At 39.6% G+C, this 57,671-nt stretch carries 45 protein-coding genes, 5 pseudogenes and 1 riboswitch (1 of these 51 running past the window's edge); of the genes and pseudogenes, 39 read left to right on the top strand and 11 right to left on the bottom strand.

Annotated features, from left to right (window positions below; all coding sequences use genetic code 11):
* On the top strand, positions 1 to 1,964 hold the 3' portion of the coding sequence (locus DX522_RS08980; protein WP_115180537.1) for a valine--tRNA ligase. It extends 901 nt beyond the left edge of the window; only the last 1,964 of its 2,865 coding nucleotides appear in the window; the start codon falls outside the window, past its left edge; the stop codon is at positions 1,962 to 1,964.
* Positions 1,965 to 2,047: 83 nt separating this feature from the next.
* Here the strand turns inward: DX522_RS08980 and DX522_RS08985 are convergent, their stop codons facing one another.
* On the bottom strand, positions 2,048 to 5,125 hold the full coding sequence (locus tag DX522_RS08985) for an FAD-binding and (Fe-S)-binding domain-containing protein (RefSeq protein ID WP_115180538.1): 3,078 nt from the start codon (positions 5,123 to 5,125) through the stop codon (positions 2,048 to 2,050).
* Positions 5,126 to 5,524: 399 nt separating this feature from the next.
* Here DX522_RS08985 and ompA point away from each other — a divergent pair, with 399 nt between their 5' ends.
* The 9 genes and pseudogenes from ompA to bioB all read left to right on the top strand — a co-directional run bounded on the left by ompA (position 5,525) and on the right by bioB (position 13,547).
* The gene (ompA, locus tag DX522_RS08990) at positions 5,525 to 6,616 is read left to right on the top strand and encodes a porin OmpA (protein ID WP_115180539.1); all 1,092 of its coding nucleotides are present in this window, start codon (positions 5,525 to 5,527) and stop codon (positions 6,614 to 6,616) included.
* Positions 6,617 to 6,718: 102 nt separating this feature from the next.
* Complete coding sequence (locus DX522_RS08995) at positions 6,719 to 7,300, top strand: LemA family protein (protein WP_115180540.1); 582 nt, start codon at positions 6,719 to 6,721, stop codon at positions 7,298 to 7,300.
* Positions 7,301 to 7,309: 9 nt separating this feature from the next.
* Positions 7,310 to 7,759, top strand: a complete 450-nt coding sequence (locus DX522_RS09000; RefSeq protein WP_005698222.1) for a TPM domain-containing protein — start codon at positions 7,310 to 7,312, stop codon at positions 7,757 to 7,759.
* Positions 7,752 to 8,553, top strand: a pseudogene (locus tag DX522_RS09005) (TPM domain-containing protein). Before DX522_RS09000 ends, DX522_RS09005 begins: the two are co-directional and overlap by 8 nt.
* A 75-nt stretch (positions 8,554 to 8,628) precedes the next feature.
* The gene (grxD, locus tag DX522_RS09010; RefSeq protein ID WP_005699458.1) at positions 8,629 to 8,955 is read left to right on the top strand and encodes a Grx4 family monothiol glutaredoxin; all 327 of its coding nucleotides are present in this window, start codon (positions 8,629 to 8,631) and stop codon (positions 8,953 to 8,955) included.
* 143 nt (positions 8,956 to 9,098) lie between these two features.
* Positions 9,099 to 9,191, top strand: a riboswitch (TPP riboswitch).
* Between the two features lie 35 nt (positions 9,192 to 9,226).
* Complete coding sequence (gene thiB, locus DX522_RS09015; RefSeq protein WP_115180541.1) at positions 9,227 to 10,225, top strand: thiamine ABC transporter substrate binding subunit; 999 nt, start codon at positions 9,227 to 9,229, stop codon at positions 10,223 to 10,225.
* Positions 10,226 to 10,230: 5 nt separating this feature from the next.
* Positions 10,231 to 11,835 (top strand): thiamine/thiamine pyrophosphate ABC transporter permease ThiP, encoded by a 1,605-nt coding sequence (thiP, locus tag DX522_RS09020; protein WP_115180542.1) that lies wholly within the window; start codon positions 10,231 to 10,233, stop codon positions 11,833 to 11,835.
* Positions 11,828 to 12,457 (top strand): thiamine ABC transporter ATP-binding protein, encoded by a 630-nt coding sequence (gene thiQ / locus DX522_RS09025; protein ID WP_115180543.1) that lies wholly within the window; start codon positions 11,828 to 11,830, stop codon positions 12,455 to 12,457. The genes thiP and thiQ overlap by 8 nt, the downstream gene beginning before the upstream one ends.
* A gap of 73 nt (positions 12,458 to 12,530) precedes the next feature.
* Positions 12,531 to 13,547 (top strand): biotin synthase BioB, encoded by a 1,017-nt coding sequence (gene bioB / locus DX522_RS09030; protein WP_049355387.1) that lies wholly within the window; start codon positions 12,531 to 12,533, stop codon positions 13,545 to 13,547.
* 46 nt (positions 13,548 to 13,593) lie between these two features.
* Here the strand turns inward: bioB and suhB are convergent, their stop codons facing one another.
* Positions 13,594 to 14,394 (bottom strand): inositol-1-monophosphatase, encoded by an 801-nt coding sequence (gene suhB / locus DX522_RS09035; RefSeq protein ID WP_049355386.1) that lies wholly within the window; start codon positions 14,392 to 14,394, stop codon positions 13,594 to 13,596.
* Positions 14,395 to 14,594: 200 nt separating this feature from the next.
* Here suhB and DX522_RS09040 point away from each other — a divergent pair, with 200 nt between their 5' ends.
* The 9 genes and pseudogenes from DX522_RS09040 (at position 14,595) to yfbR (ending at position 23,473) form a co-directional block, all read left to right on the top strand.
* Complete coding sequence (locus tag DX522_RS09040) at positions 14,595 to 15,113, top strand: prepilin-type cleavage/methylation domain-containing protein (protein ID WP_115180544.1); 519 nt, start codon at positions 14,595 to 14,597, stop codon at positions 15,111 to 15,113.
* Positions 15,110 to 15,826, top strand: coding sequence for a type II secretion system protein J (locus DX522_RS09045; protein WP_115180913.1), 717 nt, complete (start codon positions 15,110 to 15,112; stop codon positions 15,824 to 15,826). Before DX522_RS09040 ends, DX522_RS09045 begins: the two co-directional genes overlap by 4 nt.
* Positions 15,823 to 16,509, top strand: coding sequence for a DUF2572 family protein (locus DX522_RS09050; RefSeq protein ID WP_262054205.1), 687 nt, complete (start codon positions 15,823 to 15,825; stop codon positions 16,507 to 16,509). The genes DX522_RS09045 and DX522_RS09050 overlap by 4 nt, the downstream gene beginning before the upstream one ends.
* Before the next feature lie 13 nt (positions 16,510 to 16,522).
* Positions 16,523 to 16,789 carry a DUF5374 domain-containing protein gene (locus tag DX522_RS09055; protein ID WP_115180546.1) on the top strand — a complete coding sequence of 89 codons (267 nt, stop codon included), beginning with the start codon at positions 16,523 to 16,525 and terminating at the stop codon, positions 16,787 to 16,789.
* Positions 16,790 to 16,826: 37 nt separating this feature from the next.
* Positions 16,827 to 20,186, top strand: coding sequence for an exodeoxyribonuclease V subunit gamma (gene recC / locus DX522_RS09060; RefSeq protein ID WP_115180547.1), 3,360 nt, complete (start codon positions 16,827 to 16,829; stop codon positions 20,184 to 20,186).
* Between the two features lie 77 nt (positions 20,187 to 20,263).
* Entirely contained in the window at positions 20,264 to 20,713 is a 450-nt protein-coding gene (nrdR, locus tag DX522_RS09065; RefSeq protein WP_005695670.1) for a transcriptional regulator NrdR, read from the top strand.
* Position 20,714: 1 nt separating this feature from the next.
* Positions 20,715 to 21,844, top strand: a pseudogene (ribD, locus tag DX522_RS09070) (bifunctional diaminohydroxyphosphoribosylaminopyrimidine deaminase/5-amino-6-(5-phosphoribosylamino)uracil reductase RibD).
* Positions 21,845 to 21,847: 3 nt separating this feature from the next.
* Entirely contained in the window at positions 21,848 to 22,870 is a 1,023-nt protein-coding gene (degS, locus tag DX522_RS09075; RefSeq protein ID WP_115180548.1) for an outer membrane-stress sensor serine endopeptidase DegS, read from the top strand.
* Between the two features lie 6 nt (positions 22,871 to 22,876).
* A complete protein-coding gene (gene yfbR, locus DX522_RS09080) occupies positions 22,877 to 23,473 on the top strand; it encodes a 5'-deoxynucleotidase (protein ID WP_115180549.1) in 597 nt (198 codons plus the stop codon).
* Between the two features lie 50 nt (positions 23,474 to 23,523).
* Here the strand turns inward: yfbR and DX522_RS09085 are convergent, their stop codons facing one another.
* Positions 23,524 to 24,291 carry a TOBE domain-containing protein gene (locus DX522_RS09085; RefSeq protein WP_115180550.1) on the bottom strand — a complete coding sequence of 256 codons (768 nt, stop codon included), beginning with the start codon at positions 24,289 to 24,291 and terminating at the stop codon, positions 23,524 to 23,526.
* Positions 24,292 to 24,425: 134 nt separating this feature from the next.
* Here DX522_RS09085 and modA point away from each other — a divergent pair, with 134 nt between their 5' ends.
* The 3 genes and pseudogenes from modA (at position 24,426) to modC (ending at position 27,041) form a co-directional block, all read left to right on the top strand.
* Complete coding sequence (modA, locus tag DX522_RS09090; RefSeq protein WP_115180551.1) at positions 24,426 to 25,190, top strand: molybdate ABC transporter substrate-binding protein; 765 nt, start codon at positions 24,426 to 24,428, stop codon at positions 25,188 to 25,190.
* A 93-nt stretch (positions 25,191 to 25,283) separates the two neighbouring features.
* Complete coding sequence (gene modB, locus DX522_RS09095) at positions 25,284 to 26,000, top strand: molybdate ABC transporter permease subunit (RefSeq protein ID WP_262054206.1); 717 nt, start codon at positions 25,284 to 25,286, stop codon at positions 25,998 to 26,000.
* Positions 25,987 to 27,041: pseudogene (modC, locus tag DX522_RS09100) on the top strand (molybdenum ABC transporter ATP-binding protein ModC). Before modB ends, modC begins: the two are co-directional and overlap by 14 nt.
* A gap of 74 nt (positions 27,042 to 27,115) precedes the next feature.
* On the opposite strand, the gene dnaJ reads toward modC, so the two are convergent.
* From dnaJ to dnaK, 3 genes are all read right to left on the bottom strand, one after another.
* Entirely contained in the window at positions 27,116 to 28,252 is a 1,137-nt protein-coding gene (gene dnaJ / locus DX522_RS09105; RefSeq protein WP_070713585.1) for a molecular chaperone DnaJ, read from the bottom strand.
* Positions 28,253 to 28,502: 250 nt separating this feature from the next.
* On the bottom strand, positions 28,503 to 29,771 hold the full coding sequence (locus DX522_RS09110) for an O-acetylhomoserine aminocarboxypropyltransferase/cysteine synthase family protein (protein ID WP_115180552.1): 1,269 nt from the start codon (positions 29,769 to 29,771) through the stop codon (positions 28,503 to 28,505).
* Positions 29,772 to 30,025: 254 nt separating this feature from the next.
* Positions 30,026 to 31,927, bottom strand: a complete 1,902-nt coding sequence (dnaK, locus tag DX522_RS09115) for a molecular chaperone DnaK (RefSeq protein WP_115180553.1) — start codon at positions 31,925 to 31,927, stop codon at positions 30,026 to 30,028.
* Positions 31,928 to 32,197: 270 nt separating this feature from the next.
* On the opposite strand from dnaK, the gene DX522_RS09120 reads away from it, so the two are divergent.
* The gene (locus tag DX522_RS09120) at positions 32,198 to 33,694 is read left to right on the top strand and encodes a YdgA family protein (protein WP_115180554.1); all 1,497 of its coding nucleotides are present in this window, start codon (positions 32,198 to 32,200) and stop codon (positions 33,692 to 33,694) included.
* Positions 33,695 to 33,749: 55 nt separating this feature from the next.
* Here DX522_RS09120 and mgsA read toward each other — a convergent pair whose 3' ends face one another.
* Positions 33,750 to 34,208, bottom strand: coding sequence for a methylglyoxal synthase (gene mgsA / locus DX522_RS09125; RefSeq protein ID WP_115180555.1), 459 nt, complete (start codon positions 34,206 to 34,208; stop codon positions 33,750 to 33,752).
* 307 nt (positions 34,209 to 34,515) lie between these two features.
* Between mgsA and aceE the strand changes: the two genes are divergently transcribed.
* The 6 genes and pseudogenes from aceE to DX522_RS09155 all read left to right on the top strand — a co-directional run.
* On the top strand, positions 34,516 to 37,182 hold the full coding sequence (gene aceE, locus DX522_RS09130; protein WP_115180556.1) for a pyruvate dehydrogenase (acetyl-transferring), homodimeric type: 2,667 nt from the start codon (positions 34,516 to 34,518) through the stop codon (positions 37,180 to 37,182).
* A gap of 88 nt (positions 37,183 to 37,270) precedes the next feature.
* Positions 37,271 to 39,169 carry a pyruvate dehydrogenase complex dihydrolipoyllysine-residue acetyltransferase gene (gene aceF, locus DX522_RS09135; protein ID WP_115180557.1) on the top strand — a complete coding sequence of 633 codons (1,899 nt, stop codon included), beginning with the start codon at positions 37,271 to 37,273 and terminating at the stop codon, positions 39,167 to 39,169.
* A gap of 92 nt (positions 39,170 to 39,261) precedes the next feature.
* Positions 39,262 to 40,686 carry a dihydrolipoyl dehydrogenase gene (gene lpdA, locus DX522_RS09140; protein ID WP_115180558.1) on the top strand — a complete coding sequence of 475 codons (1,425 nt, stop codon included), beginning with the start codon at positions 39,262 to 39,264 and terminating at the stop codon, positions 40,684 to 40,686.
* A gap of 161 nt (positions 40,687 to 40,847) precedes the next feature.
* Entirely contained in the window at positions 40,848 to 41,399 is a 552-nt protein-coding gene (locus tag DX522_RS09145) for an NlpC/P60 family protein (protein ID WP_115180559.1), read from the top strand.
* A 95-nt stretch (positions 41,400 to 41,494) separates the two neighbouring features.
* A complete protein-coding gene (locus tag DX522_RS09150; RefSeq protein ID WP_115180560.1) occupies positions 41,495 to 41,848 on the top strand; it encodes a helix-turn-helix domain-containing protein in 354 nt (117 codons plus the stop codon).
* A 154-nt stretch (positions 41,849 to 42,002) separates the two neighbouring features.
* A pseudogene (locus tag DX522_RS09155) lies at positions 42,003 to 42,656 on the top strand (IS3 family transposase); the annotation flags it as partial.
* A gap of 70 nt (positions 42,657 to 42,726) precedes the next feature.
* Here the strand turns inward: DX522_RS09155 and DX522_RS09160 are convergent.
* Positions 42,727 to 43,176 carry a LexA family protein gene (locus DX522_RS09160; RefSeq protein ID WP_075875252.1) on the bottom strand — a complete coding sequence of 150 codons (450 nt, stop codon included), beginning with the start codon at positions 43,174 to 43,176 and terminating at the stop codon, positions 42,727 to 42,729.
* Positions 43,177 to 43,446: 270 nt separating this feature from the next.
* Here DX522_RS09160 and sstT point away from each other — a divergent pair, with 270 nt between their 5' ends.
* From sstT to DX522_RS09190, 6 genes and pseudogenes are all read left to right on the top strand, one after another.
* The gene (gene sstT / locus DX522_RS09165; protein ID WP_115180562.1) at positions 43,447 to 44,688 is read left to right on the top strand and encodes a serine/threonine transporter SstT; all 1,242 of its coding nucleotides are present in this window, start codon (positions 43,447 to 43,449) and stop codon (positions 44,686 to 44,688) included.
* Positions 44,689 to 44,745: 57 nt separating this feature from the next.
* Entirely contained in the window at positions 44,746 to 46,194 is a 1,449-nt protein-coding gene (gene modF / locus DX522_RS09170; RefSeq protein WP_115180563.1) for a molybdate ABC transporter ATP-binding protein ModF, read from the top strand.
* Between the two features lie 45 nt (positions 46,195 to 46,239).
* Positions 46,240 to 47,153, top strand: a pseudogene (locus tag DX522_RS09175) (SPFH domain-containing protein).
* 52 nt (positions 47,154 to 47,205) lie between these two features.
* Positions 47,206 to 47,661, top strand: coding sequence for an NfeD family protein (locus tag DX522_RS09180; protein ID WP_115180564.1), 456 nt, complete (start codon positions 47,206 to 47,208; stop codon positions 47,659 to 47,661).
* Entirely contained in the window at positions 47,658 to 48,263 is a 606-nt protein-coding gene (locus tag DX522_RS09185) for an NAD(P)H-dependent oxidoreductase (RefSeq protein ID WP_115180565.1), read from the top strand. The genes DX522_RS09180 and DX522_RS09185 overlap by 4 nt, the downstream gene beginning before the upstream one ends.
* 23 nt (positions 48,264 to 48,286) lie before the next feature.
* On the top strand, positions 48,287 to 48,844 hold the full coding sequence (locus DX522_RS09190) for a molecular chaperone (RefSeq protein WP_115180566.1): 558 nt from the start codon (positions 48,287 to 48,289) through the stop codon (positions 48,842 to 48,844).
* Positions 48,845 to 48,941: 97 nt separating this feature from the next.
* Here DX522_RS09190 and gyrA read toward each other — a convergent pair whose 3' ends face one another.
* Both gyrA and ycaO read right to left on the bottom strand, forming a co-directional pair.
* Positions 48,942 to 51,587: a DNA topoisomerase (ATP-hydrolyzing) subunit A gene (gene gyrA, locus DX522_RS09195; RefSeq protein ID WP_115180567.1), complete on the bottom strand. Its 2,646-nt coding sequence runs from the start codon at positions 51,585 to 51,587 to the stop codon at positions 48,942 to 48,944.
* A gap of 152 nt (positions 51,588 to 51,739) precedes the next feature.
* Positions 51,740 to 53,503, bottom strand: a complete 1,764-nt coding sequence (ycaO, locus tag DX522_RS09200; RefSeq protein WP_115180568.1) for a 30S ribosomal protein S12 methylthiotransferase accessory factor YcaO — start codon at positions 53,501 to 53,503, stop codon at positions 51,740 to 51,742.
* Between the two features lie 179 nt (positions 53,504 to 53,682).
* On the opposite strand from ycaO, the gene DX522_RS09205 reads away from it, so the two are divergent.
* On the top strand, positions 53,683 to 54,021 hold the full coding sequence (locus DX522_RS09205; protein WP_049381360.1) for a YegP family protein: 339 nt from the start codon (positions 53,683 to 53,685) through the stop codon (positions 54,019 to 54,021).
* Here the strand turns inward: DX522_RS09205 and DX522_RS09210 are convergent, their stop codons facing one another.
* Positions 54,022 to 54,738, bottom strand: a complete 717-nt coding sequence (locus tag DX522_RS09210) for a class I SAM-dependent methyltransferase (RefSeq protein ID WP_262054207.1) — start codon at positions 54,736 to 54,738, stop codon at positions 54,022 to 54,024.
* Between the two features lie 10 nt (positions 54,739 to 54,748).
* On the opposite strand from DX522_RS09210, the gene gloB reads away from it, so the two are divergent.
* From gloB to DX522_RS09225, 3 genes are all read left to right on the top strand, one after another.
* Entirely contained in the window at positions 54,749 to 55,450 is a 702-nt protein-coding gene (gene gloB, locus DX522_RS09215) for a hydroxyacylglutathione hydrolase (protein WP_115180570.1), read from the top strand.
* A gap of 135 nt (positions 55,451 to 55,585) precedes the next feature.
* Positions 55,586 to 56,908: a glutamyl-tRNA reductase gene (gene hemA / locus DX522_RS09220; protein WP_115180571.1), complete on the top strand. Its 1,323-nt coding sequence runs from the start codon at positions 55,586 to 55,588 to the stop codon at positions 56,906 to 56,908.
* Positions 56,892 to 57,635 carry a phosphodiester glycosidase family protein gene (locus tag DX522_RS09225; protein WP_115180572.1) on the top strand — a complete coding sequence of 248 codons (744 nt, stop codon included), beginning with the start codon at positions 56,892 to 56,894 and terminating at the stop codon, positions 57,633 to 57,635. Before hemA ends, DX522_RS09225 begins: the two co-directional genes overlap by 17 nt.
* Positions 57,636 to 57,671: the final 36 nt, after the last annotated feature.

Here is a 57,671-nt window from a genome sequence, read left to right on the forward strand (position 1 = left end):
TGCCGATGGTTAATGTCTTAACCTTAAATGCGGATATCCGTGCTGAAGCAGAAATTATTGGTACTGATGGCAAACCACTTGTAGGCTATGAAGCGACGATTCCTGCTGATTACCGTGGCTTAGAGCGTTTTGCTGCCCGTAAGAAAATCGTGGCAGATTTTGAAGCACTAGGTTTATTAGACGAAATTAAACCGCACTATTTGAAAGTGCCTTATGGCGACCGTGGCGGCGTGCCGATTGAGCCTATGCTAACCGACCAATGGTATGTGAGCGTGAAACCGCTTGCTGATGTGGCGATTAAAGCGGTGGAAGACGGCGAAATTCAATTTGTGCCGAAACAATATGAAAACCTTTACTTCTCTTGGATGCGTGATATTCAAGATTGGTGTATTTCTCGCCAACTTTGGTGGGGACACCGTATTCCGGCGTGGTATGACGCAGAAGGAAACGTTTATGTCGCGCGTAACGAAGCAGAAGTGCGGTCAAAATACAACTTAGATTCTGCGGTTGAACTCAAACAAGATGAAGACGTGTTAGACACCTGGTTCTCATCAGGTTTATGGACGTTCTCTACCTTAGGCTGGCCAGAGCAAACTAAAGAACTCAAAATGTTCCACCCAACGGATGTGTTAATCACCGGCTTCGACATCATCTTCTTCTGGGTTGCACGTATGATTATGTTTACGATGCACTTCGTGAAAGATGAAAATGGCAAACCACAAGTGCCATTCAAAACCGTGTACGTAACGGGCTTAATCCGTGATGAACAAGGTCAAAAAATGTCGAAATCGAAAGGTAACGTGCTTGACCCAATCGATATGATTGACGGTATCAGCCTTGAAGATTTACTTGAAAAACGTACTGGCAATATGATGCAGCCGCAATTAGCAGAGAAAATTGCTAAAGCAACGCGCAAAGAATTTGCTGAAGGTATTTCAGCTCACGGTACAGACGCATTGCGTTTCACATTAGCCGCATTGGCTTCAAACGGCCGTGATATCAACTGGGATATGAAACGTTTAGAGGGCTACCGTAACTTCTGTAATAAATTGTGGAATGCAAGTCGTTTTGTATTAACAAATGAAAAATTAGATTTAAGCGAAGGCGAGATCGAATTCTCATTAGCCGATCGTTGGATTCAATCGGAATTTAATCGCACAGTGGAAACTTTCCGTAATTCATTAAGCCAATATCGTTTCGATCTTTGTGCCAATGCGATTTATGAGTTTACTTGGAACCAATTCTGCGACTGGTATTTGGAATTGACTAAACCGGTATTTGCAAGTGGCAATGCAGCACAAATCCGTGCGGCAAGCCAAACTTTGGTTCATGTGTTAGAAAAATTATTACGTTTAGCGCATCCGCTTATTCCATTTATTACCGAAGAAATTTGGCAAAAAGTGAAAGGATTCGTGGACATTACTGCTTACAGCATTATGCTACAACCTTTCCCACAAGTGGAAGAGAACGGCTTTGATCCTGAAGCAGAAGCTGAAATTGAGTGGTTAAAAGAAGTGATCGTTGCGGTACGTAATATTCGAGCAGAAAGCAACATCGCACCAAGCAAAGGCTTAGATTTGTTATTCCGTAATTTAAGTGCAGAAAATGCAAAAATTCTCGAAAAACAGACCGCTCTTTTAAAAGCGATGGCGAAATTAGACAACGTTCAAGTGTTAGCCGTAAACGAAACAGCACCACTTGCGGTAGCGAAACTTGTTGGCAATGCTGAATTGCTCGTCCCAATGGCTGGCTTTATCAATAAAGAAGCAGAGCTTGCCCGTTTAACCAAAGAGATTGAAAAATATCAAAATGAAGTTAAACGTATCGAGAACAAACTCAGCAACGAAGCTTTCGTGGCTAAAGCACCTGAAGCAGTGATTACGAAAGAACGTGAAAAACAAGCGGAATACCAATCTGGATTAGAAAAAATCCAAGAGCAATATAAAGCGATTGAAGCGTTGTAGTCTTTAAATAAAAAAAAGCGGTTAGATTTAAAATCTGACCGCTTTTTATTTTCTTAAATATTGTGGTAAGTAGAAAATCTATTCTAGTTATTCAATACTTCAAGCAATGCTTGAACAGGGTGTTTCAAGATGGCTTTTTCATATCGCTTCACTTGGCTACGGCAAGAGTAGCCGGTCGCGAGGCAATGATTTGGATCTTTACCTTGTAATTTTTTGCCCCATGATACGTCGTAAATATCTTTTGATATGGTTTGATTTTGAACTTCATGGCCAAATACACCCGCCATACCACAGCAGCCGACTTTTTCAACATTCAAGGTTTGTCCAAATTGCGCAAAAATATGCTGCCATTCTTTCGGACTGTTTGGCATAAAGGTAGATTCAGTACAATGAGGGAATAAATGCCACTCAAAAGTGCGGTCAGATTTTGCAATATTTTTCACCGCACTTTGTAATGCGTTACTTTCTAATTGATTGGTCAGCCATTCATGTGCTGTGAGTACATGGAAATCACCGCGAGAATCACCTAAAGCCTCTTTATATTCATCACGATAAGAAAGCACAATAGCTGGGTCTACGCCGACCAAAGGCACATTTAATTTGGCGACGCGATTTAAAAACTCCGCTTGTGTTTTAGCGGTTTTACTAAAGCGAGCTAAAAAACCTTTAATGTGCATGGCTTTGCCATTTGGTTTAAAAGGCAGAAGGATTGGATCGAATCCTAATTTTTGCGTGAGAGCCACGAAATCCCGTACCACTTTGGCATCGTAATAAGAGGTATAAGGATCTTGTACGATAAAGAGTATATTGGTTTTTTCGACGGCACTGAGACCTTCCAATTCTTCTAATTTTTTGCCTTGATAGCCAATTTCGACTAATTGTTGTTGAAGGTTTGGCTCTGAAAGGAGAGGCAAATCAGTCATGCCTAGTGTTTTTTCAACCAAGCTTTGAGTAACTTTCAGTTTGGTGAAATAATTGAATAATGCCGGTTTTTTCGCCATATAAGGTGCAGCAACTTCTAAATTCGCCACAAGATGATCTTTGGCTGGGCGCAAATAACGACTGTGGTAGAAATGGAAGAATTTCGCACGGAAACTTGGTACATCAATTTTAATCGGGCATTGGCTTGCGCAGGCTTTACAAGCCAGGCAAGTATCCATTGCGGCTTTCACTTCATGTGAGAAGTCATACTCACCACGCCATTTCTGTACGCTATTACGGAAACGTTCCACAAGTGCGGTCAATTTGACTTGTGTTTTATGAAAATCTAATTGATCAGGCGATACGTTTTCATTGACCATTAATCGCAACCATTCACGTACCATAGCGGCTCGTCCTTTTGGCGAGAATACGCGATTTTTACTCACTTTCATGGAAGGGCACATAATGCTGTGCTCATCAAAGTTAAAGCAAAGCCCGTTACCGTTACAGTTCATCGCGCCTTTGAATTCGTCTCGCATCTGAATCGGGATTTGGCGATCATTGTCCGCACGCATTGGCGAGAGAATGGAATAGAGTTCCGCATCGCTCTTAAGTGGCGTACAGATTTTACCTGGATTCAGACGATTGTTTGGATCAAATAAAAATTTCACATAACGTAATTCTTGCCAAAGTTCAGGTGTAAAGAATTTCTCGCCATAATGAGAACGTACACCTTTACCGTGTTCCCCCCATAGTAAACCGCCGTATTTCACCGTGAGTTCTGCCACTTCATCTGAAATTTGTTTAAAGAGTTTGACTTGTTCTTTATCGCATAAGTCTAAAGCCGGGCGAACGTGCAATACACCAGCATCCACATGGCCAAACATCCCATATTGCAGATTGTGACTATCTAATAAGGCTCTAAATTCTGCAATGTAATCCGCAAGATGTTCTGGTGGCACACAAGTATCTTCCACAAAAGGAATCGGTTTGGCTGAGCCTTTCGCATTCCCCAATAGCCCCACCGCTTTTTTACGCATGGCGTAAATACGTTCAATAGAAGGCAAGTCAGAACAAAGTTGATAGCCGATAATATGATCTTTGCCTTGTGCAATTTTTTCATCTAATTGCTGACAAAGTGCGGTCACTTGGCTGTCGATTTTAGCTTGATTGTTGCCCGCATATTCCACAATGTTTAAACCAAGAATTGGATTTTGTTCTTCTTCTGTTAAAAGTTCTTTCACTGAATGCCAAATAATATCTTGCTTAGCGAGGTTCAGCACTTTGGAATCGACAGTTTCAACTGAAAGGGCATTGGCTTTCACCATAAAAGGCGCATTGCGAAGTGCGGCATCAAATGAGCTGTATTTCACATTAATTAAGGTACGATATTTCGGAATCGGTAATAAATTGAGTTTAGCTTCGCAGATAAACGCAAGTGAACCTTCTGACCCCGTTAAAATTCGGGTGAGATTAAATTCACTTTCATCGTTATTAAAGACATTCTTAAGATCGTAACCGGTAAGAAAGCGATTGAGTTGTGGTAAATCTTGAATGATTGAAGCGCGCTTCTCTTTACAACGTTGGAAAATCGTTTGATGTAGTGTTTTTCCATTTTCTGCAAGCGGGTAGTTTTCTAAAACATCGTCAGATTTGACCGCGCTTGTATCTAATATTTCACCATTCATCAAAACAGAACGTAATGCTAAAACGTGATCAGAGGTTTTTCCGTATTGTAATGAACCTTGACCAGAGGCATCGGTATTAATCATGCCACCGAGTGTTGCTCGATTACTGGTGGAGAGTTCTGGCGCAAAGAATAAGCCGTGAGGTTTTAAAAATTGGTTTAGCTGGTCTTTTACGACGCCCGCCTGCACACGAACCCAACGTTCTTCTATATTAAGCTCTAAAATGCCTGTCATGTGGCGAGAGAGATCCACAATAATATTGTTATTAATAGATTGTCCATTTGTGCCTGTGCCGCCACCGCGAGGTGTAAAGGTTAAGTGAAGGTATTTCTCTTTATTGGCTAATTTGGTGATGCGTACTACATCAGCAACAGATTTAGGGAACAAAATAGCCTGTGGAAGTTGTTGATAGACGCTGTTATCTGTCGCAAGACTTAAGCAGTCGGCATAATTTGAGGCAATATCACCTTCAAAATGCTGTTTTTGGAGTTCGCTAAGATAATCACTTACCACATTATTAAGTTGTGGCACATTAGAAAGACGGGGCAACATAAAATCACTCACACATAAATAGAGAAGAAAGTGAATTTGATGATATATGAAGCTCAAAAAAAAGTCGATTTGAACAAAAGATATTTTTTGTTAGAATAGAAAACGGGTTAAGAATCAACCTATTTTTTGTGAATGAACGTTCATATTAGGGGTTGTTTGTCTACAAAATAACCAAGAAGGGCAAAAAAAGTTTGATCTTTGGTGTTTTTATAGGATAATAACCGTACTTTTGAACGTTCCTTTGGCTATGGCAAAGGAATTGAATTTGTCAAAAGGATAAGTTAGGGCAAATTCAAAACCCTAGTTAAGCAATGTTTAGAGTGTTTCTTTTTTGTAAAGTTCACGATAAACAAGGAAACTTTTCTTATTAATAACGATGACTAAATAGAGGACATCAAAATGAAAAAAACTGCAATCGCATTAGTCGTTGCTGGTTTAGCAGCAGCTTCTGTAGCTCAAGCAGCTCCACAAGAAAACACTTTCTATGCAGGTGTTAAAGCTGGTCAAGCATCTTTCCACGATGGTATTAAAGCTAACTCAGCTAGCAAAGGATTAGACTTTGGTGCTGGTTACAACCGTAACTCTGTTACTTACGGTGTATTTGGTGGTTACCAAGTATTAAACCGTGATAACTTAGGTTTAGCGGTTGAATTAGGTTACGATGACTTCGGTCGTGTTAAATTCAAAGATGCTGGTAAAGTAGCATTCAAACACACTAACCACGGTGCTCACTTAAGCTTAAAAGGTAGCTATGGTTTAGGCGGTTTAACTTCTGCTTTAGAAGGCTTAGATGTTTACGGTCGTGCTGGTGCAGCTTTAGTTCGTTCTGACTATAAAGAATATGCAGCTAATGGTACTAAATCTTTCAGAGAGCACAGCTTACGCGTTTCTCCAATGTTCGCAGCTGGTTTCGAGTATGCGTTACCATCTTTACCAGAGTTAGCATTACGTCTTGAATATCAATGGTTAGCTCGCGTAGGTAAATTACGTAACTATCCGGGTGTTCAACAAGGTCAAGCAGCTGACTACAACCCATGGATCGGTTCTATCAACGCTGGTTTATCTTACCGTTTCGGTCAAGGTGCTGCTCCAGTTGTTGCACCTGAAGTTGTAAGCAAAACTTTCAACTTAAGCTCTGATGTAACTTTCGCGTTCGGTAAAGCTAACTTAAAACCACAAGCTCAAGCAACTTTAGACGGTATCTACGGTGAAATCGCTCAAATCAACAACGCTAACGTAGCTGTTGCTGGTTATACAGACCGTATCGGTAAAGATGCACCAAACGTTAAATTATCGCAACGTCGTGCAGACTCTGTAGCTAACTACTTAGTATCTAAAGGTGTTCCAGCTCAAAACATCTCTGCAACTGGTCACGGTAAAGCTAACCCAGTTACAGGTTCTACTTGTGACGCGGTTAAAGGTCGTAAAGCACTTATCGCTTGTTTAGCACCAGACCGTCGTGTTGAAATCGCAGTTAACGGTACTAAATAATTTTATTTAGTTATCCATTAACGGATTAGCATTAGAAGACCTAAACTTCGGTTTAGGTCTTTTCTTATATAAATTAAACCTATAAATTGAAGGAATTTTTGAATGAAAAAGTGGATTATCTTGATTATTATCGCCGTTGCTGCAGGTTTAGGCTTAATGTCTAGCTACAATGGCTTAGTAAAAGCAGAAACTGAAATTGATTCTGTTTGGGCAAATGTTGAATCATCTTATCAACGTCGTGCTGATTTAATTCCGAACTTAGTAAATACTGTAAAAGGTCAAGCTAATTTTGAACAACAAACATTAACTAATGTAATCGAAGCTCGCGCAAAAGCGACACAAACTAAAATTGATCCGTCTAATTTAACGGAAGAACAATTAAACGAATTCCAACAAAATCAAAATCAAGTAGGTTCAGCATTATCTCGTTTACTTGTTACTGTAGAACAATACCCACAATTAAAAGCGAATGAAGGCTTTATGAACTTACAAGTGCAACTTGAAGGTACAGAAAACCGTATCAATGTGGCTCGTAATAAATTTAATGAAGCTGCACGTATTTATAATGAAAAAGTACGTCAATTCCCAACTAAATTAGCTGCAATGATTTTTGGTTTTAAAGCTAAACCTTACTTTAAATCAGCTGCAGGCGATGAAAACGCACCGACTGTAAACTTTAACTAAGGTTTATCTATGCCATTCTTTTCCAGAATTCCGGTAGATAAAAAGCAAATCGAGGCGGCGATTAGTCGCCTCGAAAGCTTAAGTTCGGCTGAGTTACGTGTTTATATTGAACGCAAAGTACCAAAGGCTTCAGCACAACTATCTGCAATGGAACGAGCTTTAGAAGTCTTTGACGAACTGGAAATGCATAAAACAGCGGCACAAAATGCTGTGTTGATTTATGTGGGATATAAAAATCATCTTTGTGCCATCGTAGGTGATAAAGGCATTCATCAATTTGTTGATGTGGCTTATTGGCAGTTACAATGCGATTTAATGATTGAGCAGTTTAAACAAAAAGCTTATACACAAGGTATTGTCGATGCGATTGATCGTATCAGTGATATTTTATCTCGCCATTTTCCTATTCAGCCTAATGATGTGAATGAATTATCTAATGAGGTAATTATTAATGGCTAAGCTTTTATCTTTTATGAAAAGTGCGGTTATTTTTAGCCTTGTTTTTTTTTGCTCAAATGGTTGTTGCGGCAGAATTTCCGTCTGCACCAAATCCTTTCCATTACATAAACGATTACACCAACACACTTTCTGCAGAACATAAGCAAATTTTAGAAAATAAACTAATTGCTTATAGTAAAGAAACGAGTTCACAAATCGCGGTTGTTTTGGTTCCTACAACCGGTGAATATGAAATTGCTGATTATACTTTTGCTTTAGGTGATAAATGGGGTATTGGACGTAAAAATCTGAACAATGGCGTGTTGATGCTGATTGCGAAGGATGATCGCAAAGTCTTTATCGCAACAGGGCAAGGTTTAGAAGGTGTATTGCCGGATGCTTTTTTATCGCAAGTTATCCGTTCGGCAATTTTGCCACAATTTAAACAAGGCCAATATGCGCAAGGTATTAATGACGGCTTAAACCAAATTATTGCGGCAAGTAAAGGCGAATTCGATGCGGCACAAGTTGAAGAAGATGCGTTCGATAAGTACATCCCATTCTTAATGGTATTGGCATTTATTGCTATTGTATTATTTGGTGAATTCCAATATCACAAAGATGAAGTATATATTAGCCCGAATCAACGTGACCAACTGAATAAAATCATTCGTCAAAGTACGATTTCTCGTCGTCGTGGTGGCGGTTCCGGTTTCGGAAGCGGATTTGGTGGAGGCTTCGATGGCGATAGTTCTTCCGGTGGTGGCTTTGGTGGCGGTGGCTTCGGCGGCGGCGGAGCTGGTGGAAGTTGGTAAGACCAAGTCTTTCACTCAGGTTCTATCTTATGTTAGAATAGCGCCCTATTCAGACTTATTTGAACAAGGAACATTATGGAAACGTTAGACAAAATCAAAAAACAAATCGCTGAAAACCCAATCTTAATTTACATGAAAGGTTCACCAAAATTACCTTCTTGTGGTTTCTCTGCGCGTGCATCTGAAGCATTAATGAATTGCAAAGTGCCTTTCGGCTATGTTGATATTCTTCAACACCCAGATATTCGTGCTGAATTGCCGGCTTATGCAAACTGGCCAACTTTCCCACAATTATGGGTAGAAGGTGAGTTAATAGGTGGTTGTGATATTATTTTAGAAATGTATCAAGCTGGCGAACTTCAAACTTTATTAAGCGAAGTAGCGGCTAAACATCAAGCTTAATTGACGATAGATTACAAGATAAACCTGCTTTTTAGCAGGTTTTCTTTTGCTCAAAAAATGATAAACCAGATATAAAAGTGTGATTGGATTAACATTTTTAAATGAAATAACTTGTTGATTAAATTTCCTTAAGATAGACTACATCGCGTTAGTCGGGGTGCCTATATTAATGGCTGAGAAACACCCGTGAACCTGAAACAGATAATGCTGGCGTAGGAAACTAATTATCTCATTATGCTGTTTCGTTATGCAAAAATAAGGAGAACGCATAATGAACAAAACACTTCCCATTTTAACCGCACTTTTTACCGCTTCCGCTTTCGCACAAGCTGCTCCTCAAACATTAGATGTTTATACTTATGATTCATTTAGTGCTGATTGGAGTGCTGGGCCAAAAGTAAAAGCAGCTTTTGAACAACAATTCCCGCAATGTAAGCTGAATTATGTGGCTTTTGACAATAATGGCACTTTGTTTAACCGTGTTCGTCTAGAAGGTAAAAAAATTAAGGCAGATGTCGTGCTCGGTTTAGATAGTTATCAAATTGAGGATTCACAAAAACTCAATATTTTTGAGCCAAATAAAGTGGATTTAAGCCAGTTACGTTTACCCATTAAATGGGAAAATAAAACTTTCTTACCATTTGATTATGCGCAATATGCGTTTATTTATGACAAAAATAAGCTGGCTAATCCTCCAAAAAGCTTAAAAGAATTAGTTGAGCGTCAAGATCTTAAAGTGTTATATCAAGATCCGCGTACCAGCAGTATTGGACGGGGTTTATTACTTTGGATGAATGCAGTTTATCCAGCTGCAGATGTAGCAAATGCTTGGAAAACCCTTTCTAAACATACTGTCACTGTCACCAAAGGTTGGACTGAGTCTTATGGTGCCTTTTTAAAAGGCGAAGGCGATGTGGTTTTAAGCGTCAATACTTCACCGATTTACCATATTCTGTCTGAACAAAAAGACAATTATGTGGCAACGGAATTTGCAGAGGATAGCGTATTACAAGTTGAGGTTGCGGCAAAAGTTGCTAACCGTAATAATGCCTGTGCTGATGAATTTTTAGGATTCTTACTTTCACCGCAAGCTCAAGCGGATATTGCCAAAAATAATGTGATGTTACCCGTGGTAGAGACCGATATCGAAAGTCATATTGATGCGCTTAATTCTCGCGCAAAATCAATGCGTATTTTAGATACCACAACGGTAACAAGTGAGCAGCTTAAAGGCTGGATCAATCAATGGCAAAAAGCCTTATCTAAATAGTATTAATGAGCTTATTTCAACATCCGCATTTTCGTCCTCGCCATTATTTGGGCGGAAGTGCGGTCATTTTTTTCATTGTTTTACTCTATGGATTTTCACTTTCTGCGGTTTTTTCAGTTGGAAGTGATTATGCCTTATCTGATTTCTTAAAAGACGATTATTTGCATCAAGTTATCGCCTTTAGTGTCGGGCAGGCATTCTTGTCAGCCTTGCTTTCTAGCGTAATTGGAACTTTATTTGCTCGCGCTTTTTTTTATGTAGATTTCAAAGGTAAATCGCTCATTTTACGCATTTTTTCCCTCACCTTTGTTTTGCCGGCATTACTGGCTATTTTTGGTCTAATTGGTATTTATGGCACTGCTGGTTGGCTAACACAACTGCTGCAAACCTTAGGTATTTTGTGGAAACCCTCCATTTATGGTTTAAGTGGTATTCTCATTGCCCATTTATTTTTTAATATTCCCTTAGCTGCCCGAATGAGTTTGCAGGCTTTGCAAAGTGTACCGACCGAACAGCATCAACTCGCGGCACAATTAAATATCAAAGGTTTCACATTTTTCCGTTTAATTGAATGGCCTTATTTGAAAAGCCAAATCGTGTCTGCCTTTGTGCTGATTTTTATGCTGTGTTTCACTAGCTTTACGATAGTGTTGGCACTAGGTGGTGGACCACAAAACAGCACGCTAGAAGTTGCCATTTACCAAGCCATTTTCTTTGAATTTGATTTACCCAAAGCTGCACTTTTTGCGCTAGTACAATTTGTGTTTTGTTTTGCTTTATTTTCACTTTCACAATATTGGGCAAAAGCACCTGAAACCCAGGTTTCGCAACGTTATCGATGGGTTTTACCTTCTTCAAGTGCGGTCAAATTTGGACATGTTTTTGTCTTATTCTCGGTGTGCTTATTTATTTTAAGTCCCTTATTCAATATCGTTTTCCAAGGTTTGTCAGCGACCCAATTATTTGGCTATTGGCAAAACCCACAATTATGGAAAGCGCTTGCTTATTCATTAACCATGGCACCGACTGCAGGGATTTTATCGGTATTATTTGGATTTTTCTTATTGTTACTTTCCCGTCAGCTACAATGGTTATATCATCCCAAATTAGCTCACTTAATTTTAACGGGGGGGATGATGATTTTAGCCATTCCGACGATCGTTTTAGCAGTCGGCTTATTCCTTTGGTTGCAAGATATTGATTTTTCAGCAGGGCATTTGTTTGTAGTGGTATCTGTTTGTAACGCCTTGGCTGCCTTGCCATTTGTGATCAAAATTCTCAATACACCAATGAATCAATCAATGCAATATTATGAAAAACTCTGTTTATCGCTGAATATTACCGGTTGGCAGCGTTTTCGTTTAATTGAATATCCGCTACTAAAAGCCCCGTTGAAATATGCTTTGGCGCTCGCGACGACCTTATCACTCGGCGATTTTACGGCGATAGCTTTATTTGGTAGTCCTGACTTCACTTCGTTGCCTCATTTGCTTTATCAACAAATCGGACAATATCGAAGCCAAGAAGCGGCAGTGACGGCATTGATTTTATTGGGCTTATGTTTAGGTTTATTTATGTTTATTGAAGGGCAGAAGGAACAAAATGATTAAATTAAATAATGTGGTCTTCAATTATCAATCCATGTCGATGGTATTTGATTTACAGATTCAAGCCCAGGAAAAAATTGCCATTATTGGTGAAAGTGGCGCAGGAAAAAGTACGTTGCTGAATTTAATTGCCGGTTTCGAATATGCTGATAGTGGCGAGATTTGGCTAAACGGTGAAAATCATACCAAAACAGCACCTTTTGAACGCCCTGTTTCCATGCTATTTCAGGAAAACAATCTCTTTACTCATTTTTCTGTAGAAGAGAATATTGCCTTAGGTTTAAAACTGAATTTAGCCTTAAATGCAGAAGAAAAAGCCCTTGTAGAACAAGCTGCTAGAGCAGTTAATTTACAGGATTTTTTAACGAGAAAACCGACCGCACTTTCAGGTGGACAAAAACAGCGAGTAGCGTTAGCGCGCTGTTTGCTACGAGATAAACCCATTTTATTATTGGATGAGCCTTTTTCAGCCCTCGATCCTAAATTACGCGTTGAAATGCAGGATTTAATGGATCAATTATGTGAAGAGAAAAAACTCACCATGTTACTGGTGACGCATCAACCCAAAGAAATTGAACGGCATATTGATCGAGTGATTGAAATTCATCAAGGAAAAGTGATCTGATCTCTTTTTATCATATTGCAGAGTAATATGCTCAACTTAATAAAAGCTATATAGCTTAAACGAGGAAAATATAATGACCACAACAAATGTAGTACAGCTTTCATCTATTACGCCCCATCCATCAGTAGAGTATTGGTCTGTTTGTAAAGTCGAAGCGTTGTTTGAAACACCTTTTTTAGAATTAGTCTATCGTGCGGCTCAAGTGCATCGAGAGCATTTCAACCCTGGCGCAATACAGTTATCGACGTTGATGTCGATTAAAACAGGGGGCTGTCCAGAGGATTGTGGTTATTGCCCACAATCAGCACGTTATCAAACAGGCGTGCAAAATCAGCAGATCTTGGATATTGATGAAATTGTCGAAAAAGCCAAAATTGCTAAAGCACGTGGTGCAGGACGTTTTTGTATGGGAGCAGCATGGCGTGGTCCTAAACCTAAAGATATGGAAAAAGTGACGGCGATTATTCGTGCGGTAAAAGATATTGGCTTAGAAACTTGCGGCACCTTTGGGTTGTTGCAAGATGGTATGGCGGAAGAGTTAAAAGATGCAGGATTGGACTATTACAACCACAATATAGATACCGCGCCAGAAAATTATCACAATGTCATTGGCACACGTCGTTTTGATGATCGTTTAAGCACATTAGGAAAAGTGCGTCATGCCGGTTTGAAAGTTTGCTGTGGCGGTATTGTCGGAATGAACGAAACCCGTAAAGAGCGAGCAGGCCTCATTGCAAGTTTGGCAAATCTTGATCCGCAGCCAGAGTCCGTGCCAATTAACCAATTAGTGAAAGTAGAAGGCACACCAATGGCAGATGCAGCTGATTTAGATTGGACAGAGTTTGTTCGTACTATTGCTGTTGCGCGTATTACTATGCCGAAAAGTTATGTTCGTCTTTCTGCAGGTCGTCAAGGCATGAGTGAAGAAATGCAAGCGATGTGTTTTATGGCTGGCGCAAATTCCATTTTCTATGGTGATAAATTATTAGTGACTGGCAACCCAGAAGAAGATGGCGATCAGCTGCTCATGGCTAAATTAGATCTTGAGCCGGAAACGGAAGAAAATAGAAAGCCACTCGACAGAAATTAGTCATAAAAAAAGTGCGGTGAAATTTCACCGCACTTTTGATTGAGGCTTACTTAACTTGTTCCGTTAAGCAAGGCTGAATTTTATTCAGCATTTCTTTTAAAATACGCGCTGGTGCAGCCACGATGTTGCCTGAGCGTAAATAGCCATGACCTGCATTGAAATCACACACTAAACCGCCCGCTTCACGTACGATTAAATCACCTGCTGCGCAATCCCAAGGTTTTAAGCCCATTTCGAAATAACCGTCAACGCGACCTGAAGCCACATAGCAAAGGTCTAATGCGGCAGAACCCGTACGGCGGAAATCTGCTGCTTCATCAATTAAGTTATTCATGATAGCAAATTGAGTTGGCATCAAGCTTGGTTGTTTGAATGGGAAACCGGTGGCTAAAATCGCCCCGTTAAGTTCATTTTGGCTATCTACACGTAAACGCACTTCATTTAATTTTGCGCCTTCACCACGTACAGCAGTGAATAATTCATTACGAATAGGATCGTAAACCACACCTACTTCGGTACGGTTTTTTACACGGATAGCAATGGAAACAGAGAAATGTGGCAAACCTTTTACAAAGTTGGTTGTGCCATCTAGTGGATCAATCACCCATTGAATATCACTGTCTTTGCCTTCTAATGCACCACGTTCTTCACTGATAATTGTATGATCAGGATAAGATTTTTGAATGATTTCAATGATCTCAGCTTCAGCGGCTTTATCGACGCTAGTCACATAATCATTAATACCTTTTTTACTTGTTTGGATGTCATCACGGCGCTCATAGTTTTTAGCAATCACGTTGCCCGCTTTTCGTGCCGCACGAATAGCGATATTTAACATTGGATTCATATTTCCACCAGATTTTAAAGAACAGATAAATAGGTCGTCTATTATAAGGGAGTTTTAGTAAATAGCCAGTTGAAAATGTTTAATTCACGGTTTTTCTCATTCTTTAAAGGAAATTTGCGATCGGTATAGCAAAAATAAAGTAGCCAATTTGGCTTTCTTCTAAAGGACTTTTAAAGTGCGGTCAAAAAAGAAGGCATTTTATGTATAAAGGGATAACCTTATTAGAAACCTTGATTGTATTATTTATTTTAAGCTTAACGTTAGCGTTTGCATTGCCTAAATGGCAGAAAAACGATCCCAAATATTTTCTCGAAAAAGAGCAACAACGGCTTTATTTTTTCTTACGTAATATTCAAGCGAGGGTAGAAAATTCATCGGCGATTTGGTTTATTTTGGCCAATCAAGATAGGGCAAATCAACGTTGGTGTATCACAGCTCAAGTAAAAAGCGATCATTTTTGTGATTGTTTTCATCCCCAGAATTGTCCTAAAAACCTTTATGCGCATTTTTACTATCCTTATTTTGAAGAAAAAACGATGCTGATAGGCCCTAAATTATATCCGTCTGAAGTAGCGGTGAAATTTAATGGGGCCAGAAATACCATGGAAACAAATTGTTTTATGTTACAGGCTGAAGAGCATCGAACATTGTTCTCTTTTTTCAATGTTGGCAGTATCAAATTAAAGTCTGATCAAGCGGCGAGTGCATGTACAAGATGAAACCATTAAAAGGCGAAACATTGGTGAGCTTGTTGATTTCACTCGGCTTATCTGCTTTATTATTGTTATTGGTTGCACAATTTTATGCCCAAACTCAACAGCAAAATCAGCGTTTAATGTTACAACTTAAATTACAAGCGGAATTACAACGCACAATCCAACTCATCGGGAAAGATCTGCGTCGAGTAGGCTTTCGAGCCGCAAACCAAAAACTCATTGAAGATAATCTGGCTTTATTCGAATTAGACGAAAAGGGTACTGCAATAACCATTGCTCAAGCAGACAATGCACCATCAAATAGTTGTGTCTTATTTTTTTATGATTTGAATAGTAATGGTTGTATTGGTGAAAAATACACAAAAAACACCTGCGTAAATGTCGTTAAAAATGTGGCAAAAAATATCGAAAAGGAGCTATTTGGTTACAAACTTAACGGCAAAATGATCGAAACCAAACAAACTTATAAAAATGCGGTAAATGCAGATTGTCGTTCAGCAGAATGTCAGCGTGCTTTAACGCAATCTACTTGTAACGCTGGTGGTGGATGGACAGATTTATTGGATGAAAAAGAGTTTGAGATTTCTCAATTACGTTTTGATTGGTTAAAGGCCGGGAAAGGGATTGAAATCAAACTCGCAGGGCATCTTGCCGCATATAAGCATATTCAATATGAAACTTCGCTTGTGGTGCCTTTATTAAATCAAGAAGAATGATGATGAAAAAAGGGATTGTAACACTGACGGCGCTAATTTTACTTTCGGGATTATTGGCATTGATCTTATTATTTGATGAACAGATCTTTGCGTTTTTTCGATCTCAAATGAGTCAGCGAAAATATTATGTAGAACAAAGCCTTCCTTTACAGAAAATCAGTCAGCAACAACAAACGCACATTTGCCAAAACTTGCCTTTAAATGGTACTGAAAAAGTGAAACAGGTCTTTTTCGAGTCTAATGGGGTAGAGGATAAAGTCGCCTATTCTGTTTGGTGTAAACGCGCAGAGTTATTTAAGAAATCGCCCACAAAAGGCATTAATGAAAATATGCTGCGAGATTTTATTTCTAGCGAAAAACAAGCTGATTTTCAACCGCACTTTGTGAAAGTAGATACTACTTTAACTGTTAAAAAAACACCGCAAGTATATTGGATAACGCAAAGCCAATTAGAAATTAAAGGGAATGTGAGTGGTATTCTGCTAGCAGAAGGAGATTTAAGTTTAACCGGCAGAGGGCGTATTAGTGGTGCAGTGATTACTGGAGGCTCACTTAAGTTGGAGGGAGACGTGACGGTAGCTTACGGTAAAGCCGTGGTAACAAAACTCGTACAAGAATATAGCCAATGGCGTTTGGTGGATAAAAGTTGGAGTGATTTAAGTGCGCAAGATCAAAGTGAATAATGGCATGTCGTTAATGTCACTTTTATTAGCCTTATCGATTTTCAGCGGGTTATTTTTGATCTTTGACCGATGGACGACTGAGCAACGGAAAAGTGCGGTCAGAATTTTTCAAGAATTTCAGGCGATTCAAATTGCTGAAAATCAGGCTCAACGTCAGTTTTTAGGCTTGTCTTGTGAAAATAGCGTAGAACAAAATGGCATTCAATTTTCAATTCAATGCAGTCATCATCAAGTGAATATACGCTATCCTCAAGGTGAATTTTTATTGAAAACCGAGTAAAATAACGCATTGTTTTTGCTTTCAAAAGGGCGTTACTTTGTTCGTTACTTATTATTCAAACCAACCAGAAATTCAAAAGGATATTTTAGTTTCGCTGTTGGAAAATTTACCGCAACATGATCCGTTTCAATCTGACATTGTGTTAGTGCAAAGTCCAGGTATGGCACAATGGTTGCAAATGGAAATTGCTAAAAAACGCGGTGTTGCAGCGAATTTCCAATTCCCCATGCCTTCCAGTTTTATTTGGAAACTTTACGCTGATAATTTGCCGAATGTTTCCACGCAAAACCCTTTTGAAAAAGATTCAACGTTATGGCGATTAATGCGATTAATCCCTACTTTTTTACAGCAAAAAGAATTTGAACCATTAAAAAAATATTTAGCGTCTTCACCTGCATCAGAACAGCAAAAACTTTATCAATTAAGCCTAAAAGTTGCCGATTTATTTGACCAATATCTCGTCTATCGTCCCGAATGGATTGCCGCATGGGAAGAAAATAACGATGAAAAGATCTTGGCTCAAATTAATCAGCAAAAGCAGGGGGGGGCGGCGTTAAATCCTACCTTTCTTTCTCAAATTAAAGGCAATATTCACTGGCAGGGAATTTTATGGCGAGCCTTGGTGAATGATGTCCAACGTGATTTCGGTGGAAAAGCAAAACATCGTGCTGCACTTAATCAACAATTTTTAGCATTATGTCGTGATCCCAATGCGACGCTCAACTTACCAGAACGTATTTTTATTTTTGGTATTCCAGCATTGCCAACGGTTTATCTCAATATTTTCCAAGGTATTTCAGCTAAAACAGACGTACATTTATTCTTCAATAATCCATGTCAAGAATACTGGGGCGACCTGCGAGATCTGAGTAAATCCTATTTATTAGAAAGACAGCGTTTCGTGCAAGAAAGTGATGATGTGAAGCCTTTAATTTCAGCCGAGCAAGTGTCATGGGAACCTGCTGACCTTGATTACACCAATCAACAAGAAGAATTGTTCAGCGGAAATCCGCTTTTAGCCTCTTGGGGAAAAATGGGACGGGATTTTCTCTATCAATTAGTGCGTGATGAAGAAAATATTCAAGCCATTTCCCGTGATTACTATGCGGAACTTCCTGAAAAAACGTTACTAGGACAGATCCAAAATCAAATTTTGACGTTGAGTCATGGTGCATTAAATGTAGAGAAAAATGACCGCTCTTTGGTCGTGAAATCTTGCCATAGCGCGATGCGAGAAGTTGAAGTGCTGCATGATTATTTGTTGGATTTATTCAATCAAAATCAGCATAAGCCAAAAGAAGAGCAGATTACACCAAAAGATGTGGTGGTCATGGTTGCTGATGTTAACCAATATACGCCTTATATTCAGGCTGTCTTTGGTACGAATAGTGCGGATGCACCTACTATTCCATTCTCGATTTCTGACAGTAAATTGTCTGAAAGTGATGTGATCGTGTCGAGCTATCTTTCCCTGCTAAATTTAAGAGAAAGTCAGTTTGGCGCGGAAGAAGTACTGGCTTTATTGGATATTCCCGCTATCCGTGAGCGTTTTAATATTGCCCTTGTAGATCTCGAACAAATCCGTGAATGGGTGAAAGAGTCGGGTATTCGCTTTGGTTTAGAAAAACTGCAGAATACACTGAATTTTAACGCATGGCAGGCGGGACTTGAACGTATGACTTTAGGTTATGCGATGCGTGAAGAGCAAGGCGTTTGGCAGGACAGTCTTGGACTTGATAGTAGCTATGGATTGAAAGGGCAGTTAGTCGGTGCGGTGAATCAATTTTTTACAGCCCTAAATAAATGGCATCAAGATTTGCAAAAGGCACACAATATTGAAAAATGGCGTGAAAAATTAACCGCACTTTTGACGGATTTCTTTGTGCAAAATGAAGAAACTGCGGATACCTTATTTTATATTCAGGATTGTATCAATGCCTTTGCCGATGATTTGCAGACCGTCAATTTTGAAGAAACTTTGCAAGCGGATGTGATTGCGGAAGTGATGTCTGCACGTTTAGAAGAAACACCAAATAGCCTTCGCTTCTTAGCAGGGAAAGTGAATTTCTGCACGCTTTTACCAATGCGATCTATTCCTTTCAAAGTGGTATGTTTGCTTGGGATGAATGAGGCTGATTACCCACGCAGTCATACACCAAATAGTTTTGACTTAATGCAATATCATCATCAAAAAGGCGATCGTGTTCGTCGAGACGATGATCGTTACTTATTCCTTGAAGCCTTACTGGCTGCAAGATCTCATTTTTATGTGAGTTATGTGGGCTGTTCGATTATTGATAATCAACCCAAAGAGCCTTCAGTGTTAGTGAGCCAGTTAATTGATTATATTAATCATTATTCAGAAAATGGCTTGAGAATTGAACAACATCCAATGACGGCGTTTAGTCCAAGTAATTTCCAAAATAAAGGGAAAATTAACCGCTCTTTTGCAAAAAAATGGCTGCCGATTGCGCAATTCCAAGAAAGAAAATGTCATGAATTTGTTGTGCCTATGGGCGAAAATCAAGAGCCAATAACGGAAATTGAACTCGATCGTTTTGTGAGTTTTGTTGAAAATCCAGTGAAATTCTTTTTTGAAAAGCAGCTTGGCGTGTATTTCCGAGATGAAGGTGATCGCATTGAAGAAAGTGAAAACTTCACGTTAAATGGTTTGGATCGTTATCGCATTAATAATGAGTTATTGCATTTAGAGGAAGCGCAATTTAACGATTATTTCGCCAAACAGCGAGTAAAAGGCATCATGCCACGCGGCGAGTTTGCGGAAGTTTGTGCGCAATCCATTCGTGCTGATGTATTGGCTTTTAAAGAGAAAATTAAGGATTATTCTTCACCCCACAGTGAGAGTGTTGATTTTGTGGTGGAAACGGCACAAGGCAATATTCGCTTGTTTGGCTATATGGAGCCATTATTTGGTGATGAAAATCAGATAATCGAATGGCGATTTGCAAAATATAAAGATCGTTATCGTATTCGTCCATGGCTTTATTATCTCATTCAACTGGCGACAAAAGAGAACGCACTGCCACCACGTATTATCGCTAAAGATAAGGATTTAACATTAAAAACAATAGAAAAATCAACCGCACTTGAGAAACTGAAAATGTATATCGAGGCTTATTTACAAAGCCAGCAACAAATTCAGCTCATTCCAAAGGAAAATATAGCGAAGTTTATTGAAAAAGATGAAAGTGCGGTCAATTTTGACAATGTTTTAGCGAATATCGAATCCCTTGCGAAAGATGATCCTTATGGTTACGGTAAAGCTGATCCTTATTGGGCGAGGGTGTTGGGGCAAACAGAACAATTTAAATCGCAGGATGGTCTCTTGCAGTTGGTGAAACAAACCACATCCTGGTTTGGAGAAATGTTGTCTTAAAGCGGATCTTCAGATCGAAAAGATCTTGGATTTTTGATAAGATGCTGACTTAAGAATAATTTTGAAAAGGATCTAAAATGCGTTGTCCGTTTTGTTCAACTGAAGAAACTAAGGTGATTGACAGCCGTTTGGTTTCTGATGGGTATCAAGTGCGTCGTCGTCGGGAATGCGGGAATTGTCATGAGCGCTTTACCACCTTTGAAACGGCCGAATTAGTGGTGCCAAAAATTATTAAAAATGATGGGTCACGCGAGCCGTTTAACGAAGATAAATTGCGTAGCGGTATTCAACATGCGTTAGAAAAACGCCCTGTCAGTTCGGATGATGTGGAAAAAGCCATCAGCCATATTATTATCCAATTACGTGCGACGGGTGAACGCGAAGTACCAAGTCATCTCGTAGGTAAATTAGCCATGAATGAGCTGAAAGAATTAGATAAAGTGGCGTATATCCGTTTTGCGTCCGTTTATTTGAGCTTTGATAATATCAATGAATTCACCAAAGAAATTGAAAGCTTAAAGGATTAATATGAGTGACACCTTTTCCCCTGATGACGTGAAATTTATGCAACTGGCTCTTGAGCTTGCGGCAAAAGGGCAGTACACCACGACGCCTAATCCATCCGTAGGATGTGTGTTGGTTAAAAACGGTGAAATTGTCGGGAAAGGGTTTCATTTTAAAGCCGGTCAGCCTCATGCAGAACGTGTAGCGTTGGCAGACGCCGGTGAGAAAGCGAAAGACGCAACGGCTTATGTGACACTTGAACCTTGTTCTCATTATGGACGCACACCGCCTTGTGCATTAGGTTTAATTGAAGCGGGTGTCAGTCGAGTTGTCGCAGCCATGGCAGATCCTAATCCTCAAGTGGCGGGCAAGGGCTTAAAAATGTTAGCCGATGCAGGCATACCAGGTGCGGTCAATTTATTGAACGAACAAGCAGAAGTTTTAAATAAAGGTTTTCTCAAACGTATGAGAACAGGCAAGCCTTATGTGCAGCTAAAATTAGCCATGAGTTTAGATGGCCGAACAGCCATGGCGAGCGGTGAAAGTAAGTGGATCACTGGTGCAGCAGCTCGTGCAGATGTACAAAAAATGCGAGCCAAAGCGACCGCACTTTTATCTACAAGTGCTACCGTGTTAGCCGATGATCCAAGCTTGAACGTGCGTTGGAATCAATTCCCCGATGATCTAAAAGCGGAATATGCTGAAGATACTGTGCGTCAGCCTATTCGCATAATCTTAGATTCTAAAAATCGAGTTCAACCAAACCATCAATTATTCCATACCCATTCGCCAGTTTGGCTTGTGGGTTCAATTCCACGGGATATGTCTCTATTCCCTGATTTCTGTGAGCAAATGTTACTGCCAGAAAACTATGATTTTGATCTATTGATGACAGAATTAGGTAAGCGACAAGTGAATTCCATTTGGGTTGAAGCGGGCGCCAATTTAGCGGGAAGCCTGATTGAACAACATGCTGTAGATGAATTAATCATTTATGTCGCCCCGAAACTCTTGGAGATAACGGTCGAGGATTATGCCAACTCCCGCATTTAGAAAAACTTTCTGATGCCCCATTGTGGCAATTGCAAGAATGTGAAAGAATTGGGGACGATTTAAAGCTCAGTTATTTACCTAACTTATTAATAAAAGAATAAAAAATGTTTAAAAAACTTTTCCACTCCGCCCTTTGGGGGCTTGCTGCGGCAGGTGTTATTTTATTTGCCGTTCCTAAGCTCAATAACAGCAGCCTTTTCTCTGCTGATGATATCGTTTCGTTCAATAGTGCCGTGAGAATTGCTTCGCCTGCGGTGGTGAACGTGTACAACCGATCTTTTTCTTCTGCCAACATTAATGATAGCGATCAATTACAGGTAAATAACTTAGGTTCTGGCGTGATTATGACCAAAGACGGTTATATTCTTACCAATAAACACGTTATCCAAAATGCTGATCAAATTGTGGTGGCACTGCAAAACGGCAATATTTATGAAGCGAATTTAATTGGTTCGGATAATTTGACGGATCTTGCGGTATTAAAAATCAAAGCAACCAATCTTTCTACTATTCCACAAAATAAAGAACGCCAAGTTCGAGTTGGTGATATTGCTCTTGCTATTGGTAACCCGTATAACCTCGGTCAAAGTGTTTCCCAAGGGATTATCAGTGCGGTAGGGCGTAGTGCCGTAGGGGATTCTTTAGGTCGTCAAAACTTTATTCAAACAGATGCATCAATTAACCGTGGTAACTCTGGTGGCGCGTTGATTAACTCTGCGGGCGAATTAGTGGGGATTAGCACGTTAAGTATTGGTAAAACAGCTAATGAAATTGCAGAAGGGTTAAATTTTGCGATTCCAATTAGTATTGCAAATGATGTGTTAGATAAAATTATTCGCGATGGACGCGTGATTCGTGGTTATTTTGGGGTACAAAGTGAAATCACCGCTAACTCAAATAGTGGTATTGTAATTACAGGTGTGACCGCCAATAGCCCTGCAGCGAAAGCGGGTATCCAAGTGGGTGATGTAATTTTGCGTTTAAATAAACAAGATAATCTGTCTATTCGTGAAATGATGCAAATTATCAGTGATACTAAACCGAATACAGAAGTCATCGTCACAATTTCTCGTTTAGGTAAAATGATTGATCTTCCCGTGATTATTGAAGAGTTACCGTCTAATTAAGGATATATTGTGGAAGTTAAAACTAGTCACTTTTTTGCTTGTTTAGATCGTCTTCGCTTAATTCAGCGTTGGTCATTAATGCGCAATATTGAAAAGGAAAACTTGGCGGAGCATAGCCTGCAAGTAGCTTTTGTAGCACAAGCTTTAGCCATTATTAAAAATCACTTTTTTGATGGTTCAGTCAATCCTGAACGTATTGCAGTGATGGCGATGTATCATGATACCTCTGAAATTTTCACTGGTGATTTACCGACCCCAATTAAGTATTTTAACTCTGAAATCACGCATGCTTATAAAGATATTGAAGCAGCTGCAGAATTGCATTTAATTAGTTTGCTCCCGGTTGAATTGCAAGAGAGTTTTGCACCATATTTAGATAGTGAGCAATTTAGCCCAGAAGAAAAGCATTTAGTAAAACAAGCGGATTTGATTTGTGCGTATATTAAAGCTCAATTTGAATTAGAGCATGGTAACCATGAATTTAAAACAGCGAAAAAACGCTTAGAAAATTTAATGGAACAATGGCACAGCCAGGAAATGGATTATTTTTTACAAGTCTTTTTACCAAGTTTTGGACGCTCGATTGATGAGATTGCGTTATAAGCGCAAATAATAAAGTGCCATCAATTTTGATCGCACTTTTGGTTTTAGGATTATTTCAATGTCGCTAGAATAATCTGTTCTGGCTCAACGTGTAACCACACTTCTTGTCCAACTTTCCAGCCATCTTTGCTATGAATACTCGCACAAAATTCAATTGAGCTGTCCTTTAATTGCACAATGGCTTCTTCGTTTTCCATTGAAAGAATAGTCGCTTGGAAGAGGTTATTTTTTTCTTCTAATGGGGTGGCACTAATTTTCACCCAAGGGGCTTTAAACATGACCATCACTTCTTTTTCAGTAATGAGTCTGAGACGCTCAGCGCTGCGCATTGTGATCGAAACATGTAATGGATGAGCTAAATCTTGAATGTTTACTGCAACAATGCAGCGAGAGTCCACGATATGTTGGCTTGCCACCTTACCGAAAAATTGATTGCGCGCGCTACTTTGTAAGGAGAATTTTGCCGTTGCTGAAAGTAGACTGTTTAGTGGGATCGTCTCATCTTGCAGAATATGAAAGGCATGCTCTTGTGTTTGTTCGAGCAAATCATAAAGCTGCAGTAAACGCTCGGCATAAGTGGTTAATGAGGTACCGCCCCCGTTTTTCCCACCTATATTACGTTCTAAAAGCGGTTTGGGGCTGATTTTATTCATCGCCTCAAGGTGATCCCAAGCACTTTTATAACTCACTTTAGCGTTTTTAGCTGCTTGGTTGATTGAGCCACATTCTTTAATTTCTTTTAAGAGGCGAACACGTTTTGGATCAATAAATAATTCTTGATGAAGTTTGATCGTCAGTAAAATTTCAGTTTGTTTCATCATCTCCTCCTAATACACAATTCTGTTTATTTTACTTGATCTTTAAGTTTTTCTGTATGCTTATTTGAAAATTCAAGTTATAATTTATCCGCAGTATATTTTTTTATATATAGTTTTATTTATATAGGAGATAAATAATGAAATTAACTAAATTTGCAACCGCACTTTTAATTGCGGGTATGGGCGTATCTTTTGCTGCATCAGCAAAAGTGACTGTGTTTGCTGCAGCTTCAATGACTGATGCGTTAAAACAAATTGCGGATCAATACCAAACTGAAAAGCCAAATAATACCGTCGTTTTCTCTTTTGCTTCTTCTTCTACGCTTGCAAAACAAGTTGAAGAAGGTGCACCTGCAGACTTATTTATTTCAGCAAGCAACAAATGGATGAAATATTTATCAGACAAAAATCTCACTGTAAAAGAAACTGAAAAAGTATTAGCAGGCAATGAATTAGTATTAATTGCACCGGCTAAAAGTGCTGTTAATTCAGTGGATATTGCCAGAGGTGAATGGATTAAAGGCTTAAAAGACAGCTATTTATCCGTAGGTGATCCTGCGCACGTTCCTGCAGGACAATATGCTGAAGAGTCATTAACCAAATTAAATTTATGGGATCAAGTTAAAGATAAATTAGCGCGTGCGAAAGACGTACGTGGTGCATTAGCCTTAGTTGAACGTGCTGAAGCCCCTTATGGTATTGTGTATAGCACCGATGCGAAAGTGAGTAAAGACGTGAAAGCAGTCGGTGTATTCCCGAAAGACAGTTATAAACCGGTTGAATATCCCGTTGCGATTTTAAAAGATCATGACAACGCGGATACTCGTGATTTCCTTAATTACTTAGAATCGAGCGCAGCGAAAAAAATATTTGTTGAATATGGTTTCTCTGTGAAATAATGAGCTAGACTTTATAAAGAAAGGACAGGCAACTGTCCTTTTTGTTATTCCTAAAGAAATTTCGACATATCGACATATACACAAGGAAATATTTTGCTCTCTTGGTTTCAATTAAGCCCGATGGAATGGGATGCGATTCACTTAAGCATGAGTGTCGCATTGAGTTCTATGCTTTGGAGTTTACCCTTCGCAATTTTTATTGCTTGGTTACTGGCTCGTAAGGAATTTTACGGTAAGTCGCTGGTTACAGGAATTATTCATCTGCCTTTGGTGTTACCGCCGGTAGTAATCGGTTATTTATTATTAGTCGCCATGGGACGTAATGGCTTTATTGGCAAGTATTTATATCAATGGTTTGGCTTATCCTTCGGCTTTAGCTGGAAGGGGGCAGTATTAGCTTCAGCGGTGGTGGCATTTCCATTGGTCGTACGAGCGATACGTCTTTCCTTGGAAAGCATTGATTTTAAATTAGAGCAAGCCGCACAAACGCTTGGCGCTTCGCCTTGGCGAGTTTTTTTTACGATTACGTTGCCCCTTTCTCTACCTGGTGTATTGGCAGGTTTAGTATTAGGGTTTGCTCGCTCTTTAGGAGAGTTTGGTGCAACCATTACCTTCGTATCTAATATTGCGGGGGAAACTCAAACCATTCCTTTAGCAATGTATTCGTTTATCCAAACACCAGGCGCAGAATCACAAACTGCACGCCTTTGTTTGTTTGCGGTGATCCTTTCATTAATTTCTTTATTGCTTTCCGAAGCATTGAGCAAACGGATGCAGAAAAAATTGGGGCAGGGCGATGCTACACATTAATGTACAACAACAATTAGGTCGCTTGACCTTACGTGCGGATCTGCAACTGCCAACTCAAGGTGTGACGGCTATTTTTGGTTTGTCAGGTTCGGGTAAAACCTCATTGATTAATTTGGTAAGTGGTTTAACTCATCCCGATCAAGGATTTATTCGTTTAAATGACCGCACTTTGATGGATGTGGAGAACGGTGAGAATCTTCCCGTACATCAGCGCAAAATTGGTTACGTATTCCAAGATGCTCGTTTATTTCCGCATTACAACGTCAAAGGCAATTTGCGTTATGGCATGAAGAATGTCAGCCGTGAAGACTTTGACTATATCGTTCAGCTACTTGGTATTGAACCGTTGCTCAAACGCTATCCACTTACTTTATCGGGGGTGAAAAACAACGTGTGGCGATTGGGCGAGCCTTATTAACAGATCCTGATATTTTGTTAATGGATGAACCGCTTTCAGCTTTAGATGTGCCTCGCAAACGTGAGCTTATGCAATATTTAGAAAGTCTATCTAAAGAAATTAATGTGCCGATTTTATATGTGACGCACAGTTTGGACGAATTATTACGTTTGGCCGATCGCGTTGTGCTGATGGAAAACGGTAAAGTGAAAGCCTATGACACCTTAGAAAATGTGTGGAACAATCCGTTATTTGCCCCTTGGAAAGGCGAATCGGAGCAGAGTAGTGTGTTGGCGTTGCCAGTGTATTTACATAATCCAACTTATAAAATGACCGCACTTTCTTTGGGCGAACAACAGCTTTGGATTAATGAAGTACATCATCAAGTGAATGAAAAAGTACGCGTCTGTATTTATAGTTCCGATGTGTCACTCACACTCAGTAAGCCAGAGCAAACGAGCATTCGTAATATCTTACGAGGGCAAATTGTACAAATCGTTCCGCAAGAGAATCGCATTGACATTGCGGTGTTGGTGGAGGGGCATAAAGTTTGGGCAAGTATCAGTAAATGGGCGTTTAATGAATTGCATTTCGCTCAAGGCATGGATGTTTATGTGCAAATAAAAGCCATTTCTGTCGTGTAAAATCCTTGCTTATAAAATAAAAGTGCGGTCAATTTCAAAATAGTTTTAAAATTGACCGCACTTTCTGTTTAGGATCACTTACCTAAGTTATCAAAGAATTTCTTCACACCGTCTAAAAAGCTTGAAGATTTCGGGCTATGAGATTTTTGCCCTTTCAAACTTTCTTCCAGTTTTTCTAATAATTCTTTTTGTTCTTTATTTAAGTTCACCGGTGTTTCAATCACTACTCGACAAATGAGATCGCCTGCGTAGCCAGTACGTGTAGAGCTTACTCCTTTACCACGCATACGGAAGAGTTTGCCTGTTTGGGTTTCCGCAGGGATTTTGAGTTTCACTTTACCATCTAAGGTTGGGACTTCAATTTCACCTCCTAACGCTGCCATTGAGAAACTGATTGGCACTTCGCAGTAGAGATTATTGCCATCTCGTTCAAAGATATGATGTTCTTTAACGTGAATAACTACATATAAATCACCTGCTGGAGCACCATTTTCACCTGCTGCGCCTTCACCGCTTAAACGTAATTGATTGCCGGTATCCACACCTGCTGGGATTTTAACAGAAAGGTTTTTCTTCTTGTGAACGCGACCTTCGCCATGGCAGCTTTTACATGGTTTTTCAATTTTCTTACCAGAACCATGACAAGTAGGACAAACGGCTTCGGTTACGAAGAAACCTTGTTGACGACGAACACGACCAGAACCATGACAGCTTGGACATGTTTCAACTTTTGAGCCTTTTTCTGCGCCAGTGCCATCGCAGCTATCACAGTGAGCAAGCGTATTGATTTGGATGTCTTTGGTTGTACCTTTTACGGCTTCTTCTAACGTAATTTGGATGTCATATCGTAAATCTTCACCGCGAACTACACGCTGACGACCACGTCCGCCACCGCCAAAGATATCGCCGAACATATCACCAAAAATATCACCAAAATCAGCGCCGCTGAATCCACCACCGAAGCCGCCGCCTCCCATGCCACCTTGTTCAAAGGCTGCGTGACCGTATTGATCGTAAGCGGCACGCTTTTCTTTATCGCCTAAGATTTCATAGGCTTCTTGGATTTCTTTAAATTTTTCTTCTTTGGCTTTATCACCTTTGGTTCTATCAGGGTGATATTGCATGGCGAGTTTTTTGTAAGCACGTTTAATTGCTTTTTCATCTGCGCCACGTTCAACACCAAGAACGTCGTAATAATCTTTCTTTGCCATAATGTTTTCGTTTTCCGTTTAAAAATATAAATTTAAAAAATTTTTTTTTGTTATTGTGTGGTACAGCATTAACAACATACCTAACAATAAAAATGATGCCGAAGGCAGAAATATCAAGGGTAAATACGTTAATTTATACTTGTTTTTGTTTGCTTACTATTAAGATAAGTAAACAAATAAAAATAAGCGATAAGCTGAACGCTTTTATCTCTCGTTTAAAATGGCAGGCAATTTGCCTGCCTTATAATACTTATTTCGCTGCAGCGAATGCTTGTTCTAAGTCAGCTAAAATATCTTGGATATTTTCAATACCGCAAGAAAGACGAATAAGTCCTGCAGAAATACCGGCTTGTTCTAGTTCAGCTTCACTTAATTGGCGATGTGTTGAAGTCGCTGGATGTAACGCACAAGTACGAATATCGGCTACGTGTACTTCACGTGAGGTCATTTGTAACGCGTTTAACCATTTTGCCGCGGTTTCTTTGCCACCTTTGATCTCAAAGGAAATGACACCACACAAACCATGAGGTAAATATTTTTGTTTGAGAGCGTAATCTGGTGAGCTTGGTAAGCCTGGGTAATTCACTTTAGCGACTTGCGGATGTTTTTCTAAAAACTCGGCTACGGCCTGTGCATTCTCGTAATGACGTTGCATACGAAGTGCAAGGGTTTCCATACCGACATTCAATAAGAAACTATTTTGCGGGGCAGGCGCTGCTCCTAAATCACGCATTAATTGAACACGCGCTTTGACAATATAAGCTGCAGGACCAAAGGCTTCTGTATAAACTAAACCGTGATAAGTTTGGTCTTGTGTGCTTAGTTGCGGATATTTACCGTTATTCCAATTAAAGTTACCACCATCTGTAATTGCACCACCAAGGGCAATAGCATGACCATCTAAATATTTAGATGTACTGTGGATGACCACATTCGCACCAAATTCGATTGGACGACAAAAATAGGGCGTTGCAAAGGTGTTATCAACTAATAATGGCGCTTCCGCAGCTTTTGCTAAGGCAGCAAATTTTTCAATATCCAATACGCGTAAAGCAGGGTTCGCAATAGTTTCAGCAAAGACCGCTTTTGTATTTGGACGAATTGCTTTTTTGAGTTCTTCAAGTGGTAAATCTTGATCTACAAAAGTCACCTCAATACCCATTTTTTTGAATGTGTGGGCAAATAAATTGTAAGTGCCGCCATACACATAAGAAGAGGAAATGAAATGATCGCCCGATTCTAAAATATTCAGCATCGCATAGAAAACCGCAGATTGACCAGAAGCAGTACACATTGTTGCGACGCCACCTTCAAGTGCGGTAATTTTTTCTTCTGCTGCATTAGTTGTTGGGTTTGCTAGGCGCGTATAAAAATAGCCAGTCGCTTGTAAATCAAATAATTTACCGATTTCTTCTGCCGAATCGTAGGTATAAGTGGTGCTTTGTACAATAGGTTGAACACGTGGCTCACCGTTTTTAGGGCTATAGCCCGCATGGAGGCATTTCGTTTCGAATTTCATTGTTTTTTCCTTTGGTTGTGTTTGTTTTGGGTAAAGTGCGGTCGTTTTTGATAATGTTTTTTGCACTTTGGATTTGTAATGTGGAAATGCTCAACATGAACGTCTACCTAATTATGGAGAGCATTCACGTAAATTATCCTACCAATTGTATTTTTTCTGACTTTACTCTTCCAAATAAAGTCAGGAAAAATTTCGTTTAATGAATATGCCAAAAGGGCGTATCGCTACGCCCTTTAATTTGGGTTTAAGTGAAATTATTTATTATCTTTCACTTCTTCAAACTCTGCATCAACAACATCATCATTTGGTTTGCTGTTGCTTTGAGCTTGTTGTACATCACCTTGTGGTTGTGCCGCTTGAGCAAGTTTTTGAGCCACTTCTGCAAGCGATTGAAGTTTAGCTTCAATTGCAGCTTTATCTTCACCTTTCGCTGCAGTTTCTAAATCGCTTAATGCGCTTTCAATTGCGGCACGATCTTCAGCTGGAACTTTGTCACCTGCTTCTTCTAATTGTTTACGTGTGCTGTGTACAAGGTGATCTGCTTGGTTACGAGCTTGTACTAATTCTTCAAATTTACGGTCTGCTTCAGCATTTGCTTCTGCATCATGAACCATTTTTTGAATTTCTTCATCACTTAAACCTGAAGAGGCTTTGATGGTGATTTGTTGTTCTTTACCAGTACCTTTATCTTTCGCAGAAACGTGGATGATACCGTCAGCGTCGATGTCGAAGGTTACTTCAATTTGTGGCATACCGCGTGGAGCAGGATTGATGCCTTCAAGGTTGAATTGACCTAAAGATTTATTCGCTGATGCTTGTTTACGTTCACCTTGTAACACGTGGATGGTTACTGCACTTTGGTTATCTTCTGCTGTTGAGAACACTTGTGATTTCTTAGTTGGAATCGTCGTGTTTTTCTCAATTAAGGTAGTCATTACACCACCCATGGTTTCGATACCTAAAGATAACGGTGTTACGTCTAACAATAATACATCAGTTACATCACCTGCTAATACACCACCTTGAACTGCTGCACCGATAGCAACGGCTTCATCTGGGTTCACATCTTTACGAGGTGCTTTACCGAAGAATTCTTCTACTTTTTGTTGTACTAATGGCATACGGGTTTGACCGCCCACTAGGATAACATCATCAATTTGTGATGCACTTAAGCCTGCATCGTTTAATGCAACTTTTACAGGTTCAAGTGATTTAGCCACTAAATCTTCTACTAAAGATTCTAATTTAGCACGAGTTAATTTAATGTTTAAGTGTTTAGGACCAGTTGCATCTGCAGTGATGTAAGGTAAGTTCACATCAGTTTGTTGTGCAGAAGAAAGTTCAATTTTCGCTTTTTCACCTGCTTCTTTTAAACGTTGCATTGCAAGTGGATCGTTACGTAAATCAACGCCTTGTTCTTTTTTGAACTCATCTACTAAGTAGTTGATTACACGGTTATCGAAGTCTTCACCACCTAAGTGAGTATCACCGTTGGTTGCTAATACTTCGAAGGTTTTTTCGCCACCTACTTCATCAATTTCGATGATAGATAAGTCGAATGTACCACCACCTAAGTCATAAACAGCGATAGTTTTGTTGCCTTGACCTTTATCTAAACCGTAAGCTAATGCTGCTGCTGTTGGTTCGTTGATAATACGTTTAACTTCTAAGCCTGCGATACGACCTGCATCTTTTGTTGCTTGACGTTGAGCATCGTTAAAGTATGCAGGAACAGTGATTACCGCTTCAGTCACTGGCTCACCTAAGAAATCTTCCGCAGTTTTCTTCATTTTTTTCAATACTTCTGCAGAGATTTGTGGAGGCGCAAGTTTGTCACCTTTTACATTTACCCATGCATCACCGTTGTCTGCTTTGGTGATTTCAAATGGCATAATGTCGATATCACGTTTTACTTCAGCATCTTCAAAACGACGACCGATTAAACGTTTAATTGCAAATAACGTATTCTTAGGGTTGGTTACCGCTTGGCGTTTTGCCGGTTGGCCCACTAAAATTTCGTTATCATTTGTATAAGCAATAATTGACGGAGTAGTACGATCGCCTTCTGCGTTTTCAATTACGCGTGGTTTATCACCATCCATTACCGCGACACAAGAGTTTGTTGTACCTAAGTCAATACCAATAATTTTTCCCATGTTGTTACTCCTAATTAAATTTTAAATTCGTTGTAAATTGTTACGATGAATAAGATGTGGATACTTTTTCGCATTTCAAGAGGCAAGATTTAAAATTTTTTCTTCCTTTTAAAGTGCGGTTATTTCCGTTCTTGTTTTACAAAGTAAGTCCAGAGATGAGAAGTTCAAGAGGGGGATATAAAATTATTTTTGAAAAATAAGAAAAAATTTGTGTTTTGTGGTAAATTGCCGACAATTTTAATCATCTATTAATTTAACAAAGGAATCGAAATGAAAAAATCAGTCGTAGCATTAGGTGTGATTGTGGCTCTCGGTGCGGTAGGTGTCGGTGGGGCTTGGTTTACAGGCGAAAAAGCACAAACTGAATATTTACGCCAAATTGAATTAGCGAATAAACAAGCTCAGGCTTTAGGCTCATCTGATTCATTTAAGGTTGTTTATCAAAATAAACAGTTTGAGCGCGGTTTCTTTACTTCTCAAGTGGAAGATGAAGTAGTTATTTCTTTACCAAAAGAAGGACAAGTATTTACTATTCCGTTTTCAACTAAACTTTATCATGGTCCATTTCCACTTAATCAGTTGGAAAAATTTAACTTTGTACCAACGATGTTTTCCGCACAAGGTGTGATTGGTAAAAATGAAACAACCCAACCTTTATTTGATTTGTTTAAATCGGATAAACCTGTTCAATATCAAGCAACTACTAGCTATAGCTTATCGACAAAAGGTAAAGTTGAATTAGCGGGGGGAGAGCTAACTGATCCAGAGTCACCAGGAACGAAAGTCACTTGGTCAAATATCAATATGGGCTTTGATGTTAATAAAGATCTCGCTGGCAAATATGATATGACTTTAAATGAAGTGAGTGCTACCGTCTTGCCAGAAGTTATGGAGGAGCAAGATAGCGAGGATATGCCTAAATCAATCACAATGAAAATGAAAGGCATGAAAGTCGAAGGTTCATATAATCCAACTAAGTGGGCTTACATTTATACGGGAAAAAGCACTTCTTTAATTGACAGTTTTGAAATGGCTACGCTCGATCATGCGGGAAAAGAGAGCACTGTAGTCCAAAAGGGGTTTAAAGCAAAATCTGATATTTCACTCGATGGTGATTTCGTGAGTGCCAAAAGTGAAAATACGGTAGACTCGATAGCTATTGATGGGAAAGATTTTGGTAAATTAACTTACAACGTTGAGTTAAACCATATTGAAGCAAATGCGATTAATGCATTGATTGAAGTACTCTTCACCGTCTTCAAATCAGTCAGAGATGATAAAAATGTGAATGATGAAGTTGTATCTGAAATTTTAAGTTCATGGGTTGAAAATCATGGTATGGCTATTTTTAATAATCAGCCTCAAATTAAACTTAACCCAGTGTCAATTTCAGATAATCAAGGTAAAGTGTCATTAGATTTAAATGTAGCATTAGCGAAAGATCCGAAATTTGATTTAATGAAAGGGAGTTTATATAAACAATTTACGGATTTTGCTGTGCATATTCATGTAGATAAAGCGACAGCAGAAAAAATCATGACACAATTTGCTCCAGAAGAAGATAAAGCTTTGATTAAAGAGAAAATTGAAGAGCAAGCTAAACAAGCCGCGGCACAAAATATTGTGGTGAATAACGATAAAAATGTGACGCTAGCCTTAGTACTCGAAAAAGGTGAATTAAAACTTAATGGTCAAGTGATTCCAAAAGAGCAGGTTCAAGGTGTGCTATTTATGTTAATCATGAGTGCTGCAATGCAGGGTAAATAATTAACGAGTAAATAAACAGAAAGGAGATAAAGTGATTTATCTCCTTTTTATTTGGTTAATTTAAACGTGCTTTTAAATATCCTTTATAATCAGGGATATCAATATTGATTTCTTGATCAAATAAACTTGATGTTAATAGGAAATCGGCTGTGCTTTGATTAATCGCCACTGGAATATTCCAGACGGTTGCAATACGCATGAGCGCTTTTACATCAGGATCATGTGGGGCAGCATTCATCGGATCCCAAAAGAAAATCATCATATCAATTTTTTTCTCTGCAATCAGTCCGCCAAGTTGTTGATCGCCTCCCATCGGGCCACTTAATAGCGAGGCTATTTTGAGCCCGGTTTCTCTTTCTAATAGATGGCCTGTTGTACCAGTTGCATAAAGTTGATGGGGCACGAGTGCTTCTTTGTGTTTTTTTACCCAATTGAGCAGATTTTGTTTACAGCTATCATGTGCAACGAGCGCTATTCGTTTATGAGAAAAGATTGAGCGAGTTGTCGTGTTCATATTTTGTCCTCTAAAAAGCTCAAAAGCATACGAACACTTTAGATCAAAGCGGGTAGGGAATGCAATATGTAAAGTATGCTTTAACTTAAAGCCAAAAATCCTTTAAAAATGACCGCACTTTTAGTGAAGAGTATTGCAATAACAGGAAGAAATGCATGAGAACAGTGAAAATCTACTATCTTTCTTGCAAAAAATCTTCTAAAATTTACAGGATTTGTTAAATGTTTGTAACATTGATTAACAAGCTTGATTTTCGTGTTTGGTTATGACCAAACTTCATTTTCACTCAGTAAAATAAGGAAAGACTATGTCAGATACCTTAGTAAACGATATTGACCCAATTGAAACACAGGATTGGTTGTCAGCTGTTGATTCATTAATTCGTGCAGAAGGCGCAGAGCGAGCGCATTACATCATCAATCAGGTGATCGATCAGGCACGTAATGGTGGTGTGAACATTGCAAAAGGTGGTGTAACAACCCCTTATGTTAATACCATTCCAGTTTCTGAACAGCCAGCATACCCAGGTGATAAAGTTATTGAGCGTCGTATTCGTAGTGCTGTACGTTGGAATGCGATCATGGCGGTATTACGTGGTCAGAAAAAAGATCTTGAATTAGGTGGTCATATTTCAACTTATCAATCTGCCGCAAGCATGTATGAAGTTTGTTTTAACCACTTCTTCAAAGCTGCTACAGATAAAAACGGCGGTGACTTAGTCTTCTTCCAAGGCCATGCGGCACCAGGTATGTATGCGCGCGCATTTGTTGAAGGTCGTATTACTGAAGATCAAATGAATAATTTCCGTCAGGAATGTGAACCAGGTAAAGGCCTTTCTTCTTACCCACACCCGAAATTAATGCCTGAATTCTGGCAATTCTCTACGGTATCTATGGGGCTAGGTCCAGTGAATGCTATCCGTTCTGCTCGTTTCTTAAAATATTTAGATAATCGTGGTTTAAAAGACACCAAAGATCAAAAAGTGTATGCTTTCCTTGGTGACGGAGAGATGGACGAAATCGAAGCAAAAGGTGATTTAACATTCGCAGCACGTGAGGGCTTAGATAACTTAATCTTCGTTGTAAGCTGTAACTTGCAACGTTTAGATGGTCCTGTAACGGGTAACGGCAAAATCGTTCAAGAATTAGAAGGTTTATTTGCTGGTGCTGGTTGGGAAGTGATCAAAGTCATGTGGGGTAGTGGCTGGGATAAATTATTTGCAAAAGATACTACCGGCAAATTAACCCAATTAATGATGGAAGTGCTTGATGGTGACTATTTAACCTTCAAATCTAAGAATGGTGCATACGTTCGTGAACACTTCTTCGGTCGTTATCCAGAAACCGCTGCATTAGTGGCTGATATGACAGATGATGAAATCTGGGCATTAAGACGTGGTGGTCACGATTCAGAAAAACTTTATGCCGCATTCCATAAAGCGCAAACTGCAGGTAAACCTGTTGTGATCTTAGCGCACATGGTTAAAGGTTATAAAATTCCTGAAGCAGAAAGTAAAAATACTGCGCATCAATCGAAAAAAATGTCTCTCGAAAGCTTAAAATCTTTCCGCGATCATTTCCAATTAGATATTAAAGATGAAGATATTCCTAACTATCCATACATCACCTTCCCAGAAGGTTCGGAAGAGTACAATTATCTTCACGGCAGACGTAAAGCATTAAATGGTTATTTACCAAAACGTTTACCAAAATTCACTACTGAATTTAAAGTGCCATCATTGGAAGAATTTGCACCATTATTGGAAGAACAAGCTCGTCCAATTTCAACTACAATGGCATTTGTACGTTTCTTAAATACCTTATTGAAAGATAAGAACATTGGTAAACAAATTGTGCCAATTATTGCTGACGAAGCACGTACTTTCGGTATGGAAGGTTTATTCCGTCAAATCGGTATTTACAACCCACATGGTCAAAACTATGTGCCTTCTGACCGTGATTTAGTGGCTTACTACCGTGAAGCGAAAGATGGTCAAGTATTACAAGAAGGTATCAATGAATTAGGTGCAGCATCATCTTGGTTAGCAGCAGCGAACTCATACTCTGTAAATAACCTTCCGATGATTCCATTCTTCATCTACTACTCAATGTTTGGTTTCCAACGTGTAGGTGACTTAATGTGGGCAGCAGGTGACCAATTAGCACGTGGTTTCATGATCGGTGGTACTTCTGGCCGTACAACATTAAATGGCGAAGGTTTACAACACGAAGATGGTCACAGCCATATTCAATCTCTTGTTATTCCTAACTGTGTATCTTATGACCCAGCTTACGTTTATGAAGTGGCAGTTATCCTACAAGACGGTATCAACCGTATGTACGGTGAAAAACAAGAAGATGTGTTCTATTACATCACTACATTAAACGAAACTTACGAACAACCAGCAATGCCAAAAGGCGCAGAAGAAGGTATTCGTAAAGGTCTTTATAAATTTGAAACCGTTGAAGCGAAAGGCAACAAAGGTCATGTTCAATTATTAGGTTCTGGTGCGATCTTCCGTCACGTTCGTGAAGCAGCACAAATTCTTGCAAATGACTATGGCGTAAGCTCAGATGTGTATAGTGTGCCTTCATTCACTGAAGTCGCTCGTGAAGGTGCGGATGCAGTACGTTGGAATATGTTACATCCAACAGAAACTCCACGCGTACCTTACATTGCACAAGTAATGAACGATGCACCAGCGGTTGCGGCTACTGACTACATGAAATTGTTCGCAGAACAAGTTCGAGCCTTCATTCCAGCACAAAGCTATCACGTATTAGGTACTGACGGTTTCGGTCGTTCAGACAGCCGTGAAAACTTACGTGAACACTTTGAAGTGGATGCGCGTTATGTTGTGGTTGCAGCATTACATGAACTTGCAAAACAAGGCAAATTTGATGCGAAAGTGGTCGCTGATGCTATCGCAAAATTTGGTTTAAAAACTGAAATTTTAAATCCGCTTTACGCTTAATAAAAATATCCTGTGTGTGAAAGCACACAGGAACATCTACAAATAAAGTGCGGTTGATTTTAACTGCGTTTTTTAAAGGTAAGATAACATGTCAAAACAAATTCAAATTCCTGATATCGGTAGTGATGAAGTTACCGTAACAGAAGTAATGGTGAAAGTAGGTGATACCATTACCGCAGATCAAAGTATTATCAATGTTGAAGGTGATAAAGCTTCAATGGAAGTACCCGCACCAGAAGCTGGTGTGGTAAAAGAAGTATTAGTAAAAGTGGGTGATAAAGTCACAACTGGTACACCAATGCTTGTTTTAGAGTCAGCGGATGCGGCAGCGCCTGCTCCAGCTGCAGTAGCACCTGCGCCGGCAGCCGCACCAGCAGCTACAAGTGTAGTTGAAGTCAATGTACCAGATATCGGTTCAGACGAAGTAAACGTGACTGATATTATGGTGAAAGTAGGCGATACCGTTGAAGTCGACCAATCAATCATCAATGTTGAAGGTGATAAAGCGTCAATGGAAGTGCCAGCTCCTGTTGATGGCGTAGTAAAAGAAATTTTAATCAACGTGGGCGATAAAGTTGTTACTGGCAAATTAATCATGAAATTTGAGGTGGTAGGTGCAGCACCAGCCGCAGCACCAGCTCAACAAGCTTCGGCACCTGCAGCAGCACCAACAGCTTCAGCGATCAAAGAAGTGAATGTACCAGATATCGGTGGCGATGAAGTTAACGTAACTGAAATCATGGTTGCCGTTGGTGACAGCGTTTCTGAAGAGCAATCTTTAATTACCGTTGAAGGTGATAAGGCCTCGATGGAAGTGCCAGCTCCGTTTGCGGGTGTAGTAAAAGAAATTTTAGTGAAATCGGGTGATAAAGTTTCAACTGGTTCATTAATTATGAAATTTGAAGTGGCAGGTGCAGCACCTGCGCCTGCAGCAGCTCCTGCAGCGGCAGCTCCAGCTCCTCAAGCAGTACCTGCAGCAGCGCCAGCAGCACAATCAGGTAATGTATCTGGTTTAAGCCAAGAACAAGTTGTAGCAAGTGCAGGTTATGCACACGCAACCCCGGTGATTCGTCGCTTAGCGCGTGAATACGGTATTAACCTTGATCGCGTAAAAGGTACGGGTCGTAAAGGTCGTGTTGTGAAAGAAGATATTCAAGCTTATGTGAAAACTGCTGTTAAAGCGTTTGAAACTGGCACTGTATCTTCTGCAGCAGCGGGTAATGGTGTGGCAAATGGTGCGGGCTTAGGTTTATTACCATGGCCGAAAGTTGACTTCAGCAAATTTGGTGAAGTAGAAGAAGTTGAATTAAGCCGTATCAACAAAATCTCTGGTGCGAACTTACATCGTAACTGGGTAATGATTCCACATGTTACTCACTTCGATCGCACAGATATCACTGATTTAGAAGCATTCCGTAAAGAACAGAACAAGATTGTTGAAAAACAAAAATTGGATGTGAAAATTACACCGGTTGTGTTCATTATGAAAGCGGTAGCGAAAGCATTAGAAGCGTTCCCACGTTTCAATAGCTCGATCTCTGAAGACGGACAAAAATTAACACTTAAAAAATACATCAACATTGGCGTAGCGGTAGATACACCAAATGGTCTCGTTGTACCTGTATTTAAAAACGTGAATAAAAAAGGTATTATCGAACTCTCTCGTGAATTAATGGAAATCTCCAAAAAAGCACGTGACGGTAAACTTTCAGGTTCTGATATGCAAGGTGGTTGTTTTACCATTTCAAGCTTAGGCGGTATTGGTACAACTCACTTTACACCAATTGTAAATGCACCTGAAGTGGCAATCTTAGGTGTGTCTAAATCAGAAATGCAACCGGTTTGGAATGGTAAAGAATTTGAGCCACGCTTAATGCTTCCATTATCATTATCTTTCGACCACCGTGTGATCGATGGTGCTGATGGTGCTCGTTTCTTAAGCTATATCAATGGCGTATTAGCTGACTTGCGTCGCTTAGTGATGTAATTAACGAGGTAAGATGTGAGTGATTAGGCTCACATCTTACAGAAAGGATCGCAAAGTGCGGTCAAAAATTTGAACGTTTTTACGAGGTAAAAATGAGTAAAGAAATTAAAACCCAAGTTGTGGTACTTGGTGCTGGTCCTGCAGGTTATTCAGCGGCATTCCGTTGTGCGGACTTAGGTTTAGAAACAGTACTTGTTGAACGTTATTCAACATTAGGTGGGGTATGTTTAAACGTAGGTTGTATCCCTTCTAAAGCATTACTTCACGTAGCTAAAGTAATTGAAGAAGCTAAACATGCAAGCAAAAATGGTGTGTATTTCGCAGAGCCTTGCATTGATTTAGATGAAGTGCGTGCCGGTAAAGAAGCAGTTGTGGCGAAATTAACTGGTGGTCTTGCAGGCATGGCTAAACAACGTAAAGTAACCGTTGTTGAAGGTTTAGCGGCGTTTACCGATCCACATACATTAGTAGCGCGTGATCGTGATGGTAAACCAACCACAATTAAATTTGATAATGCGATTATCGCAGCGGGTTCTCGCCCAATTCAATTACCATTCATTCCACATGAAGATCCACGCGTTTGGGATTCAACGGATGCACTTAAATTAAAAGAAGTACCGAAAAAACTTTTAATCATGGGCGGTGGTATCATCGGTTTAGAGATGGGTACCGTATATGATGCATTAGGTTCTGAAGTTGAAGTGGTTGAAATGTTTGACCAAGTAATTCCAGCGGCAGATAAAGATGTGGTGGGTATTTATACCAAACAAGTTGAGAAAAAATTCAAGTTAATGCTTGAAACTAAAGTGACTGCAGTTGAAGCAAAAGATGATGGTATCTATGTTTCAATGGAAGGTAAGGCATGCAACGACACTAAACGTTATGATGCAGTATTAGTTGCAATCGGTCGTACACCAAACGGTAAATTGATTGATGCAGGTAAAGCAGGTGTTGAAGTGGATGAGCGTGGTTTCATTCATGTTGATAAACAAATGCGTACCAATGTGCCTCATATCTTCGCAATCGGTGATATCGTTGGTCAACCAATGTTAGCTCACAAAGGTGTTCACGAAGGTCACGTCGCGGCAGAAGTGATTGCAGGACAAAAACATTACTTCGATCCAAAAGTCATTCCTTCTATTGCTTATACTGAACCAGAAGTGGCTTGGGTAGGTAAAACTGAGAAAGAATGTAAACAAGAAGGTTTAAACTATGAAGTCGCTAAATTCCCTTGGGCTGCTTCAGGTCGTGCGATTGCTTCAGAATGTGCTGAAGGTATGACCAAATTAATCTTCGATAAAGATACTCACCGTGTACTTGGTGGGGCAATCGTTGGTTCTAACGGTGGTGAATTGTTAGGTGAAATCGGTCTTGCGATTGAAATGGGTTGTGATGCGGAAGATATTGCATTAACCATCCATGCTCACCCAACACTTCATGAATCTGTAGGTCTTGCAGCTGAAGTATTTGAAGGTTCAATTACCGATCTTCCAAATGCAAAAGCGAAGAAAAAATAATCAATTCTAATCTTTTTAAGGGCTGCTCATTGAGCAGCCCTTATTTTTTGAGATCTCACTCACAAAATTGCATAAAAATTCAATAAAGACTGGCGAGCATAATGACTTTTTGGTAAAATCCGACCAGTTTTGTTTTTATATTTTTTTATTATTTGGAAGCGATGTTAAAGAAGATTTTGATTATTGTAGGTTTGGCTGTTTTGACAACAGCGTGCTCTAACAATTCAGGGCAGGCTCAAAATGGCATGATTAGTGAAAGTGATGATGCTGAATTAACGGGATTAATTGCCGGTTTAGATGGAAAAAAAGGGGGCGCTTACTCTAAATTAAGAACTAATCGTCCTAAATCAGCTTTAATTGGTGATAAAGCACTTGCCCAAGTTTATAACGAATGGGTAGGAACTCGTTATAGAATGGGTGGAACTTCAAAGCATGGTATTGATTGCTCTGCATTTATGCAAACAGCTTTCCTTGATGCTTATGGTATGGAACTGCCACGTTCAACTTCAGAACAGCGTTATTTAGGTCGTCAAATCCAAAAGCATGAATTGCGTAAAGGTGATTTAGTGTTTTTCCGCGGAAATAATCACGTAGGTGTTTATATCGGAAATAATCAATTTATGCATGCAAGTACAAGCCAAGGCGTAACAATTAGTTCATTGGATGAAGATTACTGGTCAAGAACTTATACACAATCTCGTCGTGTGATGTAATGACAATTTTGTTTCAATAAAAAAGTGCGGTTAATTTTGATCTGCACCCCAAAAGTTGGACTCAACAAACCAACAATTGAGGTGCAGATTTTTTTATGGGTAAACACTACACAATCGAATTTAAATTACAGGCTCTCCAACCTATTTTGAATGGAAAAATGAGTATTAGAGAAGCTGCGCGTTTTTACAATATTCCTTCCAACGCCCTAGTCGGGACATGGTTGAAACGGTTTGAAAAAAGTGGCATAAAAGGACTGATTCCCCGTAAACCATCAGGAAGACCGCCAATGAAACCTAAATACGCCAGAATGCCACCGCCCCCCAAAACTGAAGAAGACCGTTTACGCCTGAGAATTTTACAGCTTGAAGCGGAGGTGGCCTACCTAAAGGAGTTGAGAAGGCTCAGACTTCAGGACGAAGCCGAGCAACGGAAATTATCCAAAGGTTAAGAACACGCTATCCGTTAAAATGGCTTTTAGGTTTTGCACAGTTAGCGCGTAGTACGTTTTTTGCGAAACTCCAGATTAAACCGGATAAGGATGAGCAGCTGAAAAAGGCCATTAAACGCATCAAAGCCAATCATCCTGATTATATGGCTACCGACGTGTTCATGCCAGCTTGCCAGGCGTGAATCATAAAAAAGTTCAACGTTTAATGCAGACACTTGGGCTTCAAGTGCGGTCAAGAAAAAGCAAGAAATTTACGACCTATCGTGGCACGATAGGGGTGATTGCCCCAAATCATATTGAACGTAATTTTAGCGCAACAGCCCCGAAACAAAAATGGGTGACCGATATCACCGAGTTTAAGGCGAAAGATGGGAGTAAAGTCTATTTATCCCCAATTTTAGACTTATTTAACAATGAGATAGTCTCCTATAATCTCAGCTATTCCCCAAACTGGGCGCAAGTAGAGGACATGTTAATGCAAGCTGTCAAAGGATTAAATAAAGCTTGTGGTGTCATTTTACATTCAGACCAAGGATGGCAATATCAAATGGTAGCTTATCGTCGAATCTTGGCTGAACATGGCATCATTCAAAGTATGTCGAGAAAAGGGAATTGCTTAGATAACGCCGCAATGGAAAGTTTCTTTGGACGATTAAAAACGGAATGTTTTTATGATCGGGAATTTAAAACAAAAGAAGAGATAGTTGATGCCGTCAGAGATTATTTGGATTACTATAATCACCGACGGATTCAACTAAAATTAAAAGGACTGAGTCCAATACAATATCGAAAACAATCCTTTAAATAACAGTCTAACTTTTTGGGGGCAGATCATTTTGACCGCACTTTTTCTTTATTTAGATTATTTGATGATTGGCTTAAGCCGCAAATTTCATTAAGTCTCTTCTTGGTTTCATTTGATGGATGGTATTCGTTACCGTGCCAACTAATGGAAGGTTTGTCCATTGTGTTGTTTTAATATTTTCCACTTTAGAATCTAATGCCATGAATACAAATTCATTACCGCTTACGCCGGCAAATTCATAAATATGGAATTCATCTTGTTTTTCTAATACTACAAGATCACCAATGAAAAGGCTGTCATTTTTTTCAACCACTAACATATCGCCCATTTCAATTCCCCAAGCAAGCATATTCGGATTGGTAACACGAATGAAGCAAGTTTGTTGTGGACGTTTGATGCAATAAAGGTTGAGATCTAATTTTTTATTAAATGTCGATTTACTTTCAACATCATTGAAAAATGGCATAGGATGATAAGAAAACGTCATATCATTTTGTGCAACTGTATTTGCGTAGTTCATCATCTTGTGTTCCTTTTAGTTAGTGTGTTTTTAATCATTGGTTGTTTATACAGGTGTAATATACTGGTATTAGATACAGTATGTCAATAGGATATAGAAAAAAATTTTTTATAGGCGAAAATTTTAGAAAAAATTCATTCCTAGCTTAAAAAGTTCAATTTTTTAGCAAAATAATAAAGAAAAAATTTTCTTTTAAATAAAATTTGAGCTATCTTTATGTTTTGGTGGATCGTAACGATCTGAAGTTCAACTTAATCTTCATTTAAAACTATTATGAATACATCACGTTTATTTCATTTTTTGTTCCAAGGTAATTTGGTAAAACGAATTGCTATTGGTTTGGTACTCGGGATCCTTGTTGCATTGGTGAATGAGAGTGTAAAAAATTCATCAGGCATTGATCTTGCATCTAGCTTTGGTGTGCTGGGTCAAATTTTTGTTAAAGCATTGCGTGCAGTTGCACCAATTTTGATTTTCTTCCTTGTTATGGCAGCACTGGCTAATAAGAAAGTCGGTTCTAAAAGCAACATGAAAGAAATTGTCCTGCTTTATCTTTTGGGTACTTTCTTGGCCGCTGTGGCTGCAGTGATTGCAAGTATGGCATTCCCATCAGATGTGGCTCTTGCAGTAAAAGAGGATGCGAGTTCAGCGCCTCAATCTGTTGGACAAGTCATGTTAACTTTAGTATTGAATGTGGTGGATAACCCATTAAATGCAATTTTCAAAGCAAACTTTATCGGTGTTTTAGCGTGGTCTATCGGTTTAGGTTTAGCCCTTCGTCATGCATCAGATGCAACGAAACAAGTTGTGGCTGATTTTGCAGAAGGCATTTCTAAAATTGTTCACGTAATTATTTCATTTGCGCCTTTCGGTGTATTCGGTTTAGTAGCTGAGACATTATCTGACAAAGGCTTATCTGCGTTAGGTGGATATGTTCATTTATTATTCGTGTTAATTGGTACAATGTTATTTACAGCCTTTGTACTTAACCCAATTCTTGTTTATTGGAAAATTCGTCGTAACCCATATCCATTAGTGTGGACTTGTGTACGTGAAAGTGGTGTAACTGCATTCTTTACGCGTAGTTCTGCGGCAAACATCCCGGTAAACATTGAATTAGCAAAACGTTTAAATCTTGATGAAGAAACCTATTCTGTGGCAATTCCATTAGGTGCGAATATCAATATGGCGGGTGCAGCGATTACCATTACTGTATTAACGTTAGCGGCTGTTCATACATTAGGTATCGAAGTCTCTTTCATTAGTGCGGTGTTATTAAGTATTGTTGCGGCGCTTTGTGCGTGTGGAGCGTCTGGTGTGGCAGGTGGTTCATTATTGTTAATCCCATTAGCTTGTAGCTTATTCGGTATTAATGATGATATTGCAGCTCAAATGATCGGTGTCGGTTTTGTTATCGGTATCTTACAAGACTCAACAGAAACTGCATTAAACTCTTCAACTGACGTATTATTTACTGCGGCAGTATGTATGGAAGAAGAGCGTAAAAACGGTTAATTAAATTCATCTAACAAGGCGGGCAATTGCTCGCCTTTTGTTTTTAAGGGAAAGAGAATGACACTTTTAATTCAGCAAGCAAAATTTGAGCTTTATCAAAAACACACCTTAAAGTTACCGTACTTTGCGATTGAGTCACAACAATATTGGGTTGTAGTAGGCAGTAATGGGAGTGGGAAATCAGCGTTTGCGTTAGCTTTGCAACATAAATTGCTTTTACAAGAAGGGGAGTATCGTAATACTTTCAAACGTGTTCAATCCTTTTCTTTTGAAAAACAACGAGAAATTCTTGAAGCGACATTAAAGAACTTAAATAACGATGATACCGATCCTGATTTTTTTGGTAAAACCGCAAGGGAAATGATCTTAAATGGCAGTTCATCGCTAGATTTTTGCGAAGAGATTGCAGAAAAATTAGGGATTACTTATCTCTTAGATCGTTTCTTTATCAAACTTTCTACTGGGGAAACGCGTAAAGTGTTATTGGCACAAGCGTTATTACAAAAGCCTGATTTGTTGATTTTAGATGAGCCTTTTGAAGGGCTAGATCAACAATCTGTGCAAGATTGGATGACGATGTTAAACGAACTGAAAAAAGAATGTGCAATTGTTCTAATTGTTAATCGTTTGGCTGATATTCCTGCTGAAGCGAGTCATTTAGCCATGTTGGAAAATTTAGAGTTAGTATTAGAAGGTGAACGCCAATTCATTGAGCAACAAAGTATTTATCAACAATTAGTTTATGCGGAACAGTCTGTTGATGTAGCTTTGCCTGAACCAGCCTCACCATTACTAAAATTGCCTGAAAACCAACCGCACTTTGAGCTTAAAAATGTCACGGTCCAGTATGGCGATAAAGTCATTTTGGATCATTTAAACTGGGTTGTTCAGCCAAATCAAAATTGGTGGATTAAAGGACCTAATGGCGCAGGAAAGTCTACGTTACTTTCGTTAATTACAGGTGATCATCCTCAAGCATTTGTGAATCATGTAGTGATCTTTGGTAAACAACGTGGATCAGGCGAAACCATTTGGGATATTAAACAAACACTTGGCTACGTAAGCAGCCAACTGCATTTAGATTATCGTGTGAATTGTTCCGTGCTAGATGTCATTATTTCAGGCTTTTTTGACAGTATAGGGATTTATCAACAAGTGCCAGAGGCAATTCGTTTAAAAGCCATGCAGTGGTTAGCTCGTTTAAATCTGACTCATTTAGCCAAAAAGCCATTTCGTTCACTTTCTTGGGGACAGCAACGTTTATTGCTCATTACTCGTGCGATGGTGAAATATCCACCTGTTTTGATTTTAGATGAACCTTTTCAAGGGCTTGATGGATTAAATCGCAAGCTCGTAAAATATTTTATTGAGCAACTGGTCAATAATAGTAAAACCCAACTTTTATTTGTCTCTCATCAAGATTTAGATGCCCCGAATTGCATTACGCATCTTTTTGAATTTATAAGAGAAAACGATAAATATATTTATATACAAAGTGCGGTCTAATTTGATAGACTTTTCCTATATTTCTTCATCATTAAGGAGCAATCTATGGAAGGCTTATCTATTGCCGCAATCGTCTTTATTGTATTAGTTGTTGTTGTGCTGTTTTCGGCACTTAAAACTGTACCCCAAGGTTATAACTGGACGATTGAGCGTTTTGGACGTTATACCCACACCTTAATGCCGGGCTTGAACTTTGTGGTGCCGTTTGTGGATCGTGTTGGTCGTAAGATCAATATGATGGAACAGGTATTAGATATTCCCTCACAAGAAGTTATTTCTAAGGATAACGCGAACGTATCCATTGATGCGGTTTGTTTCGTACAGGTGATTGATGCTCGCAGTGCAGCTTATGAAGTAAATCATTTGGAACAAGCAATTATCAATTTAACCATGACCAACATTCGTACTGTATTAGGCTCGATGGAATTGGATGAAATGCTTTCTCAACGTGATTCCATTAATGGTCGTTTATTGGCTATTGTGGATGAAGCGACCAATCCTTGGGGATTAAAGTCACCCGTATTGAAATTCGCGATGTGCGTCCACCACGTGAATTAATTGATTCCATGAATGCGCAAATGAAAGCTGAACGTAATAAACGTGCGGAAGTGTTGGAAGCGGAAGGTATTCGTCAGGCGGAAATTTTACGTGCCGAAGGGGAAAAACAAGCCCGTATTCTGAAAGCGGAAGGGGAACGTCAAGAAGCCTTCTTACAAGCAGAAGCGCGTGAACGTGCGGCAGAAGCCGAAGCGAAAGCAACTCAAATGGTGTCAGAAGCGATTGCTAGCGGTGATACCAAAGCGATCAATTACTTCATCGCACAAAAATATACAGAAGCCTTAAAACAAATCGGTGGTTCACCGAATAGCAAAGTGGTCATGATGCCGCTTGAAGCCGGCAATTTAATCGGCTCGGTAGCGGGCATTGCCGAACTGTTAAAAGGTGACAAAAAAGCGTAATTTCCTAAAGTGCGGTTAAAAATGACCGCACTTTTTCTCTCAAGGAGTTGATATGGCAGATTGGTTAACAACTTGGTCGGTGTGGCATTGGTTAGTATTAGGTTTTGTATTATTAATCGCTGAAACCCTCGTATCTAGCGTATTTTTATTGTGGTGGGGGTTGGCTGCGATTGTGGCAGCAGGCGTAATGGCATTGGTGCCGAGTTTATCCTTAACCGCTTTAGCCATTTTTTATGCGATTTTAGCGATTATTCTCTCGTTGCTTTGGTGGAAATATCAACATAGCAAAGATAATCAGGATCAATCACGTACGACCTTAAATCAACGGGATCATACTCTGTTAGGTAAAAAAGGCACGGTATTAGAAATTGGTTCTAACGGGATTGGTCGAGGTGCCTTTGGCGATACCACATGGCGCATTCAAGGCGAGCATTTAGCAGTGAATGATCTTGTGGTGGTAGAACGCGTTGATGGCATCACACTGTTAGTGAAAAAGGTAACAGAATGAATCATTTAATTCTTTTTGCGCATCCAAATAGTCAAAAAAGTTTTGGTCGTGCCATCGTGGATCGCATTGTAAAAGCAAGCCAACAGCTTGGTGTTGAAACCCATTTGCGCGATCTTTACACCATGGAATTTAATCCGATTATTTCCTTTGAAGAATTACAATCGGCCAATAAAGGGATTATTCCGGCAGAAATTCAGCAAGAGCATGAGTTTATTCGCCAAGCAGATTTGATTACGATGGTTTATCCTTTATGGTGGATGGGCTTTCCTGCAATGCTGAAAGGCTATTTGGATCGTGTATTAAGTCATGGTTTTGCTTATAAAACAGAAAATGGTGAATCCAAAGGTCTGCTTCAAGGTAAAGCGATGCAGCAATTTATCACCATAGGGAGTAGCGTAGCAAAATATCAAGAATACGGAGTCGATAAATCCCTTAATCATTGTTTGATCAATGGTTTATTTAATTATTGCGGTATCGAGAATGTGGATTACACTTTGTTCGGTGATATTCATATTATCGATGATGCCGCTCGCCAAGCGATGCTTGACGAAGCCGCCGAAAAAACAACGGCAAAATTGACCGCACTTTTAGCTCAATCTTGAGCACAATCATAGGAAAGCAACAGATGTCAGAAACTCAAGTGAATAATTTTTCTTTAATAAGCCGTCTATTTGGCAATTTATTTTATCGCAGCCCTACGGATCCAATTTTGAGTGGGGTATTTGATTGGCTGCAGCAACAAGGTTTAAGTCAAGTGTGGGCACTTTCTACGGATAAAGAAAGCGAAGCGGCCATTGATAATTTACAAATGAAAATTGATTTAACGTTGCTTGAGCAAGAATATCAAAAATTGTTTGGTCCAAATGGTAACGTACCAACGGCTATTTCAAGTTATGATATGGATGTGCAACGTTTTGTGGATTTTCGTCATACCCGTAATGTGCCGGAAGCCGAGAATGTGGATCATTTCGCCTTGTTATTACTTACAGCATCTTGGCTAGAAGACAATACGGAATCGCTATCTGCTCAACAAGATTTATTCGGTGATTTTCTCTTGCCTTGTGCAGCGAAATTCTTAACCCAAGTGGAAACTTATGCAACGCTTCCTTTCTATCGTTCATTGGCGTATTTAACCCGTGAAATTCTTGCGGCAATGGCTGATGAGTTGGAGGAAGGCGAGTAGTTTTCATCAATAGAATAGATCTCTAAAAGAGATTTTTAGATAACAATAAAAAAGCCCTGCGAATCAAAACGCGGGCTTTTATTTAATGGAAGATCAATTATTCTTCAGAAGTCACATCTTCAGTGCCTTCGTCTTCATCATCCACATCACAAACACGTTCAAGACTGACTACGTGTTCATCTTCTGCGGTGCGAATTAAACGAACCCCTTGGGTGTTACGGCCAACGATACTTACTTCACTTACACGAGTACGTACTAAGGTACCGGCATCGGTAATAAGCATAATTTGGTCGGTTTCTTCTACTTGTGTCGCGGCAACGACTTTACCGTTACGTTCGCTCACTTTAATCGAAATCACCCCTTTGGTATTACGCGATTTGGTTGGGTACTCGCTTAATTGCGTGCGTTTACCATAACCGTTTTGCGTCGCGGTAAGAATTGCACCATCATTTTTCGGTACAACTAAGGAAACCACTTTATCGATGTTGAGATCGAGTGTTTCTTCTGCATTATCGTCAGAAACCTCTTCAATTTCGACCGCACTTTCATCGTCAGCGATATCATTAGTAAGGGCAAGTTTAATACCGCGTACACCTGTTGCTAAACGACCCATTGCACGTACTGCACTTTCAGCGAAACGCACTACGCGACCTTGCGAAGAGAACAACATGATTTCGTTAGAACCGTCGGTGATATCCACACCGATTAATTCATCTTCATCACGTAAGTTCAAGGCGATGATACCGCTTGAACGTGGACGGCTGAATTCGGTGAGCGCAATTTTCTTCACAATACCGCCAGCCGTTGCCATGATAACGAATTTATCTTCTTCATAAGCAGAGATTGGCAAGATTGCGGTGATACGCTCGTTTTCTTGTAACGGTAGAATATTGACAATTGGACGACCGCGTGCGCCACGGCTAGCTTGTGGTAATTGATAGACTTTCAACCAATATAAACGGCCACGGCTCGAGAAGCAGAGAATCGTATCGTGAGTATTCGCCACTAAGAGTTTTTCAATGAAGTCTTCATCTTTCATCTTCGTTGCAGATTTACCTTTACCACCACGACGTTGTGCTTCGTAGTCGGTAAGCGGTTGATATTTCACATAACCTTCGTGAGAAAGGGTCACTACCACATCTTCTTGAGCGATTAAATCTTCTAAATCAATATCACCGGAAGCGGCAGTAATTTCAGTACGACGTTCATCGGCGAATTGTGCACGTACTTGTTCAAGTTCTTCACGAATTACTTCCATCAAGCGCTCAGGGCTATTGATGATGTGAAGAAGTTCTGCAATTTTAACCAATAACTCTTTGTATTCATTGATCACTTCTTCGGTAGCAAGACCAGTTAAACGGTGCAAGCGAAGTTCTAAGATTGCATCAACTTGTTCTGGAGAAAGGTAGTAATCAGAACCTTGAATACCAAATTCAGCCGCTAATTCAGCCGGACGTGCCGCCGCATCAAGCAAGCCTAAAATTTCGTTATTCAGTTTCCAAGGGCGAGAGATTAATTTTTCTGCCGCCTCTTTACGCTCTTTTGATTGGCGGATGATGTCGATGATTTCATCGATATTTGATGTTGCAACCGCTAAACCTTCTAAAATATGGGTACGCTCGCGGGCTTTACGCAATTCAAATAAAGAACGGCGAATCACCACTTCGCGACGGTGCATCACAAAGGCTTCAATGATTTGTTTTAAGTTGAATAAACGTGGTTGACCGTGATCCAAGGCCACCATGTTGATCCCGAAGGTCACCTGCATTTGAGTAAGGGCATAGAGGTGATTTAAAACTACTTCGCCCACAGCATCACGTTTGATGTCGATTTCAATGCGGATCCCTTCTTTGTTCGAAAGGTCGATAATATTGCTGATGCCTTCGATTTTTTTATCTTTGATAAGCTCCGCAATTTTTTCCACTAATTTGGCTTTGTTCACCTGATAAGGCAATTCGGTTACAATGATTTGCTCTTTGCCTTTCTCAGTGGTTTCTACGCTAGCACGAGCGCGAACATACACTTTGCCGCGACCCGTGCGATAAGCTTCTTCAATCCCTTTACGGCCATTAATTAATGCCGCTGTCGGGAAGTCTGGGCCTGGGATATATTGCATTAATTCATCAATGGTGATGTTTTCGTTATCAATATAAGCCAAGCAGCCATCTAAAACTTCATTTAAGTTGTGTGGTGGAATGTTCGTTGCCATCCCTACCGCGATACCGGAAGAACCATTCGCTAAAAGTGCAGGAATACGGGTTGGTAATACATCCGGAATCATTAATTCGCCATCATAGTTTGGCGAGAAATTCACGGTTTCTTTATCCAAGTCAGTTAATAACGCTTGGGTGATTTTTTGCATACGGACTTCGGTATAACGCATTGCCGCAGGTGCGTCACCGTCGATTGAACCGAAGTTACCTTGCCCATCTACCAACATGTAGCGCAATGAGAACGGCTGTGCCATACGCACAATGGTGTCATACACCGCAGAATCACCGTGCGGGTGATATTTACCGATTACATCACCTACCACACGGGCAGATTTTACGTATTTTTTGCCGGCAGTGATGCCAGATTGATCCATGGAGAAAAGCACACGTCGATGCACTGGTTTTAAACCGTCACGTACGTCGGGCAAAGCACGCCCAACAATCACCGACATGGCGTAGTCAAGGTAAGAAGATTTGAGTTCTTCTTCAATATTGACTGGGGTAATAGAGGAATGGATTGAATCCGTCATTTTTATTCCTTTTTGATCAAAAAATTGTGACGGATTATAGCATAAATTTAAGCGTTTTTGTGTGAAAAGTGCGGTTGATTTTGAAGCAGTTTTTTAATGCGGAAATAAATAAGGCAGACATTAAGTCCGCCTTATGATTGAGAGAAAATCGTCTATTTCCAATTTTCTCGTTTGGCTTTTTGTAGTTTAGCATAGGCACCAAGTAAAGCTTGGTGTTCTTTGAAGTTTTCAAGCGTTTCATCGCTGGCTGGCAAGTTATAGAACGGGTTACCCTTTTCAGCCACCGCAGCCCAAGCTTGTTGAACGGCTTCTTTGCCATACATTCTTTCAAATACAGTGCGATATTGTTGTGGATCGCGAGTATTGTCTAAATGCAATTCAATAATACTGATTAAGGCACGATAGTAATTCACACGCTCAGGCGTAAACACAGAGCTATTCATATTCATCGTCCAGTTTGCCCAATCTAAGGCTAATTCTAATTCACCTAATGCTAAGTAAAGCATGGATTTCAGTTCACCAACACGTAATGTTGTCCAACCGCTTGCTTTTGGTGCAACGATACCGATAAATTCGCGAACGCGTGTAGCATCATCAATATCTTGCTCATCTAATTCTGCTAATAATTCTTCATAAGTTTCAGCATCATGATGATGGTGTGGTAGCTCCAATAAGATCTCACGCCAGTCCATACCCATATTATTATTGGCATAAATGAGGTCATCAGCAGGATAGATATCAGACATGCCTGGTACGATAATGCGACAAGCGTAAACGTCTAAATGGTTGTAATCCATGATATAGACTTCTTTTTCCTCTGCATTAAAGATTGCCATCAAGTTTTCATATTCTTCTTGCGTTGAACCTGAGAAATCCCAATCTACAAATTCATAATCTGGCGTATTTTTAAATAAATCCCAAGAAATTAAACCGCTAGAATCAATAAAGTGTGTTTCAAGGTTAGCATGCTCCGCCACATCATCATTATTGAATGATGGAGGAGAGAATACATCGAGATCTTTTAAGCTGCGACCTTGTAAAAGCTCCGTTACGGTACGCTCTAATGCCACTTGGAAGTTTGGATGTGCACCAAAAGAAGCAAAGCAAGTGCCGTTATTTGGGTTGAGTAATACCACACAAATGACAGGATATTTGCCACCTAGTGACGCATCAAAGGCATAAATAGGGAAGCCTTCTTCCTCTAATTTTGCAATAGAGGCTTGAATAGATGGATAGCGATTCATCACGGATTTTGGAATTTCAGGAAGACTGATTGCTTCTGCAATAATGCGATTTTTTACGTAACGTTCAAAAACTTCTGAAAGCCCTTGCACTTGAGCTTCATTTTTTGTGTTACCGGCAGACATTCCGTTAGATACGTATAAATTCGCAATGATACTTTGTGGAATATAGACGGTTTCTTGATCGGATTGACGCACATAAGGCATCGCGACAATACCGCGATCGTAATTACCAGATTGCAGATCTACAAGCAATTCAGGGGTTAGTTCTTGATTTGGATCGAAATAATCCCATAAGTAATCATCTAAAATCCCTAGAGGTAAAAGGGCTTCATCTTCAATAGGAAACCATTTTTCAGTGGGATAATGGACGAAATCGCCATTGGCAATCTCTTGCCCTAAATAGAAATCAGCAAAGAAATAGTTGGTGGAAAGACGTTCGAAATATTCACCTAATGCAGACGCTAATGCGGCTTTTTTGCTCGCGCCTTTACCGTTAGAAAAACATTGTGGGCAATCTTTATCACGAATGTGTACAGACCATACATTTGGCACAGGATTAAGCCAAGAGGCTTCTTCGATATTGAAACCAAGTGCGGTCAATTTTTGTTGAAATTTTGAAATACTGTCTTCAAGTGCGGCATCTTTGCCTAGAATAAATGTTTGTTCGGTCATAATTGTTCCTGTTATAAAAAGTTCTCGCATCATAGGGGAGTTTAATGGGCTAATCAAGCATAAAATTTATACGCTTTAGCTCTTGTTTTCCTTGATTTTTAAGGGTAAATTAGCTTGGCGCAGAAAGGTATTTTCTGTGTAGGTAAAATTATAAACAAATCAATCAATTGGGAGACATTATGGCTCAAGGATTTTATGAATTAAAAGTGGCTAAAGACGGACAATTTATGTTCAACTTAAAAGCAGCAAACGGACAAGTTATTTTAACTAGCGAACTTTATAAAACAAAAGCATCAGCTGAAAACGGCATTGCATCAGTGCAAAAAAATGGTGTGGATGCGAAAAACTTTGAATATCGCGTAGCGAAAAATGACAAACCTTACTTCATTTTAAAAGCGGCTAACCATCAAGAAATTGGCCGTAGCCAATATTATTCTTCTCAAGCTGCAGCAGAAAAAGGCGTTGAGTCTGTAATGAATAATGCATCTTCTGCAGTAATCAAAGAAGTGACAGAATAATTATTCTGTTCTGATTTCTTTAAATGCACTTGCCGGCTCTAAAAACGCCGGCATTTTTGATCGCGCTTTCTCCGGATTCAGTGTTAAGGGATAAGTTCGTTTTTGGGCAACGATCACAGTGAGCGGAGAGCAGAGCGAGCTATTCTCTTGCTTTATGGATAGTCTTTCTTCTGCAATCACATCAAAATTTAATAATGATAGCCAGTCAACCACTCGCCAAGTAGCATATTGTCGGAACTTAAACTCGCCTAATTTCGGTTTGAAAAGCAAGGGACTCAGCGGATTAAATAACGTGATGAAAATCCAACCGTCATCCTTTAAAACACGATGTGCTTCACGCAATATTTGATGAGGATCTTGCGCAAAATTTAAGGTGTTTGCCAATAAGCAGGCATCCATTTCTTTTTCAATAAAAGGCAAGGTTAATGGCGATGCTTGGAGCAAGCTATCACTTTCATTTAAAAGTGCGGTAGGAAAATGCGCTGTTTTTTCAGCTAACACAATTTGATGACGTAAAGGCAAGTCAAAGGCAATTTCGCCACTTAAGGCACCGACTTTCAGAACTTGATAGCCTAAAATTTTTGGTGTCCATTGGGTAAAATAATGTGTTAATACGTTACAATAGGCTTCACCTTGTGGTAACGCTTGCCAACTTTCAGGTGAAAGAAGTGGTTTGTACCATTTGGCTTTCCAATTCAATGTTAATCCTATTTTCATAAGGTAATTTATGCTAGTTCCTATTCCTGCACTCAATGATAACTATATTTGGCTTTATAGACGAGAAAATTTCCCCGTAATTGTGATCGATATCCCAGAAATACCCCGTTTAATTCCGTATTTAGAATCGAATAAGTTAGACGTAGAGGCGGTGTTATTAACCCATAATCATGATGATCATGTGCAAGGTGTCGCGGAGTTTAAGCAATATTATCCTAATGTGCCTGTTTTCGGTCCAACAGAATGTGCAAATAAAGGGGCAACCAATATCGTGGATAGTGGTGTGATTAATACGGCACATTATCATATTGAAGTTTTGCCAAGCGGTGGTCATACGGCAGGGCATGTCAGCTATTTGGTGGATGGGCATCTATTTTGCGGCGATGCGTTATTTTCTGGTGGTTGTGGACGCGTGTTCACGGGAAATTTTGCTCAAATGTTTGAATCTATGCAGCGTTTTAACCAATTACCAGATGAAACCGTGGTTTGCCCGGCTCATGAATATACGCTGGGTAATTTAGCTTTTGCGGAAACCATATTGGCGGATAAAAGTGCGGTTGAAAATCAACGTGTTTTGGTGGAACGTTATCGTGCGGAGGGAAAACCGAGTTTGCCAACAACAATTGGATTAGAGAAACAAATTAACCCGTTTTTACAAGCAAAAAATTTAGACGAATTTACACAATGGCGTTTAGCGAAAGATAAGTTTTAACTCGTTTTAGTTATTTGTTTGAGTTTTTTCTCTTGAAATTTGCTCAATTCTCAACAATTCATTAAAATAGCGAAAATTTTACTTTCTACTTAAGCCGCATATTCATAAAAGTGCGGTTGTTTTTATTAGGTTTTTATGACCCTTCTTGTTCTTGGCATTAATCATAAAACAGCTTCTGTCGCTGTTCGTGAGAAAGTCGCTTTTTCTGAAGAAAAGCGGCAGCTTGCCTTACAACAAATTCACCAACAAGATTTGGCAGAAAGTGCGGTTATTCTTTCTACCTGTAACCGTACAGAGATTTATCTCCACCATCGTCAAATTTCACCCCAAGAGTGTAAGCAATGGCAAACGAACTGTACAAATTGGTTTGCTAATATTCATCAGCTTTCTGTCGATGAATTAAATAAAAGTATTTACACACATCGAAATCAACAAGCTGCAAATCATTTAATGCGCGTGGCATGTGGTTTGGATTCATTAATTTTGGGTGAGCCGCAAATTTTAGGACAGGTGAAACAAGCTTTCCAAATCAGTGAAGATTATTATCAAGCGGCGAATATTCCGCTTTCAAGCACGCTTTCTCGTTTGTTCCAAAAAACCTTTGCTACAGCAAAACGTGTACGCACTGAAACCAATATTGGTGAAAGTGCTGTATCGGTAGCTTATGCAGCTTGTAGTTTGGCACGTCAGATTTTTGAATCTTTACGTGAATTACAAATTTTGCTCGTTGGGGCAGGGGAAACCATTGAATTGGTAAGCCGTCATTTATTACGCCACGGTGTAAAAAAATTGATGATTGCTAACCGCACTTTATCTCGCGCTGAACAGTTGGTAGAGACTTTAGCCTCCAATACGCCGATTGAAGTCTATTCTCTCGATGAGTTGCAAACACCGTTAAATCAAGCCGATATTGTCATCAGCTCAACAGGTAGTCCGAATGTTTTAATCACCAAAGCAATGGCTGAAATTGCGGAAAAAGCACGCCAATTTAAACCGACTTTGATGGTGGATATTGCGGTGCCACGCGATATTGATGAAAACGTCTCGGAATTAGAAAGTGTGTATCATTACACCGTAGATGATTTGCAAGATATTATTCAACGCAATCTTTCTCAACGTGAGCAAGCATCAGAGCAAGCACAGGACATCATCACACAAGAATGCACGGATTTCTTTGAGTGGTTGAAGGTTCATCAGTTCTCCAATTTGATTCGTCATTATCGTGATGAAGCGGAGAATACTCGCCAAGAATTACTCGAAAAAGCCTTACACCAAATTCAACAAGGTGAGAATGCTGAAAAAATTCTGCAAGAATTGAGTTATAAATTAACGAATAAACTCATTCATGCGCCAACCCAAACCATGCAAGCCATGATGAAATCCGGTAATGCGGAAGGCTTGCACGCCTTTTCAAATGCTTTGCATTTAACCCATCCTTTAAATGAAAAAAACGATTAGATTTTTGGCCGCACTTTTAGGTAGCTCATCGCTATTGATGAGTGTGTCAGCCCTAGCTGAATATCGAACCTTTAATGATGGCAATATTACTTACGGGATTTTCCAAGCTAAACCTGAAGAAGTGCAGCTACATTGGAAAGATGCTGAAGGTAACGATTATCAAAGTTTAACGCGTCTCAAAAATGCCTTAGAAGATAGCTATAACGTGAAAATGGTCATGAATGCAGGCATTTATAGCATGAATAATGAGCCTGCAGGGTTATGGATTGAGCAAGGAAAAGAGCTCAATGCGTTAAATACAAAAGCAGGCAAAGGTAATTTCCATGTGCAGCCTAATGGGGTATTCGCCATTGCTGGAAATAAACCCTACATTTTAACAACAGCTGCGTATCAAAAAAGCAAACTCAAGCCAGACTTTGCGTTGCAATCAGGCCCGATGTTAATTATTCATGGAAAAATGAATCCGCAATTTCGAGCAAGCTTAGAAAGCTATCATAAGCGTAATGCAGTGTGTTTGACGAAACAGAATGAACTGTTGTTTTTGATGACGATAAAAGGTGAACCTAACCTTTATAGCTTAAGCCAAGGTTTGCTGAAAATAGGTTGTCATGACGCCTTATATCTTGATGGAACAATATCTAATTGGTACATTCCAGGGCAATTTAACACCTTGCATTGGAAGCGTTTTGTTGGAATGATCTCCGTTCTTGATGTGAACAAAAAATAGCAAAAGCGTTTTATTTATAATCAACTAAATCAAAAA

Source organism: Haemophilus parainfluenzae (genome assembly GCF_900450995.1).
GTDB classification, from domain to species: domain Bacteria; phylum Pseudomonadota; class Gammaproteobacteria; order Enterobacterales; family Pasteurellaceae; genus Haemophilus_D; species Haemophilus_D parainfluenzae_O.

What these genes read in the sequence shown, in the direction of transcription:
- sstT (WP_115180562.1), top strand. Translation starts at nt 43,447, where the DNA reads ATGAATACATCACGTTTATTTCATTTTTTGTTCCAAGGTAATTTGGTA.
- hemA (WP_115180571.1), top strand. Translation starts at nt 55,586, where the DNA reads ATGACCCTTCTTGTTCTTGGCATTAATCATAAAACAGCTTCTGTCGCT.
- DX522_RS08985 (WP_115180538.1), bottom strand. Translation starts at nt 5,125, where the DNA reads ATGTTGCCCCGTCTTTCTAATGTGCCACAACTTAATAATGTGGTAAGT.
- DX522_RS09205 (WP_049381360.1), top strand. Translation starts at nt 53,683, where the DNA reads ATGGCTCAAGGATTTTATGAATTAAAAGTGGCTAAAGACGGACAATTT.
- degS (WP_115180548.1), top strand. Translation starts at nt 21,848, where the DNA reads ATGTTTAAAAAACTTTTCCACTCCGCCCTTTGGGGGCTTGCTGCGGCA.
- DX522_RS09180 (WP_115180564.1), top strand. Translation starts at nt 47,206, where the DNA reads ATGGCAGATTGGTTAACAACTTGGTCGGTGTGGCATTGGTTAGTATTA.
- thiQ (WP_115180543.1), top strand. Translation starts at nt 11,828, where the DNA reads ATGATTAAATTAAATAATGTGGTCTTCAATTATCAATCCATGTCGATG.
- grxD (WP_005699458.1), top strand. Translation starts at nt 8,629, where the DNA reads ATGGAAACGTTAGACAAAATCAAAAAACAAATCGCTGAAAACCCAATC.
- gyrA (WP_115180567.1), bottom strand. Translation starts at nt 51,587, where the DNA reads ATGACGGATTCAATCCATTCCTCTATTACCCCAGTCAATATTGAAGAA.
- bioB (WP_049355387.1), top strand. Translation starts at nt 12,531, where the DNA reads ATGACCACAACAAATGTAGTACAGCTTTCATCTATTACGCCCCATCCA.
- DX522_RS09145 (WP_115180559.1), top strand. Translation starts at nt 40,848, where the DNA reads ATGTTAAAGAAGATTTTGATTATTGTAGGTTTGGCTGTTTTGACAACA.
- DX522_RS08995 (WP_115180540.1), top strand. Translation starts at nt 6,719, where the DNA reads ATGAAAAAGTGGATTATCTTGATTATTATCGCCGTTGCTGCAGGTTTA.
- DX522_RS09120 (WP_115180554.1), top strand. Translation starts at nt 32,198, where the DNA reads ATGAAAAAATCAGTCGTAGCATTAGGTGTGATTGTGGCTCTCGGTGCG.
- dnaJ (WP_070713585.1), bottom strand. Translation starts at nt 28,252, where the DNA reads ATGGCAAAGAAAGATTATTACGACGTTCTTGGTGTTGAACGTGGCGCA.
- aceE (WP_115180556.1), top strand. Translation starts at nt 34,516, where the DNA reads ATGTCAGATACCTTAGTAAACGATATTGACCCAATTGAAACACAGGAT.
- lpdA (WP_115180558.1), top strand. Translation starts at nt 39,262, where the DNA reads ATGAGTAAAGAAATTAAAACCCAAGTTGTGGTACTTGGTGCTGGTCCT.
- DX522_RS09110 (WP_115180552.1), bottom strand. Translation starts at nt 29,771, where the DNA reads ATGAAATTCGAAACGAAATGCCTCCATGCGGGCTATAGCCCTAAAAAC.
- ompA (WP_115180539.1), top strand. Translation starts at nt 5,525, where the DNA reads ATGAAAAAAACTGCAATCGCATTAGTCGTTGCTGGTTTAGCAGCAGCT.
- DX522_RS09055 (WP_115180546.1), top strand. Translation starts at nt 16,523, where the DNA reads ATGTCACTTTTATTAGCCTTATCGATTTTCAGCGGGTTATTTTTGATC.
- DX522_RS09150 (WP_115180560.1), top strand. Translation starts at nt 41,495, where the DNA reads ATGGGTAAACACTACACAATCGAATTTAAATTACAGGCTCTCCAACCT.
- gloB (WP_115180570.1), top strand. Translation starts at nt 54,749, where the DNA reads ATGCTAGTTCCTATTCCTGCACTCAATGATAACTATATTTGGCTTTAT.
- mgsA (WP_115180555.1), bottom strand. Translation starts at nt 34,208, where the DNA reads ATGAACACGACAACTCGCTCAATCTTTTCTCATAAACGAATAGCGCTC.
- aceF (WP_115180557.1), top strand. Translation starts at nt 37,271, where the DNA reads ATGTCAAAACAAATTCAAATTCCTGATATCGGTAGTGATGAAGTTACC.
- DX522_RS09185 (WP_115180565.1), top strand. Translation starts at nt 47,658, where the DNA reads ATGAATCATTTAATTCTTTTTGCGCATCCAAATAGTCAAAAAAGTTTT.
- DX522_RS09160 (WP_075875252.1), bottom strand. Translation starts at nt 43,176, where the DNA reads ATGATGAACTACGCAAATACAGTTGCACAAAATGATATGACGTTTTCT.
- DX522_RS09210 (WP_262054207.1), bottom strand. Translation starts at nt 54,738, where the DNA reads ATGAAAATAGGATTAACATTGAATTGGAAAGCCAAATGGTACAAACCA.
- DX522_RS09000 (WP_005698222.1), top strand. Translation starts at nt 7,310, where the DNA reads ATGCCATTCTTTTCCAGAATTCCGGTAGATAAAAAGCAAATCGAGGCG.
- DX522_RS09085 (WP_115180550.1), bottom strand. Translation starts at nt 24,291, where the DNA reads ATGAAACAAACTGAAATTTTACTGACGATCAAACTTCATCAAGAATTA.
- ycaO (WP_115180568.1), bottom strand. Translation starts at nt 53,503, where the DNA reads ATGACCGAACAAACATTTATTCTAGGCAAAGATGCCGCACTTGAAGAC.
- suhB (WP_049355386.1), bottom strand. Translation starts at nt 14,394, where the DNA reads ATGAATCCAATGTTAAATATCGCTATTCGTGCGGCACGAAAAGCGGGC.
- DX522_RS09040 (WP_115180544.1), top strand. Translation starts at nt 14,595, where the DNA reads ATGTATAAAGGGATAACCTTATTAGAAACCTTGATTGTATTATTTATT.
- DX522_RS09225 (WP_115180572.1), top strand. Translation starts at nt 56,892, where the DNA reads ATGAAAAAAACGATTAGATTTTTGGCCGCACTTTTAGGTAGCTCATCG.
- nrdR (WP_005695670.1), top strand. Translation starts at nt 20,264, where the DNA reads ATGCGTTGTCCGTTTTGTTCAACTGAAGAAACTAAGGTGATTGACAGC.
- DX522_RS09190 (WP_115180566.1), top strand. Translation starts at nt 48,287, where the DNA reads ATGTCAGAAACTCAAGTGAATAATTTTTCTTTAATAAGCCGTCTATTT.
- thiB (WP_115180541.1), top strand. Translation starts at nt 9,227, where the DNA reads ATGAACAAAACACTTCCCATTTTAACCGCACTTTTTACCGCTTCCGCT.
- DX522_RS09045 (WP_115180913.1), top strand. Translation starts at nt 15,110, where the DNA reads ATGAAACCATTAAAAGGCGAAACATTGGTGAGCTTGTTGATTTCACTC.
- DX522_RS09050 (WP_262054205.1), top strand. Translation starts at nt 15,823, where the DNA reads ATGATGATGAAAAAAGGGATTGTAACACTGACGGCGCTAATTTTACTT.
- dnaK (WP_115180553.1), bottom strand. Translation starts at nt 31,927, where the DNA reads ATGGGAAAAATTATTGGTATTGACTTAGGTACAACAAACTCTTGTGTC.
- thiP (WP_115180542.1), top strand. Translation starts at nt 10,231, where the DNA reads ATGAGCTTATTTCAACATCCGCATTTTCGTCCTCGCCATTATTTGGGC.
- modF (WP_115180563.1), top strand. Translation starts at nt 44,746, where the DNA reads ATGACACTTTTAATTCAGCAAGCAAAATTTGAGCTTTATCAAAAACAC.